The 55,893-nt window shown below is 55.0% G+C and carries 56 protein-coding genes, 17 tRNA genes and 1 pseudogene (2 of these 74 only partly in view); 52 read left to right on the top strand and 22 right to left on the bottom strand.

The features are described 5' to 3' along the window. The 4 genes from DV532_RS28805 to DV532_RS28820 form a co-directional block, all read left to right on the top strand. Positions 1–875, top strand: partial view of a hypothetical protein gene (locus tag DV532_RS28805; RefSeq protein ID WP_056798238.1) — the 3' portion only. 559 nt of this gene lie to the left of the window's left edge; only the last 875 of its 1,434 coding nucleotides appear in the window; its start codon lies beyond the left edge, outside the window; the stop codon is at positions 873–875. Between the two features lie 3 nt (positions 876–878). Next, the gene (locus tag DV532_RS28810; protein WP_056798235.1) at positions 879–2,312 is read left to right on the top strand and encodes a hypothetical protein; all 1,434 of its coding nucleotides are present in this window, start codon (positions 879–881) and stop codon (positions 2,310–2,312) included. Between the two features lie 71 nt (positions 2,313–2,383). After that, positions 2,384–3,433, top strand: coding sequence for a hypothetical protein (locus DV532_RS28815; RefSeq protein WP_156675897.1), 1,050 nt, complete (start codon positions 2,384–2,386; stop codon positions 3,431–3,433). Between the two features lie 22 nt (positions 3,434–3,455). Beyond that, the gene (locus DV532_RS28820) at positions 3,456–4,136 is read left to right on the top strand and encodes a hypothetical protein (RefSeq protein WP_056798230.1); all 681 of its coding nucleotides are present in this window, start codon (positions 3,456–3,458) and stop codon (positions 4,134–4,136) included. Positions 4,137–4,349: 213 nt separating this feature from the next. Here DV532_RS28820 and DV532_RS28825 read toward each other — a convergent pair whose 3' ends face one another. From DV532_RS28825 to DV532_RS28845, 5 genes and pseudogenes are all read right to left on the bottom strand, one after another. After that, entirely contained in the window at positions 4,350–5,834 is a 1,485-nt protein-coding gene (locus DV532_RS28825; RefSeq protein ID WP_056798226.1) for a prepilin-type N-terminal cleavage/methylation domain-containing protein, read from the bottom strand. A 269-nt stretch (positions 5,835–6,103) separates the two neighbouring features. After that, positions 6,104–6,853, bottom strand: coding sequence for a hypothetical protein (locus DV532_RS28830; RefSeq protein ID WP_056798224.1), 750 nt, complete (start codon positions 6,851–6,853; stop codon positions 6,104–6,106). An 18-nt stretch (positions 6,854–6,871) separates the two neighbouring features. After that, a pseudogene (locus tag DV532_RS28835) lies at positions 6,872–7,967 on the bottom strand (RNA-guided endonuclease InsQ/TnpB family protein). A gap of 188 nt (positions 7,968–8,155) precedes the next feature. Continuing rightward, positions 8,156–8,497 (bottom strand): hypothetical protein, encoded by a 342-nt coding sequence (locus DV532_RS28840; protein WP_120715507.1) that lies wholly within the window; start codon positions 8,495–8,497, stop codon positions 8,156–8,158. Then, positions 8,485–9,780, bottom strand: coding sequence for an RNA repair transcriptional activator RtcR family protein (locus DV532_RS28845; protein ID WP_120715508.1), 1,296 nt, complete (start codon positions 9,778–9,780; stop codon positions 8,485–8,487). The genes DV532_RS28840 and DV532_RS28845 overlap by 13 nt, the downstream gene beginning before the upstream one ends. A 122-nt stretch (positions 9,781–9,902) precedes the next feature. On the opposite strand from DV532_RS28845, the gene DV532_RS28850 reads away from it, so the two are divergent. The 4 genes from DV532_RS28850 (at position 9,903) to DV532_RS28865 (ending at position 14,689) form a co-directional block, all read left to right on the top strand. Further along, positions 9,903–11,504, top strand: a complete 1,602-nt coding sequence (locus tag DV532_RS28850) for a TROVE domain-containing protein (RefSeq protein WP_236707493.1) — start codon at positions 9,903–9,905, stop codon at positions 11,502–11,504. Positions 11,505–12,301: 797 nt separating this feature from the next. Beyond that, positions 12,302–12,682 carry a hypothetical protein gene (locus DV532_RS30750; RefSeq protein ID WP_177339530.1) on the top strand — a complete coding sequence of 127 codons (381 nt, stop codon included), beginning with the start codon at positions 12,302–12,304 and terminating at the stop codon, positions 12,680–12,682. 82 nt (positions 12,683–12,764) lie between these two features. Then, positions 12,765–13,433 (top strand): hypothetical protein, encoded by a 669-nt coding sequence (locus DV532_RS28860; protein WP_056798216.1) that lies wholly within the window; start codon positions 12,765–12,767, stop codon positions 13,431–13,433. A gap of 284 nt (positions 13,434–13,717) precedes the next feature. After that, entirely contained in the window at positions 13,718–14,689 is a 972-nt protein-coding gene (locus tag DV532_RS28865) for a metallophosphoesterase (RefSeq protein ID WP_056798213.1), read from the top strand. Positions 14,690–15,123: 434 nt separating this feature from the next. On the opposite strand, the gene DV532_RS28870 is transcribed toward DV532_RS28865, so the two are convergent. Both DV532_RS28870 and DV532_RS28875 read right to left on the bottom strand, forming a co-directional pair. Further along, complete coding sequence (locus DV532_RS28870; RefSeq protein ID WP_056798211.1) at positions 15,124–15,711, bottom strand: hypothetical protein; 588 nt, start codon at positions 15,709–15,711, stop codon at positions 15,124–15,126. Positions 15,712–15,877: 166 nt separating this feature from the next. Next, entirely contained in the window at positions 15,878–16,885 is a 1,008-nt protein-coding gene (locus tag DV532_RS28875) for a fibrinogen-like YCDxxxxGGGW domain-containing protein (RefSeq protein WP_056798208.1), read from the bottom strand. 592 nt (positions 16,886–17,477) lie between these two features. Between DV532_RS28875 and DV532_RS28880 the strand changes: the two genes are divergently transcribed. The 3 genes from DV532_RS28880 (at position 17,478) to DV532_RS28895 (ending at position 20,243) form a co-directional block, all read left to right on the top strand. Beyond that, a complete protein-coding gene (locus DV532_RS28880) occupies positions 17,478–18,650 on the top strand; it encodes an ATP-binding protein (RefSeq protein WP_120715509.1) in 1,173 nt (390 codons plus the stop codon). Next, positions 18,635–19,510: a hypothetical protein gene (locus DV532_RS28885; protein ID WP_120715510.1), complete on the top strand. Its 876-nt coding sequence runs from the start codon at positions 18,635–18,637 to the stop codon at positions 19,508–19,510. The genes DV532_RS28880 and DV532_RS28885 overlap by 16 nt, the downstream gene beginning before the upstream one ends. A gap of 532 nt (positions 19,511–20,042) precedes the next feature. Next, a complete protein-coding gene (locus DV532_RS28895) occupies positions 20,043–20,243 on the top strand; it encodes a type II secretion system protein (protein WP_162241121.1) in 201 nt (66 codons plus the stop codon). Positions 20,244–20,324: 81 nt separating this feature from the next. On the opposite strand, the gene ruvB is transcribed toward DV532_RS28895, so the two are convergent. Next, the gene (ruvB, locus tag DV532_RS28900) at positions 20,325–21,269 is read right to left on the bottom strand and encodes a Holliday junction branch migration DNA helicase RuvB (RefSeq protein WP_056798198.1); all 945 of its coding nucleotides are present in this window, start codon (positions 21,267–21,269) and stop codon (positions 20,325–20,327) included. 65 nt (positions 21,270–21,334) lie between these two features. Between ruvB and DV532_RS28905 the strand changes: the two genes are divergently transcribed. Continuing rightward, entirely contained in the window at positions 21,335–21,685 is a 351-nt protein-coding gene (locus DV532_RS28905) for a hypothetical protein (protein WP_156675895.1), read from the top strand. A 12-nt stretch (positions 21,686–21,697) separates the two neighbouring features. On the opposite strand, the gene DV532_RS28910 is transcribed toward DV532_RS28905, so the two are convergent. Continuing rightward, positions 21,698–23,218, bottom strand: coding sequence for a hypothetical protein (locus DV532_RS28910; protein ID WP_056798193.1), 1,521 nt, complete (start codon positions 23,216–23,218; stop codon positions 21,698–21,700). Next, the gene (locus DV532_RS28915; RefSeq protein WP_056798190.1) at positions 23,215–24,735 is read right to left on the bottom strand and encodes a hypothetical protein; all 1,521 of its coding nucleotides are present in this window, start codon (positions 24,733–24,735) and stop codon (positions 23,215–23,217) included. Before DV532_RS28915 ends, DV532_RS28910 begins: the two co-directional genes overlap by 4 nt. A gap of 176 nt (positions 24,736–24,911) precedes the next feature. Here DV532_RS28915 and DV532_RS28920 point away from each other — a divergent pair, with 176 nt between their 5' ends. From DV532_RS28920 to DV532_RS28935, 4 genes are all read left to right on the top strand, one after another. Beyond that, positions 24,912–25,445, top strand: a complete 534-nt coding sequence (locus DV532_RS28920; RefSeq protein ID WP_056798187.1) for a disulfide bond formation protein B — start codon at positions 24,912–24,914, stop codon at positions 25,443–25,445. A gap of 8 nt (positions 25,446–25,453) precedes the next feature. After that, on the top strand, positions 25,454–25,912 hold the full coding sequence (locus DV532_RS28925; RefSeq protein WP_056798185.1) for an RNase H1/viroplasmin domain-containing protein: 459 nt from the start codon (positions 25,454–25,456) through the stop codon (positions 25,910–25,912). A 2-nt stretch (positions 25,913–25,914) separates the two neighbouring features. Beyond that, the gene (locus tag DV532_RS28930) at positions 25,915–26,391 is read left to right on the top strand and encodes a hypothetical protein (RefSeq protein WP_056798182.1); all 477 of its coding nucleotides are present in this window, start codon (positions 25,915–25,917) and stop codon (positions 26,389–26,391) included. Between the two features lie 69 nt (positions 26,392–26,460). Beyond that, on the top strand, positions 26,461–26,817 hold the full coding sequence (locus DV532_RS28935) for a hypothetical protein (protein WP_236707512.1): 357 nt from the start codon (positions 26,461–26,463) through the stop codon (positions 26,815–26,817). 59 nt (positions 26,818–26,876) lie between these two features. Here the strand turns inward: DV532_RS28935 and DV532_RS28940 are convergent, their stop codons facing one another. Beyond that, complete coding sequence (locus DV532_RS28940; protein ID WP_056798176.1) at positions 26,877–27,758, bottom strand: hypothetical protein; 882 nt, start codon at positions 27,756–27,758, stop codon at positions 26,877–26,879. Positions 27,759–27,962: 204 nt separating this feature from the next. Between DV532_RS28940 and DV532_RS30585 the strand changes: the two genes are divergently transcribed. Next, a complete protein-coding gene (locus tag DV532_RS30585) occupies positions 27,963–28,139 on the top strand; it encodes a hypothetical protein (protein ID WP_156675894.1) in 177 nt (58 codons plus the stop codon). A gap of 2 nt (positions 28,140–28,141) precedes the next feature. Here the strand turns inward: DV532_RS30585 and DV532_RS28945 are convergent, their stop codons facing one another. Next, positions 28,142–28,645: an opioid growth factor receptor-related protein gene (locus DV532_RS28945; RefSeq protein WP_120715511.1), complete on the bottom strand. Its 504-nt coding sequence runs from the start codon at positions 28,643–28,645 to the stop codon at positions 28,142–28,144. A gap of 10 nt (positions 28,646–28,655) precedes the next feature. Next, a complete protein-coding gene (locus DV532_RS28950; protein WP_056798170.1) occupies positions 28,656–29,258 on the bottom strand; it encodes a hypothetical protein in 603 nt (200 codons plus the stop codon). A gap of 436 nt (positions 29,259–29,694) precedes the next feature. Between DV532_RS28950 and DV532_RS28955 the strand changes: the two genes are divergently transcribed. The 20 genes from DV532_RS28955 (at position 29,695) to DV532_RS29050 (ending at position 33,160) form a co-directional block, all read left to right on the top strand. Next, positions 29,695–29,778: transfer RNA gene (locus tag DV532_RS28955), tRNA-Tyr, on the top strand. A gap of 43 nt (positions 29,779–29,821) precedes the next feature. Then, entirely contained in the window at positions 29,822–29,965 is a 144-nt protein-coding gene (locus DV532_RS30590; RefSeq protein WP_156675893.1) for a hypothetical protein, read from the top strand. 40 nt (positions 29,966–30,005) lie between these two features. Continuing rightward, a complete protein-coding gene (locus DV532_RS30595; RefSeq protein WP_156675892.1) occupies positions 30,006–30,143 on the top strand; it encodes a hypothetical protein in 138 nt (45 codons plus the stop codon). Then, a tRNA-Ile gene (locus DV532_RS28960) sits at positions 30,134–30,209 on the top strand. Before DV532_RS30595 ends, DV532_RS28960 begins: the two co-directional genes overlap by 10 nt. A 4-nt stretch (positions 30,210–30,213) precedes the next feature. Then, positions 30,214–30,289: transfer RNA gene (locus DV532_RS28965), tRNA-Ala, on the top strand. 59 nt (positions 30,290–30,348) lie between these two features. Further along, positions 30,349–30,423 (top strand) — tRNA-Trp (locus tag DV532_RS30600). A gap of 21 nt (positions 30,424–30,444) precedes the next feature. After that, positions 30,445–30,519 (top strand) — tRNA-Asn (locus DV532_RS28970). A 208-nt stretch (positions 30,520–30,727) separates the two neighbouring features. Continuing rightward, positions 30,728–30,803 (top strand) — tRNA-Lys (locus tag DV532_RS28975). A gap of 7 nt (positions 30,804–30,810) precedes the next feature. Further along, a tRNA-Asn gene (locus tag DV532_RS28980) sits at positions 30,811–30,886 on the top strand. 21 nt (positions 30,887–30,907) lie between these two features. Next, positions 30,908–30,983: transfer RNA gene (locus tag DV532_RS28985), tRNA-Phe, on the top strand. Between the two features lie 28 nt (positions 30,984–31,011). Continuing rightward, a tRNA-Thr gene (locus DV532_RS28990) sits at positions 31,012–31,087 on the top strand. 272 nt (positions 31,088–31,359) lie between these two features. Then, positions 31,360–31,434 (top strand) — tRNA-Cys (locus tag DV532_RS28995). 20 nt (positions 31,435–31,454) lie between these two features. Further along, positions 31,455–31,530: transfer RNA gene (locus DV532_RS29000), tRNA-Lys, on the top strand. Positions 31,531–31,591: 61 nt separating this feature from the next. After that, positions 31,592–31,668, top strand: a tRNA-Val gene (locus tag DV532_RS29005). 120 nt (positions 31,669–31,788) lie between these two features. Then, a tRNA-His gene (locus DV532_RS29015) sits at positions 31,789–31,864 on the top strand. A gap of 108 nt (positions 31,865–31,972) precedes the next feature. Continuing rightward, positions 31,973–32,047: transfer RNA gene (locus tag DV532_RS29025), tRNA-His, on the top strand. A gap of 110 nt (positions 32,048–32,157) precedes the next feature. After that, positions 32,158–32,233, top strand: a tRNA-His gene (locus DV532_RS29035). Between the two features lie 159 nt (positions 32,234–32,392). Continuing rightward, positions 32,393–32,517, top strand: a tRNA-OTHER gene (locus tag DV532_RS30605). Between the two features lie 75 nt (positions 32,518–32,592). Then, positions 32,593–32,667: transfer RNA gene (locus tag DV532_RS29045), tRNA-Gly, on the top strand. Positions 32,668–32,746: 79 nt separating this feature from the next. After that, on the top strand, positions 32,747–33,160 hold the full coding sequence (locus DV532_RS29050; protein ID WP_056798167.1) for a GatB/YqeY domain-containing protein: 414 nt from the start codon (positions 32,747–32,749) through the stop codon (positions 33,158–33,160). Between the two features lie 144 nt (positions 33,161–33,304). Here the strand turns inward: DV532_RS29050 and DV532_RS29055 are convergent, their stop codons facing one another. After that, a complete protein-coding gene (locus DV532_RS29055; RefSeq protein ID WP_056798166.1) occupies positions 33,305–33,790 on the bottom strand; it encodes a hypothetical protein in 486 nt (161 codons plus the stop codon). 181 nt (positions 33,791–33,971) lie between these two features. On the opposite strand from DV532_RS29055, the gene DV532_RS29060 reads away from it, so the two are divergent. The 12 genes from DV532_RS29060 to DV532_RS29115 all read left to right on the top strand — a co-directional run bounded on the left by DV532_RS29060 (position 33,972) and on the right by DV532_RS29115 (position 47,809). Continuing rightward, on the top strand, positions 33,972–35,282 hold the full coding sequence (locus DV532_RS29060; protein WP_056798163.1) for an alpha/beta hydrolase: 1,311 nt from the start codon (positions 33,972–33,974) through the stop codon (positions 35,280–35,282). A gap of 82 nt (positions 35,283–35,364) precedes the next feature. Further along, positions 35,365–35,772: an antitoxin Xre/MbcA/ParS toxin-binding domain-containing protein gene (locus tag DV532_RS29065; protein ID WP_056798161.1), complete on the top strand. Its 408-nt coding sequence runs from the start codon at positions 35,365–35,367 to the stop codon at positions 35,770–35,772. After that, the gene (locus DV532_RS29070) at positions 35,769–36,230 is read left to right on the top strand and encodes an RES family NAD+ phosphorylase (RefSeq protein ID WP_056798158.1); all 462 of its coding nucleotides are present in this window, start codon (positions 35,769–35,771) and stop codon (positions 36,228–36,230) included. Before DV532_RS29065 ends, DV532_RS29070 begins: the two co-directional genes overlap by 4 nt. A gap of 220 nt (positions 36,231–36,450) precedes the next feature. Then, positions 36,451–37,518: an RNA-guided endonuclease TnpB family protein gene (locus tag DV532_RS29075; RefSeq protein ID WP_056800074.1), complete on the top strand. Its 1,068-nt coding sequence runs from the start codon at positions 36,451–36,453 to the stop codon at positions 37,516–37,518. An 89-nt stretch (positions 37,519–37,607) separates the two neighbouring features. After that, positions 37,608–38,687: a hypothetical protein gene (locus DV532_RS29080; protein WP_120715512.1), complete on the top strand. Its 1,080-nt coding sequence runs from the start codon at positions 37,608–37,610 to the stop codon at positions 38,685–38,687. Next, positions 38,627–39,172 carry a hypothetical protein gene (locus DV532_RS29085; protein ID WP_162949022.1) on the top strand — a complete coding sequence of 182 codons (546 nt, stop codon included), beginning with the start codon at positions 38,627–38,629 and terminating at the stop codon, positions 39,170–39,172. The genes DV532_RS29080 and DV532_RS29085 overlap by 61 nt, the downstream gene beginning before the upstream one ends. Before the next feature lie 100 nt (positions 39,173–39,272). Further along, a complete protein-coding gene (locus DV532_RS30610) occupies positions 39,273–39,812 on the top strand; it encodes a hypothetical protein (RefSeq protein WP_156675891.1) in 540 nt (179 codons plus the stop codon). A gap of 330 nt (positions 39,813–40,142) precedes the next feature. Continuing rightward, positions 40,143–43,940, top strand: a complete 3,798-nt coding sequence (locus DV532_RS29095) for an ATP-binding protein (protein ID WP_082476791.1) — start codon at positions 40,143–40,145, stop codon at positions 43,938–43,940. Beyond that, positions 43,940–44,581 carry a hypothetical protein gene (locus DV532_RS29100; protein ID WP_056798149.1) on the top strand — a complete coding sequence of 214 codons (642 nt, stop codon included), beginning with the start codon at positions 43,940–43,942 and terminating at the stop codon, positions 44,579–44,581. The genes DV532_RS29095 and DV532_RS29100 overlap by 1 nt, the downstream gene beginning before the upstream one ends. Next, on the top strand, positions 44,578–45,816 hold the full coding sequence (locus tag DV532_RS29105) for a hypothetical protein (RefSeq protein ID WP_056798145.1): 1,239 nt from the start codon (positions 44,578–44,580) through the stop codon (positions 45,814–45,816). Before DV532_RS29100 ends, DV532_RS29105 begins: the two co-directional genes overlap by 4 nt. Continuing rightward, positions 45,804–46,661: a hypothetical protein gene (locus DV532_RS29110; RefSeq protein WP_056798143.1), complete on the top strand. Its 858-nt coding sequence runs from the start codon at positions 45,804–45,806 to the stop codon at positions 46,659–46,661. Before DV532_RS29105 ends, DV532_RS29110 begins: the two co-directional genes overlap by 13 nt. Before the next feature lie 134 nt (positions 46,662–46,795). Continuing rightward, the gene (locus DV532_RS29115; protein ID WP_162241119.1) at positions 46,796–47,809 is read left to right on the top strand and encodes a Fic family protein; all 1,014 of its coding nucleotides are present in this window, start codon (positions 46,796–46,798) and stop codon (positions 47,807–47,809) included. Between the two features lie 103 nt (positions 47,810–47,912). Here the strand turns inward: DV532_RS29115 and DV532_RS29120 are convergent, their stop codons facing one another. Further along, positions 47,913–48,536 (bottom strand): YpsA SLOG family protein, encoded by a 624-nt coding sequence (locus DV532_RS29120; protein WP_056798139.1) that lies wholly within the window; start codon positions 48,534–48,536, stop codon positions 47,913–47,915. Between the two features lie 201 nt (positions 48,537–48,737). Beyond that, a complete protein-coding gene (locus tag DV532_RS30615; RefSeq protein WP_162241115.1) occupies positions 48,738–49,010 on the bottom strand; it encodes a hypothetical protein in 273 nt (90 codons plus the stop codon). Positions 49,011–49,451: 441 nt separating this feature from the next. Here DV532_RS30615 and DV532_RS29125 point away from each other — a divergent pair, with 441 nt between their 5' ends. Next, on the top strand, positions 49,452–49,925 hold the full coding sequence (locus DV532_RS29125) for a hypothetical protein (RefSeq protein ID WP_056798137.1): 474 nt from the start codon (positions 49,452–49,454) through the stop codon (positions 49,923–49,925). Positions 49,926–49,973: 48 nt separating this feature from the next. Here DV532_RS29125 and DV532_RS29130 read toward each other — a convergent pair whose 3' ends face one another. The 5 genes from DV532_RS29130 to DV532_RS29150 all read right to left on the bottom strand — a co-directional run bounded on the left by DV532_RS29130 (position 49,974) and on the right by DV532_RS29150 (position 54,538). After that, positions 49,974–50,576, bottom strand: a complete 603-nt coding sequence (locus DV532_RS29130; RefSeq protein WP_056798134.1) for a hypothetical protein — start codon at positions 50,574–50,576, stop codon at positions 49,974–49,976. Between the two features lie 27 nt (positions 50,577–50,603). Continuing rightward, a complete protein-coding gene (locus DV532_RS29135) occupies positions 50,604–51,158 on the bottom strand; it encodes a hypothetical protein (protein ID WP_156675890.1) in 555 nt (184 codons plus the stop codon). Between the two features lie 93 nt (positions 51,159–51,251). Next, a complete protein-coding gene (locus DV532_RS29140; RefSeq protein WP_156675889.1) occupies positions 51,252–53,489 on the bottom strand; it encodes a hypothetical protein in 2,238 nt (745 codons plus the stop codon). A gap of 19 nt (positions 53,490–53,508) precedes the next feature. Beyond that, the gene (locus tag DV532_RS29145; RefSeq protein ID WP_056798128.1) at positions 53,509–54,102 is read right to left on the bottom strand and encodes a hypothetical protein; all 594 of its coding nucleotides are present in this window, start codon (positions 54,100–54,102) and stop codon (positions 53,509–53,511) included. A 16-nt stretch (positions 54,103–54,118) separates the two neighbouring features. Continuing rightward, positions 54,119–54,538 carry a hypothetical protein gene (locus DV532_RS29150; protein WP_056798125.1) on the bottom strand — a complete coding sequence of 140 codons (420 nt, stop codon included), beginning with the start codon at positions 54,536–54,538 and terminating at the stop codon, positions 54,119–54,121. A gap of 130 nt (positions 54,539–54,668) precedes the next feature. On the opposite strand from DV532_RS29150, the gene DV532_RS29155 reads away from it, so the two are divergent. Together DV532_RS29155 and DV532_RS29160 are read left to right on the top strand one after the other, a co-directional pair. Continuing rightward, positions 54,669–54,917 carry a hypothetical protein gene (locus DV532_RS29155; protein ID WP_056798122.1) on the top strand — a complete coding sequence of 83 codons (249 nt, stop codon included), beginning with the start codon at positions 54,669–54,671 and terminating at the stop codon, positions 54,915–54,917. Positions 54,918–55,096: 179 nt separating this feature from the next. Further along, positions 55,097–55,672, top strand: a complete 576-nt coding sequence (locus tag DV532_RS29160; RefSeq protein WP_056798119.1) for a hypothetical protein — start codon at positions 55,097–55,099, stop codon at positions 55,670–55,672. A gap of 163 nt (positions 55,673–55,835) precedes the next feature. On the opposite strand, the gene DV532_RS29165 is transcribed toward DV532_RS29160, so the two are convergent. Continuing rightward, a protein-coding gene (locus tag DV532_RS29165) for a hypothetical protein (protein ID WP_156675888.1) crosses the window boundary here: on the bottom strand, positions 55,836–55,893 show its end. The gene runs 575 nt beyond the window's last position; 58 of the gene's 633 nt are visible here — the last part of the coding sequence; its start codon lies off the right edge, out of view; the stop codon is at positions 55,836–55,838.

Raw genomic sequence — 55,893 nt, forward strand, 5'->3', positions numbered from 1 at the left:
CCCACCTGCCCAACAGATCCATTGAAACCTTCATTGAGCGCAGCGGCGGCTTGAGCAGCGACATGATTCGAGGAAGGTTCGGGCACAACCACTTCTGGCAGACCCTGCTGCTGTGTACAAACCTCGACCCAGGCACCGCAGCCAGAAAACTGTTCTTTGCGAATAAGGCGCCGTGGGAGCCTGATCATCGCCCTGCCATTTTGCTGGCACTGGATTCCTACGTCATGTCGGAATCGCTCTCACTCTACAACACCAATTTCCTGTATGAGGCAATGCTTGAAGAAGGCTTGTTGTCAGGCCTCGGCGACACATTGAGTGAGCCAGCCTTTGCTGCCATGGTTCTCGGCAGCCTTACGAACGGAAGTTCTATTCGCTTCAGCATCGAGGACAGCGTGCGGGTTGAACGCGTATACAGCAGGCACCCGCACCTTCACAGGCTGTTTCATGCACTCACCAGTGATCCGGCTTCCATCTATGAGCGGGTGATGCATTCGCAAATGCGCGCCGCGCCTGACAACCTTCCATTGAGTCAGTTTCTGGTATGGGGCCTTCTGGGCAAAATGGACAAGGTAGAACAGGTGGTGAGCCCAGCCCTTGCCAGGCAGTATTGCACGTACGTCCTGCAGCAGTTCCAAACCTTAAAGATCGCCCCTCAGGGGGTGATCGCGGAGCTTGATCCGCTCTACGAGGAAATCAACGCCTCGATGCGGGCACTGATGCCGCTGCTGGAACCCTTTCTCGACTATCAGGCCCTCGCCAGGCTGGGTGAACACCATCGCGAGGATTTGGTGCTCTGGGGGTTGGACGTGCACAAACTGAAGGTGGATCGCGAGGCGATTATGACCAAACGACTGGAAATGGATCTGGGGATGTAAGCGATGAGCGCTGAAGAACACAAAGCCGGCTGCGCATTGATAGAGCAGCACATCAAGACCAAGGGGTTTGATGCCCTCCCAAGCCCGTTTGCCGCTGATTGCTGCGTGGAAATCTATCGCAACGGCATGCCCCTGGGCATCGACGCGCCAGGAGATGCAGTGCCGTTTCTCGTGACCCTGTGCAGCGGTGCGCAGCTGGGCACGGCTTCAAAAGTGTTGAAACAGCACCCGTTCGACCTGGGTGACTATTTTCGCAGGCAAACCTATGCAGACGATTTCAACCTCTACACAGCCAATGGTGAAAACTGGGGGCAAAAGGAGCTTTTCTCCCGGATCATCCAAGCCTTCGCCTTGGCCGATCCGGAGCATTTGAGGCAGCGCGCCAGCGGATTTCAGAAGATCGATGGCTATGCTGTCTTCGCTGCGATGGAAGCGGGTCTACCCGAGATTGAGCTGGGCGCGCTGATTGAAGCCGAAAGGGCAAGGTATCGAGATGGGAATCATCTTGAAAGCAGTCAATTTGCCCTTGAACATGCCTTGAGCGAGTCGCCCTATCTGCTGACTCACAGAAGCCTCTTGCCGGACGGCAACCCTGTTGCGTTTTTACGAAAAAGTGGCGCGTTGCACGACGATTACCTCAACGGCCTGCACACCCGCCCGTATTTTTGGGAAGGCGTGATGTGGGGTGCGTTCAGCGCTCAAGGCGATCGGCAACCCCTCTGTACGCAACTGCTCAATGCCGCGCTGGTCGATATTGAACAGGCTGATCCAGGATTTGCATTGCGCTTGATGCGCTCGATCGATTTTTCACGCCTGGAAGAAGCTGCGCTAAGCAAGAGCTTTGTGCGGGGAGTCTTCAGCCTAGGCAAACACGCCCAGTCGAGCATGCTGTTGAAGATCGGCGTCCTGCAGGCGGCCACACATCAATCTGACGAAGGCCCTATTAATCCAACCCGAGTGCTAGCCCCGACACTCCTTGGCTGCGCTGAAGGCCACATGGATGTGTTTGTCGAAACGCCACACCTGGTGGTGCATGACCTGCTCACCGAGCTTGCCAACATGCCTGCGCACCACCTCGGTCTGAACGCCTTCAACAGCCTGTCGCTGGTGAGCAAACTGAAGCTTCCCGAACAGGTCTGGGATATCCACACCGTCACGTCGGCCATGACCAAGCTGCTCGGCGCCCTGACGAATTTCCATTGCGAATCGGCTGCCCCCACCACAACCAAGGCAAGTATTGACGAATCCGCAATCGCTGCGCTGCGGCAGTTCAACAATACGTTTCTGAAGCGTTGGGGGTTGAACGCCTCTGTGTTTACGATCATTCCCGAGCAAGCCCAGGCTGTGCTGGCGCTGTCCGACTTTGATCTGTCTGCCTTGGGTCAACTGAGCGAAAGCACATTGAGAAAGCGCCTTGAGCTGGATTTATCACTCTGACTTTCAATCAATATTGAGCTTTAATGTGGTTTTGTGCCAAAGTAACTGCATAACAATACCGAGAAATGCCCGTGAAAACTCTTTCGAAACACCTCGATGTAACCGCTGAAATTAACGCGGTCATCGACTATGTACGGCTAAAATGGACGCCCATCGAAAACCTGGACATCCTGGTCAATCAGCTTCAGGTCAGGGCATTTCATGACTGGCGCAGCTTCTTTGATCCGAGCATCGGTGGCATGGCCGGCACACTGTCTGGCCTGCATGGGCAGCGCAAGGAACTCTTGGCCAAGGCTTACACAGGCATCGCGCTGGAAACAGCCATCGTCATGGATAAGCCAGCTCAGCTCATCATGCACCTGTTGACGCAAGCACTGGCGCTCAAAGATGCGGCGCGCAAGCTCGACGGGGAGTGGAATTTTGAGAACGCTTCAGCAGCCACCTGCCGTAGCGCCCGGTTGCGTCATCCAACCCTTGGGTATGCAGTGCCCAAGGGCTGGCAAGCAGCGGGTCAAGGCTATGACCCGAACGTCCACATGGCTGAGTATGACAACAAGGCTGATGCCGACCTGTTCCAGGGCACTGATCTTGAAGCACCGCGCACTCAACCACTGCACCAGATGATATCTCTGCCCCAGGTGGCGCACAACGAAATTGAACACCGGAAGAAACCCGCCAACACGTTGGTTTCCAGTATCTACAGTCACTTCCTGGGTGTTCGGGAGTACCTCAACACTGTCCAGTTGGTAAGTGCCATCGAATCACTGACGGATTGGAACGCCAAAGGTCTGGTCACGCATCTCGACCTTGCAACAGAGCACCCGATGCTGAACGTGATGTTCAAACTTATGCCACAGGCTCAAGACCTGGACTTTGATGCGGCTGTCGCCCAGGCGACCCAAAGAGCATTGGAGTTCGAGCGCATGAGCGATGAGCAAAAGGCCCAGCGCCGCGAATCACTGGTGGCACTGACTCGCGAAATTGTCCGCGCCGCGCAGTCACCCACCGCGCAGGAAAAGGCCGAGCAACAGGCTCACGAACGCACAGTCCACCGGCTGTTGATCGAAGCGTATGGCACAAATGGCGCTGACCCCAAAAACGATTACGGCCTGACTCTTTAATCACAATCCAAGGGCAATATCCATGAAACTCAGCTTTGATCAGCGGTTCGCTCCGTTCAATCAGTACCTGGAGCATACACTCAATCAGCCTTCATACTTCGAAAGCGTCGAAGCCATGATGAAAGACCTGCTTGGCAAAGAGATCAGCCATGCCGGGATCCTGGAAGAAGGCACCTCTTCTCCCTTCGTAGCCCTGGCCCACCTGGTCAACAACCCTCACCTGATAACGCGTGAGGGTATGCAGGCGGATGTGAAAATCGAGACCGGGGATGACGAGCTTGACACACGGGTCGACATTGCCGTGGACATGCTTTGTCGAAGCGCGCACGAGACCATCCACATGGCACCAATCGACACAGTCCCTGTCGCGGCTGTGAAGATCATAGGCCGAGCCTTGCAGACGCTTGATCTTACGCCCGCGCACCGACCATTCGGCAAGCTACTCATCGATCTCATGGATCGCTCTCAACACCTGGAGCCTGTCCAGCAAAAGGAGATGCAAACCATGATTGCGTCGGCATTTGGGGCCTACCGAAAAAACTACGGCATCGACGCACAAACCGAACAGCAGATGAGTCACTATGTCCATGGCGAGATAGCGGTGAAACTGGTCACTGAGCTTGGCTTCTCCCCTGGCAACGTGCGCAACATCACCCGCCAACAGCGGGACGCCCTGCGCTCCGTTGAGCCAACCTTCGGTTGAAAAGGTCGATTCTTCTAGCTCGGCGCTGCCACGAACTCCAGATGCGCTGACAATTCGGTGTTGATGGCAACCCACCAGTTGAGAAAATGATTGAACTGGTGGTTCATGCTGCGACACTTTACGTGAGCGTAATCGCGAACCACCTGAAGTTGTCGATCAGTAAAACGGATCATGATCTTAGTGGAGTTAGGGTTGAGGTTCCAGGTAATTCTCTTACCTCTGGCAGTGCCAGTAAAAAACACCCGGCCAACTTGCTCTGACCGCAACGAAATACCAGTTGCCAGCGCCATCTCGGTAAATATAACCAGATTCTTCCAGGCCAATTCCTGCGCCCCCACGCATGTTGCAGGTCGCCCAGGTGCTGTCGGCCATGAAACAGTGGTTTGCATTCCAACTACCTCCAGACTGGCATGATCCCGCCCGGTAATCAGTAAAGACCGGCTTTGAGGAAGCCCAAACGCCGTCCTTGCAAGAAATGGCCATGCCGCTGGCATTGCGACCAAGCAGGCCATTGGGAGCGCACCCCGCCCCTTCCACGGCGACACCACCAATTTCCACGTATTCATTGGCGCTTAGGCGCCCCCTGGATGTCACATTTTGAGCCGTCACGCTCTGTGCGTTTACACTTTGAGCGACCAGCGCATTGACGTTCGAGGTGGCTGACGGATCTACGTAATACCCGGTGTTGTTCGAATCGTAGAAGATTTGCCCTAAAAGTGCTGATCCAGCAGAAACGTTCGTGCCGGCAGACACGGTGGTTGCCGCAGAAACCCCTCCGCCAGCGGCAATGTTCGATGTTGCAGTCACATTTCCACCCGCATGGAGATTCGCTGATGCTACAACACTCCCCGCAACGTTTGCGCCATTATCCACGATCAGGTTATTGCGCACGCGGAGCTGACCAATAATTTCAGTGTTCGTATCAATGACGACCCCTGCACCCGAGATAGCTGCAACCCCTGAGTTTCGTCCCAGGTACAAGGCTTCTGCTGCCAGATTCTGAATTCTTGAGGCACCGACAATCTGACGGTTGTTGCTGTCTGAGCTGTCAAAGGTCAATGGCGCATGCATGCTGTTGCCCCCATCGGTGCGCAGCCAGACATCCTGCGTCGCATTGTTGGAGGCCAGCATGGTGATGGTTGCATCCAATGGGTTTGAACTGAAGCTTGCATCGGTTGTGGTCGTGAACCCCGACCCCGTAGAGCCTGGCAGGTGACCAGCCGCTGCCGTGATTGCCGCAAGTCCAGCAAGGTCGGATCGCACCTGCAGGACACCCGCACTCAACATCTTGAAGGGTGAAGTGACGGAGGTAGCTGTGATCTTGCGATTCGGAGCTACACCGGTAACCTGGATGCTGGTGGACAGGCTGATAAAGCCTGGTTTGATAGGCGACACACTGGAGGCTGCGGGGAAGCTGCAGGGAAGATACTCTGCCCCCATGGCGAGCGTGCCGCCGCAGCTGGTGTTTTTTAGCCACGCAGTACCCGTCCGGGTACCTGCTCCAATGCTGTTATTGTTCGCCAGGTAATTGCGCACAGCATTGTTGTACTGGAATAGCTGGGCACCAAGCGTCTGCGCCTTGAGCTGCTCTAGCTCGGCCTGCTTGGAATAAAAGGACAGCAGCATTCCTACAGACAGAAGCCCAATTACCAGCATCATTTCCAGCAGGGTCAGACCCCGTTGTTGGCGAAAGCTCATTCCATTCCCCATTTTTATTTTTAGGCTAAAAACTGGTGCATTTCGGGAGTTGTATAGACAGCAAAAACTCACTGCGACAGCCAGTCCCGGCGTAAAGCATGGCAATCAAAATCATAGTCAGATGGTACGTTCGAGCGCCAGGGCCTGTCAATTTATATATAAATCGACTCATCACCGTTGGTCTGCTAGAGCCCTGCACTTCTGCAGGCAACCTCAATTTCAACAGCCATGGAAATGGTTGCTAAAAGTTTCAGTTGCACATAGAAGGATCACCCTAAGCAGTTGGGGTCGATCTCATTTAGGCGAAGGGAGGTCAAGGCGCGCCCTGGACGATGCTCTATGACTGTCCGGTGATTCAAACTGGCTTGCTCATACAGCCGGTCACAAAGCATCTTGCCGACCAGGGCTTCAACCATGGGCCTTGGCGCGATCCATGGGGAACCCAGGATATAGGGGTTCTCCTCTTCCGCCTTGTGGATCGCATAGGACAGCTTGACCCACGGATTATCTAGCGGGTCTTCATGTGGCAAAGGCTGCTCGAAATGCTCAGGGTTGGCACACAAGAACCGAGAGACGACGCGATCCAGCCAGATATCCTGCTCATTAAGGGCAAGCTCCCACCGCATGAATCGGTCAGTTGCAGCCCGTTCCGACGCCGATGAAATGGACTCACACCCCTGCTCGATACTCATGGTCGATAACGGTACCACTTCGGCAAGCCGCTTCGGTGCAGCAGGCTTGGCCTCGATCGCGAAGGCATTGATGTAACCGTAGTCGCCCAGCGTCATCGCTGAGTTGTAGCCACCCTTGACGGACAGAACAGCACCCAGCTTGAGTTTTTGCAGCAGGGCCAGATCATATTGGCCACGTAAAATGACCGGTGTGCCATACCCCGCCCATTTGGGTGGATGGTCAAGCAGCTCGGCATTGACCTGAAAAGACCGATTTTCAATATCCAGGTGCGGCTCACTTTTCAGCTGCACATGTGCTCCAAGCAAGTTGAATTCGTACTGAAGCATGTTGACTTCCTCCCCGCCCTAAAGAGCGGGGATTCCTTCTGCAAGCGCCTGAAGTCCCAGGCGGGCAATGTTTCGCGCAGCATTGACGTCGCGGTCATGAACCGAGCCGCAACTGCTGCATGTCCACTGCCTTATTCCAAGTCCGGCCCTACCTTTCGGACTGCTGGGCGGGTTAACGCCACAGCACGAGCACGTTTGGGTTGAAAACGCTTCTTTGACCTCGGCAAACACCACTCCCTGCCTCATGGCCTTGTACTGGAGCTGTGTTCGGAACGTTGTCCAGGCCACATCGAGCACGGACTTGGCCATGCTGGTTTTGGCCAGGGCACTGGCGTTCACGTTGCCAACGAAGATGGCGGCATGATTTTTCACCAGAGCGGCGGTTTCCTTGTGAAGGGCATCTTTGCGCTGGTTGGCGATGCGGGCGTGGATTGCCCGCACCCGTTTCTTTTTTCTGGCTCGCTGAGCGATACCCAGCGCTGCCTGGGCCTCGCGGTAGCACCGCCTGGGCTCGAAGGTATGGCCATGGGAATACGTGGCCAGGGTCTTGAGTCCGAGGTCGATGCCTACGACCGATGAGCCAAGAGGCACCCGCTTCTCCTCGACCTCGACCCTGACCGACACGTTGAGGTACCAGCGTCCTCGCGAATCCTCATTGAAGCTACCGGCTTTCAAGGTGTACTTCGACAGCCCGTAGGAATCCCATAGGCCTATATTGATGCCGTTGAAACGCACCTGGCCATTTCGATAGGTGACGGCGCGGGCCTTGAAGGGCACCCCAGCCCAGCGAATATTTGGGGGATTTTCGGTCGCTGGCCCGCCAATTGAGGCGCTGGCGCTTGAATTGTCGAAGTCTGGTGGCGAACTCTTCGCAGACCTGCTGCTGAGTGGCGGAGCCGATGGTCACGCCTTCGCATTTTGAAAAGCCGTTGGTGAGTTTTTGCAGATCGAACCCGGAAAGCCAGGTCTTCGGTTTGTTGCAATAGCGTTTGAGGCTGCGAAATTGTGTTTCGTTACAGAAATTCCAGACCTGGTTGACGTCGCGAGCCATCGCAAGCATCGCCTTGGCATGCTTGTCCTTGATCCGCAGTTTTAGGGTCTTGGTAATTTCCATGGAGGAAATGTAGCACGTATTGACTTGTCGGTGTAATTTCGAAGACCAATTCAACTACGGTCGCCTACAGCGACTGTGCTCTTGACCCTGGGGCTGAACCCCGAGGCTTCTCGCACATCTGGTGAGCCCTGCTGAAACCACTGTTCCCCCATTGTCGCTATAAGCATCCCCTACTGCAAAGCTCAACGCTAACCCGCAACGATTAGCGCCTTCACCTCATCAAGGCTCAGTCCATGGGATGCCAGGAAGTCCCTGGCGCGCTGTGACGGGTTTTTCCCCACATCCTTGCCGTAGACACGCCTGCCCAGGTCTGCATTGCTCGTAGCCGCCCTACAATGCTTCAGCACCGCCAGCAGCTGCCCTCTCTCGAAATCGTTCAGCGAATTTCCGGGCAAGACCTGCTCGACGAGATCCTCAGTTGCATGCGCAGCATGGGGCTTGCCCCTGGCCGACCACAGCGCTGTCAGCATGCCAATCTCATCCTCGACCAGGTCGAGAGTGATCACCCCATTATCACTCAGGGTGACCATGCGCTCGACCGAGGAGACGAGGTCGCGAAAGTTTCCTGCCCAGATGGCCTGTTCACTGCGAGCAAACGAAAGGTATGCGGGCGTGCACCACCCACGAACTGGTAATGCACCTGATCCTTCTCGCTAAGCTTGGCCAACTCAAAATCAAGGTTGGGCTCGATATCCTCACGCCGCTCGGACAGCCCTGGGAGGGTAAATGTCCAAGTGTTGATCCGGGCTAACAGGTCGGCGCGGAACAAACCCAGCTCCACGCACTCATTCAAATCGCGATTGGTGCCGACAATCAGTTCGAAATCACTGTTGACGGCCTTGTCAGCCCCCACCGGGAAGAACGATTTGTCTTCAAGGGCATGGAGCAGCATAGCCTGCACATCTTCAGCGAGCTCACCAATCTCATCCAGAAAGAGCATGCCGCCGTTAGCCTTTTTCAGCATCCCGTCACGGCTTTCCATGGCCCCGGTGAAAGCGCCCTTTTTGTGACCAAACAGCGTCGACATGACCGTATCGCCACGCAGCGTTGCACAGTTGACCTCCACAAAAGGGCCTTCCAGCCGCTTCAGGGAGCGCCTGGTGTCATTCTTGACCTTGTATACCCTGCGGGCCATCGCGGTCTTGCCGGCGCCCGTAGGCCCCATCAGCACAAGAGGGCTGCTGGAGCGCGACGCAATCTTCAGCAGCTTGCTGATCATCGTGTTGAAGGCACTGTTTTGCGTGTCAATCCCGTTCTTGAGGGCGCGCTCTTCCTTCACCACCTGCGAGCGTGTGCGCCGCATGATCTTGTCGTACTGAGGCAAGGAAAGATCCAGGATGGAAATCTTCGATGCGTGGTTTTCACTGTCCCGATCAGGGCCAACCTGAGCAAGCTTGGCTGGCCAGATGTTGGACTCGCAGACACGGTACGCCGCGATCTGCATTACATGGGTGCCGGTACTGAGGTTCAGGTAGTAGTTGTTCTCAGGTAGGAAGTTAGCCCTTTCGCCAATGCTGATCATCAAGTCGAAGCACTTGGCCAGGTCATAATGGGCGTTCTCGTCGTGTGTGTTGAGATCGACCGGGAGCAGCTCGACCTCGAAACCTTCGCGCACCGCCAGGTCGCGTGCATCCTGAGCCACGATTTCCGCCAATGCCTGGTGGCGCTGATCGAACATCAACACCAGCGTGTCGATCACGAAATCAACCGACTGGGCAATGCCGACGTTGGGGCGCCAGCGATGCAGACGCTTCTCGGTAAATCCCCCGTCCAACTGCGTGCCCAGGAAGCTGTACATGATATTTTTCGACATACGGTACACCGTAGCATTCTACATAATACCGTAGATAATAGGGCGCTTTTGTGTTGAGGTCAATTCAGGCCGAACCCGACCTCTGCCAATGATTACGCGGGCTCCAAAGAAATTTTGAAAAGTTGGCACGCCTTTTTCTAGGGATTAGGGGAAATCGTCAAATAGTCCGGGTCGCCGGAATGAACAAGGAGCAACACCTCATGGCTAACAAGAAAATTTTCGCGTCGGCGGCTGCAGTGCAAAACCACGCGGGCGGCAAGGCATTCGGTAAATCCGATGAACAAGCCCTCGTCCAATATGTGATGACGGGCACCTTTAACGACACCTTCTACGTCACAGGCGAGTCGCAGCTGACTGAAGTGCTGGCGCGGGCCAGCCAGGTGCCGGATGAATTCCTGGCTAAGCTCGCGATCTATGGCCGTGAGAAGGGCATGATGAAAGACATGCCAGCATTGCTGTGCGCCCTCCTGGTAGCCCGTGGCAGCGGGCACAGCGAAGCGGTGTTCAAGCGCGTGATCGATAACGCCCGCATGCTGCGCAACTTCGTGCAGATGTTGCGCTCCGGTGTCGTCGGACGCAAATCGCTGGGATCGCGGGCTAAGCGTTTGGTTAAGGGCTTTATTGCATCACTGAACGACTACGCGTTGTGGGAAGCCTCGGTGGGCAATGCCCCGAGTCTGGTGGATGTGATGAAGCTGGCACACCCGAAAGCCAAGGATGAGCGTCGAAATGCTCTGTACGCCTATGTCATGGGTAAGCCTGTGGATGCTGCGCTGCTGCCGGATTTCATCCGCGAGTATGAGGCATTCCTGGCAGGTAAGTCGAAAGCAGCACCACTACGCGCACCGTTCCAGAAGCTGACAGCCCTGCCACTCGGCACTGAAGACTGGATGCGCATCGCAACCAATGCGCGCTGGACGATGACACGGATCAACCTGAACACCTTTGCCCGGCACGGGGTGCTGCGCAACCCACAGATGATTTCCATGATCGCCGAACGCCTGGCGGATCGCGAGCAAATCATCCAGGCGCGGGCGTTCCCGTACCAGCTGATGACCGCCATGCTCAACATTGGGGATGAAGTGCCTGGTGAAATTCGCGCCGCCCTGGAAAAGGCTATGCAGGTCGCCCTGGAAAACGTACCCGCTTTCGACGACGACTCGCTGGTGCTGGCGATTGACGTCTCCGGTTCGATGGGTAACCCGGTGACTGGGCGCCAAAAAGGCGCTACGAGCAAGGTGACCTGCCTGGATGCTGCCGCACTGATCGGGGCCGCACTGCGCGCCAAAAACCCCTCGGCGAAAATCCTGGCATTCGAGTATGGGTGCCGCGAAGTGGTGGTGCCGCACGACTGCAAAGTCATGACGATTGCGCAAAAGATCAAGGCGTACCACGGCGGCGGCACCAATTGCGGGAGCGTGATCCAGTACCTGCTCGATCACGGCATCAAGACCAACAACCTGATCCTCGTGTCGGATAACGAGAGCTGGGCTGATGACTACCGGTCTGACCTGTCGACCTTGTGGGCGAAATACAAGCGCGATTGCGCACCGGAGGCGCGAATGATCAACCTGGATATCACGCCCAACCCATATTCGGTGAACGCCAAGCGTGCCGATACACTCATGGTCGGCGGATTCTCCGACGACGTATTCGCCGTGATGAAAGCCTTCCTGGCGGGCAATACGGATCAGGTTGATGCGGTGAAGGCCGTGGAGATCTAGGTGCATTTCGTACCACGTAGTACACTACAGCATGAGCAGCATTTCCCTCTAAATGCTGCGTATTGCTGTGTTGTTTGCCAATCAGCGTCAAAATTAATCGAAATTCGAAAAAAGATGTTGACGTAATTTGAGGCAAGTAGTACAGTAGTTTCAAGGTCAGCGAATGCCTGCAGCGGTCTACATCTGATAACTGTAATGACTCTGCAAATCCGTTGTCGCCAACCTTAAGCCAGATGCCGGTGGGTCTACATCGTATTGAACGACTCACCACCTTTTGCTGGCTCCCATTTTCAAAACCCCGCGCCACGGCGAGGGGAAACGGCTTCAAAAGTTTGAATCGAATGCTGGGTCGGGACTACATCATTTGGGATAAAACGTCTCCCCGTTTTTGTCGATTCATAGCCAGATGCCGGTGGGTCTACATTGCATACGATCACTCACCACCTCTTGCTGGCACCCTTTCAGCCTGGCGCGTAGCGACAGGATTGCGTTTCCAAGTTTGAGTCGAATGCCGGGTTCGGGACTACATCATTTTGAGATCCATGTCTCCCCCATTTCTTGTCGACTCATCGGTCAGATGCCGAGTATGCCTACATCTTTTAAATGTCCCGGCATGCTCATCCCTTTGCTGACCACCCTCCCCGAACAGCCGGCTTACCGGCTGTTTTTTTATGCGCCTGATTTGCTGCCAGGCAGCTCCGGCGCCAGCCTGGCCACAGCTACATATAGATCCCTTGCCTGCAGGCCCGCATTAACCGATGCTAGGTCTTATCTCAACGCCACGGTGGAGTTTCGTTATGCCCATCAATTTACCTGTCGGAAAACTCAAAAGCCTGTGCAACCCTTTTGGCTTGAATACCCCCTGGGGAGTGAAGGTGACCCAGGCGGATGTGCGCAGAGCTCTGGCCAGCAATTGCCTGGTCGCAACACCGGGTGGTGACAACCATGCGGGGCGTATCGCCTACCTGGTGCGGCACAAGGCACGTGACGCCATCTCGATCGATGTGGGCTGCCCCTCGCTCGGGGCTGCTTGCCTGAGCTGGCCAGTACTGGACGGGAATCACCGGTTGGCTGCAGCCATCTTTCGCAAAGATGAAGCCATCAGCGCTACAGTAGATGGCGAACTGGGCTATGCCGAAGACTTGTTCGGCGTTGACTGCGAAGAGCGCTGCACTTAACTCATGGAGATTGCCAGCGGTAGCGGTGCCTGCTAGTTTGTCCCCCAATTCAGCCGTCTACAGTCTTGGGTGCTTCCTCCAAATGGAATTCTTTGCCGTCAATCCAGCCGACATCGCGCATGAGCTTGCACTGCTTGAGCTGGAGGCCCTGGACGCCACCGGACGCCTGAAGGTCATGCCTTCGGCTTTCTACCGGGGAATATCACAGGGCGCCTTAAGCGCCTTTTGCGTGAAGCACGGTCATTATGCACTGCCCACCCATGAGCTACTGGACATCATCAACCAGAAGATCATCGAGGCCAGCCCGTCCCGCAACGCCCTGGAGATCGGCAGTGGCAACGGTACGCTGGGGGCTGGGCTGGGCATTACCTGCACAGACAATTTCCAGCAAGACAGTCCCGAGCTGCAGCGGTACTACGCACAGATCCGGCAGACACCCGTCAAATACGGCGATCATGTCGTGCGCCTTCCGGCCCTGGAGGCCGTTGACTACTACAAGCCCGAGGTCGTCGTAGCAGCCTGGGTGACGCACAAGTGGAACCCCGCTGAGCCCCACCGCCAGGGTAACGAAACAGGCGTGGACGAAAAGATTTTGCTTTCCAAGATCAAGCGCTACATCTTCGTCGGCAATGGCAAGCCTCATCAACACAAGCCGCTGCTGGAAGTACCGCATCAAACCCTGCAGGGAGATTACCTGTTCTCCAGGGGGCGTGCGCCCGAGGAATGCGCCCTGTGGATTTGGGACAACTGAGTGGGTCGCCGGCTGAGGGCTAGGCTTGAATCTTTCCTGATTCAGGCCTGCCTGTAGCTCAATTGGGGGATTGGGCTGAAGATCAGGTGTTATGTGCATGATCCCATCCAATGCGCAGCCCCCAAAAAGCGCTTTTGACAGACATCAATATACAAGTAAAGCTTTCTACACAAAGTCAGCTGGAGGCCTCCCAGAGGTTCGGTGTTGGTAGCCTGAGCCCCGATTTGCAGAGTATACTAAGTGTACTTCAGACCGAAATCTAGGTCAGACAAGCCGGGGGGATTATGTACGACTTCATTGGTGATGTTCATGGTCACGCCGAGCGCCTGGTTGCCTTACTCGAAACCATGGGCTATCGCGAAACGGAGGTTGGCTATTCGCACCCGACGCGCAAAGCCTTCTTTATCGGCGATCTGATCGATCGCGGCCCTGCCCAGGTGGCCACCCTCAAGATCGTCAAGGCAATGGTCGAGTCCGGTGCCGCGCACATGGTCTTGGGCAACCACGAATACAACGCCGTGGCTTGGGTAACTCCACACCCGGACAAACCTGGCGAGTTCTTGCGCAACCATGGTGAACGTAACCGCCATCAACACCAGGCCTTCCTGGATCAGGTGGGCGAGGACAGCGCGCTGCACCAGGAAATGATCGCCTGGTTCAAGACACTACCGGTGTTCATCGAGACTCCCGAGTTTCGCGCCATCCATGCCTGCTGGCACTCGGCGTACATCGAGGCAGCCAGGCCTTTTTTGGATGCAAACAATGCCATCCTTCCCGAAGCATGGCCGATGCTGAGCGAGAAGGACACCGAGCCCTATCACATCATCGAAACCTTGCTCAAAGGCACCGAGGTAGACCTGCCGGAGGGCATCACCTACTTCGACCCTGATGGCAATGAGCGAAACCGTACCCGCACGCGCTGGTGGGATGAGCAAGCCACCACGTACAGGTCGTCCGGTATGGTTGCCAAGTCGGTGGAACACCAGCTGCCAGACACTCCGATCCCGAGCAAGAATCTGTTGAGCTATGACCAGCGCAAGCTGCTGTTGTTCGGCCACTACTGGATGACAGGGGCACCACAAGCACTCAATGCGCACATGGCCTGCCTGGACTACAGTATCGGCAAAGGTACGCCTGGGACGAAGCTGTGCGCCTACCGGTGGCAAGGGGAGCGCCAGATCCTCCAGGATGGCTTTGTCTGGGTCGATGCCGTCAAGCCGGCGAAACACCTGGATAGCGGGGAGTTGATCCCCTGACCAAAATCACGCTGGCAGGCTCCTTCTAAATGACCAAAGCGGAGCAAGGTTCTTCGTCCCTCACAAGGCGCGATGTCATCAGCACCTGGATTCACTGGTGTACTGGGCATCAGGCGAATTTCCGGATTCTGACAGTGAAGCAGCGGTGCAGGCGCATGCCATTGCCTGCATCAAGCAGGTTCATCCAGAGCTTGCGCAAAGAGACCTTTCCGTTTTTTGCGGATGAATGAGCCCTTCCCGGTACAGGCCCCAGGCGCTTAAAGCACTGGCAGCACCTTGACCACCAGGGGCGGAAATTGGGATAGAAGTACCAAGGATCAAAAGATCGATAACGATCTAAGCATGGCGCCAGCGGGCGCGTGGTCAGGGCAGTCGTGTTATTCCTTGCAGCTTGCTGCAAGGGCTCAGTGATGGGACGTGCTGCATGTGATGAGCTAAAGACCAGGGCCATCATCCACAGGGTGGTTGTGTTTACGGGTAGTGCACCGTGACGCGGCTAGCGAAGGATAGGCGATGACCTTCTCCGCTGGATACGCTGGATCACCAGGCGTCATGTACCTGTTTGCTTGATTGCACCACACGCTCCAGTTGGCTGGATCACCGTAGATCGCTTTCAGCTTGGGGAGATCGGCGAGATCATGCAAATCAAACACACCCTGCTCGTTCGCGCCCATGAATTTATACCAGGGATCCACGATGTAACGACCTTGAACCACCAAGAAGTCGTGGCCATCGGCCAGGATAATCTCGCGATCGGTTACCGAAGGGTTGTTTTGCACCTGAAAGCCATAGAGGTCACCCTCGCCTAACAGTTTCGCGACATGTCTGGCACTGAAGGTGCAGATGGACATGGTTTGCCCGCCAGGAAGGAATAGGTGCTCATCGTAGTATTCAGCTTTGTGTCCGGCTTGCGCAAACTCGATTGGGGTCAGTCCTGTGTCGGCGTCTGCCCAATAGCATCCCAGCGTTTCAAAATGGGTGGTGAATCTGGCGTGCAAGGATTGCTTGTCCAGCTGGGACATGTAGGAGAGCCTCTATGGAAACATGGAACCAGGCCGAAGAAACTCTGACCCAATCACACCTTATAGCTATATTGCCAATATTAGCGGTGGAGCTTAAGCCCCTGCAATCCGCACCGCTTTCGCCGACGTGACAAAGGGCCCGAGCGAGGCCATACATTGCAGAGGGTTACCGCACCCAGATGGCCAAACCAATTACGGTTCCTGCCACAGCATTCCCGGCAAATACCGAGGTGGTGCCTGCCCCGCCGAGCCATCCTGACGAAGGGTAAGTCGGCAAGGCGGTGACAATGAACATGCCGTCATTGGCGACAGATAAGCGGTTATCACCTAGGCCACCACCAACGGACAAGCCATTCCCTCGTGGGTTCTGCCAATCGGCATTGGAGTAGCTTATCGCGCAATCGCCAGCAGGTTGGGCCATCTGGTTATAGCTGCAGCTCCCCTTCCAATACCGTACGTTGGCATAACCGGTGGAGACCACCTTGAATACAGATTTATTGATGGCGTTGATGGTCGCATCAGCGAATTTGAAGGAAACAGATGATGTGGGGGACGGATTGGTCGTTAGGGCCAGATCTGCGCGGGAGGAGTTCCACTGCCCAGGAGCATATGGGGCCCCACGCCCCACCAGTGTCCATCCTCCGCCATCGGTGCTCATATCGCAGTAAGCGGCCAGGTCACGACCTGCCACGGTGATGGTATAGACCCCGCTGGTGGCCTCTGGAGCGGCATTCTTGATGGCCTTGCACGATGCATAGATAGGTTTTGCAATGACGATTCCAAAGTCCCCGGAATGGGCTTTGCTCTGGGCAGAGGCATTGGCTGTCACCGTCACCGATCCTGCCAGGCTCGGTGTGCCACTGATCAATCCCGAGGAAGACATGCTCAGGCCCAAAGGCAGGCCTTGGGACTCCCAGGCGAGCTCCGGGTATTCCGGAGTCTGCTTGCCCTCATGCGTCCAGGCCACCAGGCTGTTCATGTCGAATTGGTAGGGGATACCCACCTGACCAGCATCGAGCGTATTCCCAGTGAAGCTGAAGTCGTACTGGTCTTGGGGTTTTGCAGGGCCTCCGGCAATCGGAGCGTAGCTACGAATGATGTTGGCACCGTCGGCCATTGAGAGCTGAGAAGCGGTGAGCAGCAGTGCACTGATCAATAACCGATGGGCTTTCAAGATGACGACTCCGCCTTGTGCGATTAAGTGGTATATTGGCTACAATGTTACGGCACTATCAGCACTACTTCAACTACTCACCCTAGATCACCGCTTACGTCGAAAGGGTCATTGTCATTCCAGCGGTTTAGCCGTATATTGGCTGTAATTTTTCCAAAAGACGCCACCATGCGAATAGCCAACCTGCTCCTTCTCGCAGTACCTCTGTCCATCAGCACCCCTGGGCTTTGCGCTTACTCAGCCAAAACCTATGGCGAACCTGCAGTTGCGCAGGCAGCATCCCCGTTTCTGAAAGACCTTGTACCGCACGAGATGGACTTGATTGCAAAACGCAGCGCCAGCCGCTCAGTGAGGGCGGCCAGAACCTCCCGTTCCCAGGCCCCTTCAATTCGCTCTAGATCAACCCAGGGTGCGTCGTCCAACTGCCAGGTGCAGCGGACAGACCTTATCCCAGGAACAGGCACACCACGCCAGGCTAAACCGGATTGCCAGGATCCGAAAGCGCGCTCGTCCGCCCCTGATGCCTTCACATTCGATTGAGCGGCTGCTCCCTAAAACCCCTGGGTTTTCAACATTGAGGCTTTGAAAAGCAATGAAAGAATGGATAAACAAGATCAAGGGGTTTGTGAAGGCCCATGCCAGCATAATTTTTATGTTGGCGATGCTCACCGCCTGCGCCAGCGTAGCCTATGTATGGCTCAGCGCCGACAACGATGTGAAGGAGCCGGTGCTCGATGGCAAGGGTGATTACACCGTCATAGACGGCGACGACCTCTTCTCTCTGCGCTCGGACGACTACAAGGACGTAACCAGCGTCATCGTGGTAGTTCCAACAATCTTCTCGGACGCCAAGCATGTCTTGATTTCACACAAGGGCGCGGCCAACGCTGATCTGTACAAGAATGTGAACTCCGAAGGGTTCGTCGTGTATTTGGACACGCACCTCAAGCCCATCTTGCGAGCCAACACGGCGATCGATTTTCGTTACGTCAACTCGCTATCCGGCGTGGGCAAAAAGCTGGGCTTGAAAAACGACCCTGTGGGCTTGATAACCGGCGAAACGGCCAAACAAACCGCAGGAGAACTGGGAAAGCTTGTTAGTACGGTGATCTTCATGATCATTATGATCGCCGTCATGATGCGCCTGCAGATGGGGTCGATGTCCAACAAGTTGGACAAGGTTGATCCGAAGGATATTCAGGATAGCCTGGATGACCTGGTCGGCATGGCCGACATCAAGCGCGAACTCGAACAGCTGAAGGGAATGGTTGAAAACCCGCAGCACTACAAGAAATATGCTGCTGACAAGCCGTTCAACGTCATGATGACAGGCGAGCCTGGTACCGGCAAAACCAAGATCGCCCGCTGCCTGGCCAAAGACCTGGACGTCCCGCTGTATTACGCGTCCGCTGCCAGCATGGAAACCGGTTTTGTGGGGGGTGGTGTTCGTTCCTTGAAGAGCTTGGTGAAGCGTGCCTCCAAGCACAAGCGCGCCATCATTTTCCTGGATGAGGCTGAGTCGATCCTTCAGTCCCGCAACCGCCCTACCCGCAGTCGCTATGAAAACGAAACTATGACCGCTCTGCTCTCGCTTTTGGATGGCGTGGGCACCAAAAAATCCAGCGGTATCATCTGGATTGTGGCGTCAAACTTTGACGAAACAAAGGCAGATTTCGACGCGGCCATGTTGGTCGATTCCAGCTCAAGATCAATTTCAGGTTGCCCAACCATGAAGAACGCCGAGAGATCATGGCGCGCCTTCTGAAGAAAATTGATCAATCCAAACTCAGTGATGACATCGATCTCGATCACGTGGCCGGCGTTACTTCCGGAATGAGCCCCGCGATTCTTGAAACCCTTATTTCGCGTGCTGGGCTGATGGCCCTCCAGGAAACATCACTGGTTACTCATAGTATCCTGTTGCGGGCATTCGAGCGGGTCGCGGTTGGCCTCACTGATCGGGCAACCACTGCGAAAGTAGATGCCACGCGTAAAGTGGTGGCCATTCACGAGGCGGGACACTTTTGCATGCAGCTGCATTCTGCCCTGGTCAAAAGTCACGGCAACTTGACTACGCTGTCGACAGATCTGGACGTCATCAAGATCTCGACTGAATCCGTCTCCAAGCTCGGCGCGCTGGGTTTTGTCCTGAGCAAAACGGAAGAAGTTGGGTTGCTGACGCGAACCGCCTATCAGGACAAGATCCGCCACCTGTATGGCGGCATGGCCAACGAAGAACTCTATTTCGGTGAACCAGGCACTACCGCTGGCGCGGACAATGACATTGTCAAAGTGACCCAGATGCTTGACATGATGGTCAACCGCGTCGGCTTCTTCAGCCCTGTCAAATTGAACTATGGCGAACTGGCTAAGGCGGGCTACAACACGGATGCGCAGCTGCCTAAAATGGAACAGATGGCCGCATATCTGTACCAGGAGACAATGGAAACCCTGGCTCAATACCGAGGCTTGACTGATGCGCTGGTTCAGGCACTGATGGATCGTTATGTGCTGACGCTGGACGAGATCATCCCTTTCATCCAGACCTTCTTTGCGGAAAATGAATCCCTGCTGAGAAGCTACATCCCACGCAAAACCATGGGCCTGTTATCGCACACCTCTTAAGTCCATAACGTATATCAGGGCAACCAAATTGGCACACCTAGTTTCTTATGGGTGCGCCATTTTGGATTCGTCGGGTTCACCATATTAGCCAACAAGGGATCAAAAATGCTTATTGTTTTTCTGATCATCCTCTCAGTGATTTTGCTGATATCTATCTACAGTCAGTCATTAGCGCCACTGTTCACCTTCGGCACTACAAGTCTTATTTTCTATTTCACTCTTCATGTGTTGTTCGATAACAGGCAGAACATTGAGTTGCAAACAGCGCCCTCCTCCATAGCGCGACTCGACATCGGGTCAAAGGCAGAGCTAACTAATACCGACATCAGGAAGCATAAGTCTTCGCTGGAAACCTTGAAGCCAATTCCTGAGCAACCACAATCAACCCTGACTAAGCCCGACAATGAAAGAAGTAAGCCAGACAGGCCCACGCCCAGCAGAGGAACAAGCGATTACTTTTGACTTCCACCAGCGGCACTAAAGAAATCCTGCCCCCACTACACATTGGATCATTAACATGTATGATGACTCTATGAACACTGACAACCAACACGGGTTTTCTCTTATCGAGTTGGTTATGGTTATTGCCCTAATGACCACCCTAGCCCTTGTGACCATGGCGACATTCTCAAAAGCGCCCGATGATTTGGGGGCAATACCCCAAACAAGCGGCATCAACAGCGCACCAAATGAAGTCGTGACCCCGTCGCGCTCCACGACCAGTTCTTTCTAACCTTTTGGTCGGTCAATATACCGTTAATTGACCTGTCTTACTCATGCTGAAGGCGGCATATGCAAGCCAGCGACGGTTACCCTAGATCAGGGCCATTCCGGCTGGCAATATCACCCGCCCCTTGCTGGTGCGGCTGACAAGCCCCTGCTGCAGAAGGTAGGGTTCGATCGACTCCTCAATGGTGCTCACGTCTTCGCCCATGGCAGCGCTAATCGTGCTCACGCCAACCGCTCTTGCGGAAAATGTTTCCTTCAGCAGCTTGAGGTAACGTACATCCTGATCATTAAGCCCATCCGAACGCAAACCGAGCACTGCCATCGCTTGTGTCAGTGCCTTTCCCCCATCCGTCGAAGCGTATTGCCCCTTGCTTTGCAACACGTCCCTGATGCGGCGAAGATTACGCAGGGCAATGCGGGGTGTTCCACGACTGCATCCAGCCACAATCAGCGCGCCCTCACGAGTGAGCTCCACATCGAGGCGCCTGGAGGCGTCCAGAATCACTTCTGCGAGGTCTTGTTGATTGTAGAGCCCCAGGGTGAAGTGGATCCCGAATCGGGCCCTAAGCGGCGCTGAGAGCATCCCAGCGCGGGTTGTGGCGCCCACCAGGGTAAAAGGCTCAAGCGCCAGCCGTATGCTCTTGTCCTCCATCATAATGTCCAGCGCACCGTCTTCCATCGCGGAATACAGCACCTCCTCAATGAACATCGGCATTCGGTGAATTTCATCAATGAACAGTGTATCGCCCGGCTCCAGGTTGACCAGGAGCGTGGCCAGATCCCCCGGCTTTTGCAGTAATGGCCCCGAAGTCACCTTGAAACCATTGCCCATCTCATTGGCAATGATGCCTGCCAGGGTAGTCTTGCCAAGCCCAGGCGGGCCGCACAGCAATACGTGATCAAGATTCTCCTGTCTCGCCAGTGCGGCACTGATAAAAATAGAGAGCTGCTCTGAGATATGGGGTTGCCCTTTGAATGTGGCAAGGGTTTGGGGCCGCAGGGCCTTGTCTGAAGGAGCATCGTTGTCCATGGGGCTTGCCTAGTTATATTTTTCTGTCAATATATCACATATTCGACATAGCCATTGGTGCAACCATGATCCGTACGGGTATGGCGCTCGCTGAGCTGCCGGGACTGATTCATCCAGAGATGCTCGCCAAACAACTGCAACCACAGACCCCCCGTGAAGAAGCGCTGGTTGATCTGATTGAGGATCTGCTGGTTTTTGATGATTCAGGGGATCGCAATGACGGCATCGACTACGATGAGCTGGAACGCCTCAAGGCGCTTGAGGTGAAATTCACCAAGGGCAATGCCGCGTTCAAGGCGGGCCTGGAAGAATTGAAAATGCTGCTCTGTCAGGTCGGCACCGATCATGAGAAGGTCGCCCACATGACGGAATGGTTGTTCCGCCAGCGGGCCGCTCTCACACAGCTTGCACCCTAGCGGAGGGCTGGGTTAAAGCCCAAGGTTACGCTGCAAAAACACTTCTTGCTCTTGGTCGCTGAGCGACAGCTTTTCAATGGGTAGCTGCAGATAGTCCGCAGCGATGGCCTTGAGGTCGGCGGTCGGCATGCTCTGGCAATAAGCAATGGCCTGCTGCTGTCTTTTTATGCCTTTGAGCCCCTGGGACTGGAACCACACCAGGGTCAGATACCTTGACTTGAAGTGTGTTTGAATAGTCTTAGTATCAACCAGTGTCCGCAGTTCCTGGCTCAAGGCTTCCATTACTTCGGGATCGACCGATGCAGTTGCAATCGGAATACTTTCATGCCTGATATTATACTGATTTTTCCTCAGGTCTCTCTTGATAGTAATGGCAAGGCGTGGGATGTTGTGCTTGATCAGTGACATCTTCTTATCAACACTGACATGTGCGAGAAACAGTTTCGAGTAGCTTATATCGAACAGGTTTTCAGCGTTGCTTTGTTCGATTAATGCTTTGATGTCAGCATTGATAAATCTTCCGATCTCGGCGCGCTTGAGCAAGGCGTCCATGCTCTTATGTTGCTCCTGGTCATCAAACAGATGTTTGTTGCTGGTACCCATAGCGATTGTTCTGGCCAGCTGGTGGGGCCACAGCAAGTCGGGGTTCTCACCGCAGGCCTCAGTCGCCCGAGTGATGAGGTATTCATTGCGCGCCATCCACCTGGGCAATGCCCTCATGTCCCTCAATTCGAACAGTGCAAGTGAGTTCAGCATTTGCACCAACGCCTTATCCGTGTAGCTGGTAGCCCAGCCCCCATAGACATGGTTGACAATGGTATCCATCAAAAATTGAGACCTGGATTCATGCAGCTGCTCAATGACAGGATACAATTGACCAAAGTTATTTTTCCCTGGTCGGTAGAAAAATTCCTCCGCCTGACGATAAACCTCCTGATCCCCTGTGGTATCAAGTGCCATGGCTGGTATGATATCGCTGGAAGCTACACTGAATTTTTGATTGAGCTCATCATGTTGACTGAATTGACCTGGCAACAGGTTTGGCCAATTCGCCTTCTTATAAATACCCGGCAGAGCATCACCAATACGGCGCATATCGGGAATATCGCGTCTTGACATGGACAAGAAGTCTGCAAAGGCACGTGAGAACTCAGCGAGGGTCAGGTTACCCAGTAATAGCGCGGATTCGAATGGCTGACTGTGAATGTCAAAAAGATGCTCATAGAGTTGTGTGCAGGTGGTGGCAGTGCGAGGGCAGCTGAAGTAGGCGACAGGACTCATTCCCTCGTTAATCCACTGCGAAAACAGTGGGCAGGTTAACAGCATGTCCGTGTCGATGGCGTCGCAGAAATCAGAAAAGGCTTTGTAGGTGGCCTCATCCTGCAGCGACAACCGGGCATCCAGAGCCTTTCGGTGAATAGTCCCGAGACTGAGTTCGCGGCTGACAACGGTGCCGGACGCCTCTTCAAGAAGAACGGCGATCCTCTCCTTGATGATTGCCAGTGCTGGGTGTAGCGGAACTGTTGCGTTCAAAGTCCAAGATCCTCGGCAAGAAATTCCTCGCGCTGCGAGGCGCTAAGCTTAACGTCAGCAGGGGACAATTTCAAAATACGCATGGCCACAGGGCGCCATTTCTTCGAGCGTATGCTTTGACACCAGTCAATGGCCAGGGCCCTGGTGTGTTCATGGCGAAGGGCTCGCAGCATCAGGTGCAACAACCTGGCATTGGTTGCGTCATCGCCGTCCACCAAGTCCTTGAGTCCAAACTTCTCATGAATACGGACTTCGATGGCCTGGGCGCACTGCGGGTCGGCATCCTCGAACTGGCGATCGATTTTCCAGGGTTCGTTGAAGGCTAGATTCCTTTGTTTCACGCGTCCGAAGATTTCACCGCAAAGCACGGGGGCTACCGTTTCAACATACCTGGCTTTCTCCGCAGAATTGAAGATCGAGGACAGCTCAGCACTCATCAGATCCAGCACTCGCGGCGATCCGCCCAGGGCACGTTCCAGCACAAGTCCTGATTCACGCTTGATGTAGGCCCGGAGTTCGTACAGCGAGGGGTGCTCAATCATCATGCTCTCGTGCAACTGCCGGCGCTCTTCAGCCGCCATCGATAAATCTTCGTTACAGAAGTTGTGGTACACCGCAGCGTAAATTGCAGCTGGCCAGGCCAGGTAGCCAGGGCCTTCAAGTATGCGAATGGTTTCAACAGCCTTGTCGATCCAGAACGAGATCCGCGACATCACGCCCTGACTGGGAGTGTCCGATAATTCGCGGCAAAGCGCCTCATCCAGTGAGAAATTAGCCCAGTCCTGATACTGAAGCTCGATGTAGCGTACCAAGCCGGCATGCCCTTCATCCGTGGTTGAATGCGCCAACGCCACCAAGGTCAGCCACTTGACGTCGCTCGGGTCATGCATTCTGAACAGGTTCCGGGCCACGTAGAAGTCACTGTCAGGCGCACCCTGTGTAAGCATCAACAAGGGCATCCATTGCCCCAGTAGCTTGTGATTGAAATGATTTTTCTCTGCACTGCGCCAGAAAGCTTTCCCGAAGAGACCATGGTCTGGCATGGCATAGTGAAAAACCCTGGGATGCATGACTTCGGGCAATAGCTTGGCTACCTGCAAGACTTCAAGGTAATTGAGCATCTTCAGGGCAACGGCGTCACGAAGAAACGCGATAAATTCCCTTGGGGTAAGGTTGCCCAGCAACGCTTCACCCGAAAGATCCTGGCCAGTGGCGAGCAATGCTCTCAGCGGAGGATTGGCCATCTTGTCGCGCCAAGGCTGCCAGGCAAAGAAGATGACTGGACTCATGCCAGCTTGCACCCAGCTGCGGATGGTATTGCGATCTTGCTGCCTGAAAATCCTCGCTATCTCATGGTCGCCATGAAGCCTGGGGTTATCTTTCAGGGCTCGTCGATAAAGCTCAGGAAGTGTCAGTTGCAAGAGCTTCGAACACCCCTCAGCAGACTCATGCGATTTTATTTTGGCGGCAAAGAGAAACTTCATGTCGTCGATGAAAGCATCATTGGCGGGGTGCATGTCTAGCTCCATGTCTATAGCTAAAGTCTAGGGGGGCCAAGAGGCGATTGTCACCAGAATTTTTCTGGCTTTGGCCAGATGTCGGCGCGATGCGCCTGGTATAAGGCCAAAGAGATGGTCAAAGTCATCGGTTAAACGTAATATTGTGATCTTACGGAAGCCTTGAGGATGAGCCGATGAAACGCCTTTCCCTGTTGTGTACCCCCTGGCTGGTGGCGATCGTGCCCGCCCTGATGTTGCTGGTGGCGTTAGCCACTCAGCATTTCCTTGGCTGGGAGCCCTGCACGATTTGCGTTGAGATCCGCGCTGGGCTTGCCGCCTGTACACTTGCCAGCCTTCTGCTGATCCTGACAAGCACCTTCAACCGGTACATCATGATCGGCTTCAGGCTGATGCTGATGGCCTGCTCTTTGGGCGTGGTGTTCTTGAGTGCGAAGGTATGGTTGCTTGAACGCCACATCATCGAGGCCACGTCATGCAGCCCCTTCCCTTTCTATGCCCAGCACATTCCGCTGAACGAATGGCTACCGTACGTGTTTGCTAGCGCGGGGTTGTGCGGTGAAGGCGACTTTGCCATCCTCGGCGTGTCATTCACCGCGTGGACATTGCTAGCTGTCGTCGCATATTTCATCCTCGTCTGGGTGCTTACCGGACGAGCCTGCCTTAACGATGGCCAGGCAGCTTGCCAGCCCACTTCCTCCGCTCACTAGGTGCACAGATGGCCAAGAAATTTTATGCCGTGGTGAAAGGGGCTGAACCAGGAATTTACAATACCTGGGAAGGGGGTGCCAAAGAACAGGTGCATGGCTACCCCGCTGCCCGATTCAGGGGCTTTGCAACCGAAGAGGAAGCCAGAAGCTGGTACTGTAGCCAGGTCGACCCTGACTACCAGGAGCCTTGGGAGCAGGCGGATCTGGACGGGTATGCAATCATGGTTATGCTGCAGCCCCACAACAAGAGCCAAGACCATGTGCAGCTGCTCGGCACCAATCTCTATGATGAAGTGACAGAAGCACTGGCGCGCCAAGCAGCCCTCGATGAGTTCTGGACACCGGAACATGATCTGATGGGCACTCCGATCGTGGAGGTGCACTTTCGGCCTGAGAAGGCACTGGAGGCCGTCAAGACGAACCAGAGGTCAAAAGAGTACGTACCTGAACCTGGTGATGGATACTGACAATGTTTTCATTTGCCCTCGTCAGTCTTGTTTGCGTTGCGCTGATGATCACGGTGTTGAACATCGCCATGCAGGCTTATGTGCACCAGAGCACGTTGGCACAGGCCAATGGCCTGGTTGCCCAGGGTGCGCAGATCGCGATGGCCGTTCGCATTTTCAAATCCGATGGCCATTTGCTTGAGGAGTACGCATCATTCGACAGGCCCAGCCGTTTGTTCTCAGCGCTTCAGGAACAGGGGTATCTGAAAACCATCCCGGTTCCCTATGGCGGTGGCGACTATGAGGTCATGGCGCTTGATGTCGGGGGCCGTTACGGTGTGCCCAGAGGCCCAAGCACGGTAGTAGCGACCAACGCAGAAGCCTCGGCCTCGCTCACCGACAAGCTGTGCAAGGAGTTCAATCGGCGACACTCGGACAGGTTCGGGTGCCTGAAAGACCCATCACGCACCGGTAATCTGTTCTGGTACCTGTTGGGTTAGCGAAAAGCCTTGTCGCTGACTTTGCTCCAGTGATGAAATGAAAGAAATCAAGGAGATTCCAACGTGAACATGACCACTCCACGCAACAACCTGCCCGCATTGCTCATGCCATTGGATACCCCAATGCTCGATGAGATCGATGCTGTGTACGAAATTGCAGATGCAGAGCTGCCCAGCCAAGTGAGCATCTATGAAGACGCCATGCGTATTATCAAAGCCAATCCCAAGCCTCAAGAGCAGTTGGCTGAGATGTTCCTGAGCCATGTACGCGCCATTGCCAAGCGTGACGGCTTGATGGCCGGTGTGCCTGAAGAGAATTTCGTGACAGTGGCCAAGCAGATTGCCAAGGACTGGGACAACACCAACGGCGTGGATTATCGCCGTGAGCAGGCAGCGGCAGCACCTGAGTCAAACCCAGGCCTCTGACGTAACCAAAAAGAAATGGCGCCACCTGGCGCCTTTTTTGTGACCGTTGTGCACAAGGGTCAGCTGGAAGGCTCGATGCCGGTGGGTTGATTGACGAGAAGCAGCTTGCGCCAGGACTCAGGCAGTTCACGCACTTTACTGACCATGCTTGGGGCAATGGTTTTGAGACGCTCAATGGCCAGGAAAGGTGAAGTCAGCGGCTCCAGGTCTTTGATGTGCCCTCGAATCCAGCCACTTAGCATCCTGAGCATGGGGATGTTCGCCTGAAAGGTCATTCGCTCGGCAATGAGCAGGTGCTTGACCGCATTCAGAGCTGCCGGTTTGAGCGGTGAGAGGTTGAGCACTTCGGCCACTGACTTGCCCTGATCGAAGCACAGCGTCATGTAGGCATACAGGGATGACATGAAGCGCTGGGTTGGGGCTGCGCCCTGGGTTTCACCTGCCGTAATCAGAATATTGGTCTCAAGTAGCTGGCAAATTCTCGGGGTCAACATCGGACGCAGACGGATGGCATATTGCTCGCCACGAAACAGTTTTGGCATCCTCAGCAAGGACTGCACAGCCTCTTCTTCAGTAATACCAAGGCGTAGGATGGTATCATTGAACATTTCCGAGTTTCTGCCAAGATCTGCACTGCACAAGGCCAGGCCGATGGCAAAACCATCACGGAACCTAGGGTCGATGATATCGATATGGTTGACAGCGGAATCGACGTCTTTGCTGCTGAATTTCGAGGAGAAGCACTCATGAACGATGATCGGGAACAAGTCTTCTTTGCCAATCCACTGATCTTCACTTAGCTCACGCTGCAAGGCGTACAGCGGCTGGAACCCCTGTCGCTCACGGCCCAGCCGCTGGCAAAACAGGAACAGCTCATCGCGGTCTTTCAGCGTCCAGTGGTTGTGGACTGGCAGAGAAATCTTGGGTGCTGGCAAGAACATAAAACCCCCCGTCCGGACGCGGCATTCTAGGTAGCCGCTGATCCGTGTTTTTTTCCATTCTTTCACAGGTGATTTTGGAATTCCAACCAATATTAGCGTAATCCATCACGGTGTCAGCCAATGGTTCCCCTGATGATGCTGGATCAGATCACTGCGCATCACATATAATTAACCAAAATGACTGGCCACAAAACGAGAATAATCATGCCTTTGCCCACCCTTGCAGAACAACAGCTGGCGCTTGCCGTGGAAGCCCTCACCCGTATCGAGGAGCACTCTGATGACACCGATTCCCGCCACGCCGCTCAGCATGCATTGATACGAATTCGCAGGATGGGTCATGAGCAGCCGGCACAGGCCGCTCAGAAAGAAAATGCCTGAGGCTACACAGGGGGTGGCGAGCGCCTGATTGCGTCTCGCCAATATTTCAACGCCCCAATCTTGTTGTACAGCTCATCCTGCAGGCGGGCGTGGAAGAAGGTATAGAGCCTTTCTGCGACTACACCAAACCCGGTCATGGCCAGGAAGGCCAGGACACGGGTGATGCGCAGGTGGTTGTGGTCGAATTCTGTAAGCCATAGCACCGACTGCGTGTCGAAATTGGCGGCCTTGATGAAGTCCACGGCCTGGCGCTGAATTCCCCAGTGCCTGAGCATTAGATCCAGGTTGATGCCAATCTGCTTTTTTAGCAGAGGGCTGATCGCGACCGCCTCACAATGCAGCGCAGTGAGCACGGGGGCTTCTGGATTGATGGTGGATACTTCTGGCAAGGGAAACAGCCACTGAATGTAGGTGTGCGTGAACTCCAGTTGATCGGATCGAACGCCTGAATGTCGCGTAGTGCGTGCCCCTGAGGCGCACTCAGGGACTGCATGAACTGGAACCAAGGATCATCAGTCATTGGGAATTGGCGTTCGATGTGGTTGAGGTCGATGGCACTGCCTGTCTGATCCTGGCAAGCAGCGAAGGGTCGAGGCGCTTGAGCCTTGCATAAGCGGTGTCCCCACTTGATTTGCCGGCAGCGCGCTTGCGATAGTCGTCAAAATCAAGATCTTCGCGCAACAGTCGTTCCGCATCACTTTTAAAATGCCAGAAGCCAAGTGGCGACTTGGCATTTTCAATCCAGAATGCCGAGTCCCGAATACCAAAGAACACCAGTAGCGCTCGGTAAAGGCCTAGAGCAGCCAGGTCGCCCTGCTCCGCAGCGTGCATGGTAGTCATGAGGCTTCTGCCAAGTACCTGCTTTTGCTTGTTGCGAAGCTCAGTCGCCCACGGCACTTGTTTGACCGTGCCCTTCAAAGGTTCGAGGGTAAAGTCCATGTCTTCGGCACCAGGATCATTCAGCCAGCCCTGCATTTTTCGGGAGCAGTCAGTGCAGACCATCCGAGCTGAAATACGCTTCTCTTCCTCGCGCTCCCTGGCTGTCTTGTAGTGAATGGAATCGACCTCCGTGTGGCCGCAGACTTTCCTCACCTGGCTACTGATATTGATGCTCGACATCGCTTAACCCCATTCGCTGTGTCACTGAATTTTATGGGCCTCGTAAAAAATAGTCAATTTACGCATAAAGCGTGTAGCCCCGCGCCACACTGGGTTTTCACCCTCCTGCGAGAGGAAAAATCAAACATCCGTTTGAACAAAAACTTGAGATATTTTCATTTTATTTGCATCGAGGGGGTTGACGGGAGTTCACGCATTCGCTTTAATGGAAACAAGACAACGGAGAACACCTCAAATGAACGCACATCACTTCAATCAACAGATTACCAAGCAGGCAAAGAATTATTTTGCTGGCTGGTGTGTGAGCGTGCGGTAGGTAACTCGAAAGAGAGCCTACCGAAGCGAAAGCAAAGGTAAGGCTCGAAACAAGCGGATTCTTCCAAGAACCCCGGAGCCTAGCCAAAGCTCCGGGGTTTTTGTTTGGACTCAAAAAAATGGGGTTGTGGCAGAGTGGACGAATGCACCGGACTGTAAATCCGGCTTGAAAGACGCCCTGGTTCGAATCCAGGTGACCCCACCATTTTGCAATACAAGGGCTTTGAAGCTCGACAGGCAGGTTGAAGATGAGACGTTTAAGTGCACTGGCGTTTATCCAGGCAGCAAAGCGAGCCAGCTCCCTCCTCGACGAGATTGAAAGGGCGCTTGACGGACTTGAGGTCAAACTCAAGGCGCATGAAAACAATCAGGTCGCTTTAAACAAGCACTGAAAAAATGAACATTTGGCCAGGGTTTGGCGGGAGAGATGATGTGTCCAACATGAAAGAATTTCATAAAGCACGACTCCTCCAGCAGTTACAGCGCGAGTTCCGCACGCTGGGAAAAGTGGTTACCGGCTTCGAAAAACGTCTTGAGAAAGACGGTGATAAACGTAAATTGGACGCCTAGCTCAGCTGGTAGAGCGCTCGACCGATAATCGAGAGGTGGCAGGTTCGAACCCTGTGGCGTCCACCAAATTGGGGACTTAGCTCAGCTGGGAGAGCAACTGCCTTGCAAGCAGTAGGTCAGGGGTTCGACCCCCCTAGTTTCCACCAGTTTCAAGGGTTTACGGGTAACGCTGTTGACCTGGAGAGCGATCTCCGAAGCAGTTCCAGGGTTGATGTTCTAATGGCATGATGCGGGATTCCAAATCCTTGCGGTTCAAGTTCGAGTCTTGATCAGCCCGCCAATATAGCTATAAAGGTTAAATTCCGAGATAGCTCAGCGGTAGAGCCGCGCACTGTTAATGCGTTGGTCGCTGGTTCGAATCCAGCTCTCGGAGCCAAATTGAAGCCTGCAAAAGAGTGGCAGGTGAGTTTTACTGGGTAGGTCGAATCCTCTCCTATCCACCATTATAGACCAGGCTAACTTGTCTGGGGGAAATACCGGGGACTTTACTTTAGCGTGAAGTCAGGATGAAAGCGGGGTGTGGGGCTGCTCATCCAAGGCAGGTGGAGTTGTAAACGGTGCGGGTTTCATGCACCACATTTTCTGAGTGGCTAGCTCAATTGGCAGAGCACCTGGCTTTTAACCAGGTGGTTGGGAGTTCGACTCTCCCGCCATTCACCAGTACACTTCCGGGATAACTCAGTCGGTAGAGTGGCAGACTGTTAATCTGCAGGTCACAGGTTCGAACCCTGTTCCCGGAGCCAAATACGAAGCACCGTTTTATTGCAGTGATAGCTCAGTCGGTAGAGCGATGGTTTGAAACGCCATGCGTCACAGGTTCGATTCCTGTTCACTGCTCCAAATTGTAATACGCGGTATAGCAGGTTTTGCTCCTTTAGCTCAATCGGTAGAGCGCGTCCTTGGTAAGGACGAGGTTTCAGGTTCGATTCCTGGGGGGAGCACCAGTGTTTGGGGGCAGATGCTCAGATGAGGACGAGAGCACGGCATAAACTGATCGCCGAGGTGTAACAACCAGCCATGCATTGAGCTGAGGGAATGTGACAGAAGCACTCATAGCGGCCTTGGATCGGTAATCACTCCCCCAAGGCGGGGTAAACCAGCAGAGGAAGCGAGCCCTAATCTCAGTTCGAGCTTCGAGGTGTAAAAACCTCCAAGTAATGGTATTCGCGGGTTCGACTCCCGTTGCCTCCACCAAATGAAGTTGTTACAGATTTACGTTGATGTGGCTGAATGGCTAGGCGAGTGATTGCAAACCACTTTAATGCAGGTTCGAATCCTGTCATCAACTCCAGATTGCAGCATGTGTTTCACGGGTGGTTAACTCAGCAGGCAGAGTAGCTGACTCTTAATCAGCAGGTCGCGAGTTCGATTCTCGCACCACCCACCATGATTCGGCGCTTGATGCGAGTTCAAGCATTGTCAGTGTAGCGGCGGGACACTGTCTTTTTAGTGAAGTAGCTCAGCTGGTTAGAGCATCTGCCTTACAAGCAGGGGGGCTTCGGTTCGAATCCGAACTTCACTACCACTTTTTAGGCTCGTAGCTCAGCTGGAAGAGCGCCTGGTTCTGACCCAGGAGGTCGTTGGTTCAACTCCAACCGGGCCCGCCACATCGCAGTACGCAGTATAGGTTAGTACAGGTTTTATGGTGGAGCTAGCTCACCAGGTAGAGCGCCGGCTTGTGACGCCGGAGGCGACGGGTTCGAGACCCGTGCTTCACCCCACATGTAGGCTCGTAGCTCAGCGGAATGAGCGCCTGGATTTGACCCAGGAGGTCATTGGTTCAATTCCAACCGGGCCCGCCACATCGCAATAAAGCAGTAAAGGTTTATGGTGGGGCTAGCTCATCAGGTAGAGCGCCGGCTCGTGATGCCGGAGGTGACAGGTTCGAGACCTGTGCTTCACCCACAGACGTAGGCCCGTAGCTCAGTTGGAAGAGCGCCTGGTTCTGACCCAGGAGGTCGTTGGTTCAAATCCAACCGGGCCCGCCATATCGCAGTAAGCAGCAGGTTTTATGGTGTAGCTAGCTCATCAGGTAGAGCGCCGGCTTGTGACGCCGGAGGCGACGGGTTCGAGACCCGTGCTTCACCCCACATGTAGGCTCGTAGCTCAGCGGAATGAGCGCCTGGATTTGACCCAGGAGGTCGTTGGTTCAAATCCAATCGGGCCCGCCACATCACCGTAGAAAGGAATTGAGTCGCAAGGCTGCCTGGCGCCCTCCTCATCTTCTACCGTAAGTTTGAATGGCTTCTGGGAAAGGTGCGCATCGGCCAGCGCAGCGGAGGGTGACTCCGTGCCTGAAACGCTTGAAAGGGCTCTCCGGAGGGCTTGATCTAGCGCTGGGCTGTACAGGTATCAAATCCTGTCTTTCCCACCAAACATCCCGCCGCATGCATCAGCTACACGCAGGCCCTAATGGCGCTCCACAGCCTGCTGTTGTGCTAACAAAATTGCGTCTTTGGTATACGGGTTGTGCCCTTGTCTGCCAGGCAAGAGAAGCCGGGTTCGAGTCCCGCAGGACGCTCCATCTCCATGGCTCCGCTGCACATGCGGGGCTTCCATCAACCCTTCAACTCATTTAACAAAATCGGAAGGAAAAATGCGTCATGAGCTTATTCGAGGCAGTGCAAACAAAACGGGCTGAGTTGCGCAAGGACGCTACTCAGGTTACAGGCTTCAAAATCCTTACCCTGCTGGTCGGCGAGCTCGAAACGCTCACCAAGGGCAAGGAAGTCGAGGTCGCCATCACTGATGAACTGGTGGTAGGGGCAATCAAGAAATTGATCAAGTCCAACACCGAAACCATCAGGCTCAGCGGCGACAACCCTCGCCTGGCAACCGAGAACGCGACCCTGCAGGCCTTCCTGCCGGCTGAAATGAGCGAAGACCAGTTGCGTGAGGCGCTAAGCGCCAGTGGCGCGACAAGCATGAAGGACGCCATGAAGTACCTGGGCGAGCATTTCGCTGGCCGCTACGACAAGGGCAAAGCCTCGGCGATCGCCAAGGCGCTGCTGCAATAACCGCCAATGAGGCCTGGGAGACCAGGCCTTGTTCGTTTCTGCAGGCAATGCGAGTTGACGTCCTCCCCCACCTGTAGGAAGGGGTTTCCAAGGCTACGGTTGGATGACCCTGGGTAAGGCCTGTAACTGGGGCGCCCCGCGCCTTCACAGTCCCAAATCAGCCAGCAGGTGAGTTTCGGCAGCCCCTTCCAGAGCCGGGATAGACAGGATGAGTTGCTTGCACATCCCAGCTGAAAGCATCAGATCGCTGGCTGTTTTGGGGGAATGCCCGCCTGCGATCAGGCAATTCGCCACATGGCCGACCACGCGCTCCACAGGCGCGGCATTGGCGGCCAAGTAGCCTTTGCTTCCCAGGTTAGCCAATGCCTGGAACTTGCTTAAAGCTGACACCATTATCCGGGGGATCCGGAAATCGCTGGGCGAGAAGGTGTAGGGTGCCACGCCCATAAGATACCCATGCGTGGCAGCAGCATTGAACAACGCCAGGTAACACCTGCTGATATCCCGCTGAAGCGATCTCGCCCCGTTCGATAAGGTCAGCCTCCTAGGCGCATTCAAGAGCGCCTCAGCTCTGACCCAGTCCCCTGCAGCCAAGTGCGCCCTAAGGGTTCGAAGATCAACCACCGCCATGAAAAAAATTCCTTGCAAGTGAGTATTTATAGACTTCAGGTGACCGGCAACCTGAAAAGCCCCAAGACCCGAGATCATACCTCAAAAAGGGCTTAGTCAATATATTCGTTAAGCGAGTTTTCTAAACCAGTCTTTAACGGTCGGATGGGCGCACCATCACCGTTTCACAGGAAGCATGTGAATGTCATTCCTGACGCATGGATTCTTTGCTACTCTTTTGCCAGTATGGATTTCATCACTGGTTGAGGGCATGGATATGCAACCCATCAGGATCAAGAGCTTCTTACTTTACTTGATAATCGCTCTTACGGCGGGCGGCTGTGCCTCTGTCTCAAAGGAAACCTCAACACGTCCCCCCTTTGGTGAGAATACAGGCGGGGACAAGGAGATAATTTTTGAGGATCCTGTGATTCCAGTCCCCGGAGGGGGGATTTCAGGCCAAAGAATCATGGTCATTGACAGAGATGAAGGGGCAGTAGCAGCTGCATATAGGGTTATCGAAGCCGATGGGAAATTTACCCGCCTGAAAGTGAGCTATGCCACAAACAGGCTGGCGAAGAAGGTAGATGGCAACCTGCAATACACGGCAGAGCCTGGCGATTTGTCGTTCGGGTATTGCTATGTCAGCATCCCCAAGGATCATCGCATGGGCGAAATGGAGGCACCCTCGAAGTGGCGTCTTGAGTTCAGGCCAAACCCCGAGAAACACATCGTGTTGATGTCTGCCGCCAAAACAACCAGGGAGCAGTTCTTCAGTGACATCAATGGTGCCCTGGCTGACACCAAGGGTTCCAGTGCCTTTGTGTTTGTCCATGGCTTCAACGTCAGCTTCGAAGATGCTGCTCGGCGAACCGCGCAGATGGCGTATGATCTGGAGTTCAAAGGCGTGCCGGTGTTTTTCAGTTGGCCCTCCCAAGGCAATATCCCCTCCTACACCGTGGATGAACGCAACATCGAATGGGCAGAAGCCGACTTGAAAAGCTTCCTGCTGGACTTTCTGCGCAACTCCCACGCCGATAACGTGTATGTGATCGGCCACAGCATGGGTACCAGGGCCTTGTCGCGATCAATCGCCAGCATCGGCGCGGAGGATCCTGCATCCGCCAGGAAAATCAGAGGAGTGATCCTGGCTGCACCTGACATCGATGCGGTTGTATTCAAGCGCGATATAGCACCGAAGCTGATCGGCACCGGTCGAAATGTCACGATGTATGCCTCATCGAATGACGAGGCCCTGGGCCTCTCCAAAAAAATTCATGGCTATCAACGCGCCGGGGATACCAAAGGCGAACTGGTGATCGTCAGTGGCATGGACACTATTGATGCCTCGAATGTCGACACCAGCCTCGTTGGGCATACCTACTACGGCGACAACCGATCCATCATCTCTGACATGTACTACCTGCTGAAGTCTCAACTCCCTGTCCAGGATCGAGCAGGTTTGTCCTCTGCCGGCAAGGCACCCGCACTGTACTGGGTGTTCAAACCCTGACGGCAGCATCAGGAACAATAGCACCCCCTCTTTGGCAAAATGCCTTATACTCCAGGGCATATTGCCAAAACAGGAGGTGTTTATGAACACGCACCCCGATCTCAAGGTGCTTCAGATCCTCGGGGGCTCCAATGGCATGCGCGCTGATGCCCTGATCCGCTCTGGCGTGCCGCTGGAAGCGCTTGAGAACCTTACCAAGCACGGTGTGAACCCCGTGGGCGTGGGGATCATCAATGCCCGTACCCTGCGCCATCGCAAAGCCAAGGGCGAAGCGCTGTCCCAGGAAGAAGGTGATCATTTCTACCGTGTAAGCCGGATCGTTGTCCTGGCTGAATCGGTGTTTGGGGACAAGGAAAAAGCTGCCCGCTGGTTGGCCAAGCCTCAGGCCATGTTTGATGGACTGACGCCGCTGGCCGCTGTCGCCACAACGCCCGGCTATGTTGGCGTAGAAGATGCCCTGCAGCGTATCCATCACGGGTTTGCCGCATGACAGCGCTGGTCTTGTGGCGTATCTCGAACTACAAGGATCTTACTGGCATAGGCGGAACGATCGTTTCAGGCCGCTGGCACACCAAGGGGCGGCCTGTCGTCTACCTGGCCGATTGGCCCGCCACCTGCGTGCTTGAAGTGCTCGTTCATTTTGAGATGGCGATGGGGGAGCTGCCTGAATCTTTCACCCTGCTGCGCGTCGAATTACCTGACTCGGTTTCAGTCAAGGACGCCCGAGGGCAACTCAAGCCTGGCTGGCATGAGCAGTCCGAAGTCACCCAGGCCATGGGGGACAACTGGCTGACCAGCAGCGAATCGTTGCTGCTGCGGGTACCCACGGCCATCGTGCCTGAGAACTGCAACTTCATCTTCAACCCGCTGCACCCCGACGCCAGCCAGGCCAAACTGACTTCCTTCGAGTTCCCAGCAGACAAGCGTCTGTTCGCCAAACTCTCCTGATCGCACGGGGCTACTTGGCTTGCGTGCTGGCGATGCCGGCCTCACCAGTTGACCCGGACAATGGATTGAGCGCTGACCAAAATCACGCTGGCAGGCTCCTTCCAAATGGCCAAAGCGGAGCAAAGCGACATCCCCAACATTTGGTGGGAGTAGAAGCGCATGGCGAAGCCATCAAGCCTTGAATTATTCGGGGCTTTCCCTCATATTTTAATTCATGGGCATGACAGCCACCAAAACCCTTAAGCTTCGGGTCAAAGACAAGCATGCGCGACTGCTTTCTGAGTGGGCGCGGGCGGTCAATTTCACCTGGAACTACATTAACGAGTTGAGCGAGCGCTCGATTCGCGAAAAGGGTGTGTTCCTGTCTTCCTACGATATTCAGAAGTACACCGATGGCGCCGGCAAACTCCTTGGCCTGCACAGCCACACCGTGCAGCAAGTGGGTGCCGAGTATGTCACCCGGCGCAAGCAATTCAAGAAGCGTCGCCTGCAATGGCGCAAATCCTCCGGCGCCAAGCGCAGCCTGGGCTGGATACCCTTTAAAAGTGGTGCTGTGAAATGGAAAAATGGCACGCTGACGTTTAACAAGCAGACCTTTAAAGTCTGGGATTCCTACGGGCTCGGTGATTATGCGTTGAGAGCGGGATCATTCAACGAGGATTCACGGGGCCGCTGGTACTTCAATGTGGTGGTGGAGGTCGAGCGCAAGCTGTCGCCAGGCCAAGGCCAGGTGGGCATCGACCTGGGCCTGAAAACCACGGCCACCTGCAGCGATGGGGTTAAGTTTGAAAATGGTCGCTTTTACCGCGACCTTGAAAAATCCCTTGGACTGGCGCAACGCGCCAGACGTAAAGCACGTGTGAGGGCCATCCACGCCAAGATCGCGAATCGGCGCAAGGACGCTCTGCACAAATTCAGCAATGCGCTGGTAGCGCGTTGCGGAGTGATTGTGGTGGGCGATGTCAGCTCACTGAAACTCGCCAAGACCACGATGGCCAAATCCGTGCTCGATGCCGGTTGGGGTCAACTGAAAACGATGCTGGAATACAAGTGCGATCACGCAGGCATCGTCTTCAAGGTTGCCAGTGAAAGAAACACCACCCAAACCTGCTCGAACTGCCAGCAATTGCCAGATTCGAGGCCGAGAGGTATCGCAGGGCTTGGAATAAGAGAATGGATTTGCAGTGGGTGCGGTATCACCCACGATCGCGACGTCAACGCCGCCAGAAACATTCTTGCGCTCGGGCATGAGCGTCCAGTTGTGGGAATCCCCTTCCAAATCGGATGATTTGGTGGGGGAGGATGTCAAAGCATGCCTAGAATAGAAGAGCTGCATTCACACCAGTGCAGCCCATCATCACCAAGGACTCTGCGATAATGGTCGACCAGGAAAGAATGGCTGAGAATGCCATCATCAAAAGAAAGATCGAAGACCTCGTGGATTACTGTGCGAACGCTATTCCCGGGGCCTCCTATCCGACCAATGAAAAGCCACCGATTGCGCACTGGCTGTTGACCCTGGAAGACCCGCAGAAAGCTGCTGAATATTTCTACCGCCACCTGCGCGAAATAATGCTGGGCAGCCGCGACTTACTCTATACGGACAACACCCCTGGCGTTTTCGAAACGCTGACAGACAAGGGCGTCAATGTCATCGACCTGCTCGCCAGCGCTCTGTACATGGATGCACCCACCTATAACGAAATACAGTTCTTCATCCCGACCGTCATATTCGACTTGGTCTCCTGCAAGCACTCGCATCAGCAATATCAAAAAGAGGTGTTGGCGCTCGACAGCCAGTTCCTCAAAGCCCTGCGGGTGCCGACGTTTGTCATCCAGTCGTCGCGATCATCAGGTCTCTCATTTGCAGATCCCGCAGCCCGCCTGTTCACCATGGTGCTGGGCACAGATAACAGCTTCCCTTACCTGGCACACTCACCCCTGATGCAGGTGTGTCGGCAAGCCTGGTTGCAAGCGCTAAAGCATGACATGAGCGATTATACGGCATGGACGGCGGTTGAAATCCTGAAGCAGTTTCAGAGACTCCCCGTACCCGAGGTTGAAGAGGCGAAAGCGATTTACCGAAATTTCTTCCTCGACATCGCCAGGGGGTTCTCCAGCTTTGACTTCAGCGATGAGCTGTCGACCAAAGACTTTGCAGGCAAGCGCGTATCACGGTACGAACTCCTGGGTTTCTCGCTGGATGACCGCCTTGAAATGGCCGCCTCATGGCTGAATACGGGCGCCGTGGAGCCTTCCAGGGAATGCATGCGCAGCCTGCTTGAGTATCCTGATCAATTTGCCGAAGCCCTGGTTCAAACGCACGCGCCGCAAGAACTTATGAGGACGTGTTCAGTCACGCCCTCTTCGACTACATGTATCAAATGCAGGATACCGTGCTTTATTTTCAGCTGGATTATCCCTCCACGCACCATTTCAAATCGCTGTTGTCACTGATCGATCACCATCGATCGGCGTTGATCGATGCAGGCTTCCTGGACATCAAGGGCAGCACAGCCGTTCGAGCACTCGCCATCAATCTGGATGTGGCTGAGGCCTTCGAATCACTGGGCTACCTGCCCTGCGAAGACATGCAACTGGGAGAGTGGTTTTGCACCGATGGCCTGGGGCAGCCTCAGGCAGGTGAGCAAAGCGCCCCACTGCGTAAAATGCACTTGGCTATCAGGCTTGGCCAAACTCAGTTGATACAGGAGGCCGTTGACTCTGTTTTCTGGCGCAGGGATGCCAAGGGCAATGGTCTGGCCCAGGAGGAGTCCGTTATCCACCTGCTTAAAAGCAACTGGGCGGGTCTGGCCGACGTTCTCCATTCGAGGGCGTACTTCGAGCGCGCCCTTCGCTACGTACCCGCCAACCTGCTGCTGCGCAATCCCGCGTTTGAGCAGTATGTTGATTCGGCCCTTGAAAATGAACTGGGCTTGTAAAGCTCAAGGGCTCGCCAACTCATCCGAACAAGGATTCACAGGCCTCCACGAACCTGGCAACCACCGAACCACCCCGCTCCACACGCACAGTATTTGAAACATGGCCGCCACCACGCCGGAAGCTGGTGATTTCTGTTTGCGAAGGGTATTGGCTCAGATCCACGCTGACGTCACCGATGTCAGCCCCATGCTCACGTTTGAAAAGCAGGGTAAAACTCACATCAAAATTTGCATAACGAAAGCCAAGGCTCTGCCCCACCCGCAACAGTCGGTACGCGAGCTCTTTTTCCGATGGGGCCAGCGCTCGCCACTCGCCATGAATCTGAAACAGGTGCTCCCGAAGGCGCTCAATGCTGACCGCATTCGCTATCAGGGTCTCGGCCCTCTCTGGGGAACCCACCAGGTGCGTGAGCACACGCTTTTTCAAGGGCGAAAGCCTGTGCAACCCGACGAGTTTTGCCACAGGGCAGGACGGTATGAATGGTCTCATTCGGGATATGCTCCTCTTGGAATTGTGCTTGCCATTGTCTTATCAATATATACATATATCAAGTGGCAGACCTGCACCTGCTTCCCGATTTTTGACCCTGCCCATTTCATTACTCACCAGGTGAGTGAACAATTGCTCACCTGTGAGTAAACAGGACGCGATTTCCCAACCGCACCAATCCGCATTCCAACTGCGCAAAGAGAACATTTGTACTCTTTCAAGTTCGACGTTAGAATTCAGCGAAGATAAGCCGCAGGTGTTGGGCCACTGGATTATCAATTGCATTTAACCACTACCCCAAATTGGGGAAGCCCTTGTTGGTAACTTCAGAAATCTTCCGATCTATTGACGTATGACTGGCAGGAGTAGATCGAACCGCCGTAGAATCCACGATTTGATTGCCGACACCCACCTGGAATTTGGGCTACACGGGCCCACCATGACCCACCCAGGTGCACAGCCAGGATTCAGGAGCCACCCATGATCCACGATGATCACACTCCAAACCTTTTTCTTCCTGCAGATGACCGACCGGCAGCTCCCGACCTCGACGCCCCGTCTACCGAGCTTGCGATGGCAGATGGCCTTCATATGGCCGATGACCAACCCGAGACACTGTTCCGCCTGCTGAACATCCACCTGGTCGACTCGCTGTCACGGGGTCGCATTCAAACCATGAGCATCGACGGCGGCACCGCGCTCACCGGGCGCAACGGCCAAGGCAAGACATCGCTGTTGTCGTTGGCGCTGATCTTCGCGGGTGTTGAGCCTAAAGATGTGGTTTCCCAGGGCAAGGACTCGTTCATCGACTACTACCTGCCCAATCAAACCTCTTTCATCGTCTACGAATACGAGCGCCCAGACGGTAGTAGACGACTCGTCGTGGCCTACAGCAACAGCACGGCTGAGCGCGTCTATTTCCGCTTCGTGAAAAGCGGCTTCTTGCGTGAAATGTTCGTCACCGACGACGGTCGGTTCGTGCTGGCTAAAGAGTTCCGCATGCGGTTGGTTCAACTGAAGATTCCGCATGCTGACAAGCAAGTCGAAACCTATGTCGACTTCAGAAGCATCATTCAGTACTGGCAGCCCCACGGCGCGGAAAGCAAGCACAGACGATACCTGCTTGGCATGTCCGCCGACTACGCCTTCACCAGCTACAATCGCCCCCTGCGCCACCTCGAAAAGCTCACCAAAGGGATGTTCTCGCGCAAGGCGAATTTCGATGACCTGCAGCAGGTCGTGGCGGACTGGGTTTTCGACAAACAGTCGATGGGTATCCAGACGGAGCGCGGTCTTGTCGAGAACTGGCCACGTGACTACAGCGCGTACCAGAACATCATGGGCATCCGGCCCTTGGTCAATGAGGCCATCGAGGTGCGCCTGAATCTGGAAAATGCTGAAGATGGCATGCGGGAGCTGAAGGAAAAATTCCTGCTCCTCAAAGAACACCTCGAAGTGACCAAGGCCCAGCGTGAAAGCCAGCGGGACAGCCTTGAGCAGTTCCTCCAGGGACGCAAGGACGAGTACGACCAGGCCTACAGTGCGCTACTGGCCGACATTCAAGCAGCCAAGGCAGATATACAACAGTGCGAAAACACCCTGCAGAGCATTGAAGATGCGCGCTTGAAGATGCTTGGCCAGGATGTTGAGCGCAAGCGCGCAGAATACAGCCAGCGAGAGATGTTTGCCGCAGAACTCCATCGAATCGAGAAGCGCCACGACCTGGTGCTCGGCGCGGCCACCCACATCAAGGCCAAGTACGATCAGGAAATCAACGCTGAAAACAGTCGTCACAATGACTTTCGTACCGCAGTGGCCGAGGAATCTGCGGCGTTGCGCCACCGTGAGCGTGAGGAGCAGGTTGCGGCAGATCAACGCCAACAGGACGCCAGGCGCACCTATCAGGAAGCCTCCAGTGCAGAGCGCGAGGCTTTGCAACGTGCGATCCAGGAAGTCACCCAGCAGATGGGTCGCGACCAGGAACGTGTGAACAATCCGGTCATCGATCCAGCCCTCGGTGAAGCCCTTGAGAACAAGACTGAACAACTCGACCAAGCAGAGGCAGTCGTCGCGCTACATGACAAGGCAGTCAGGCAGCAAGAAAGCACGGTCAGTGATCTTCAGGCACAGTCGAGTGCCCTTGACCAGGAAATCACCAGGATCAAGCAAGCGGCGAGTAAACAGCTGTCCGTGATTGAAGGTATCAAGCGCGCCCATGCCCCCGAGCCTGACAGCCTGCTTCAGTTTCTGCGATCCAATCGTCCGGACTGGTCAGACAACATTGCAAAAGTGATCAACCCTGGCCTGCTCCACCGCACTGACCTGCATCCTCAGCTTGCCACAATCTCCGACAGCCTCTATGGCATCGCCCTTGACCTGGAATATGTTGACCCCGTGGATGAAGCGGATGAGTCAAAATTGCAGGCATTGCTGGCTGAAGCCCATGAGGAGCTGGCTGCCATCGAAGGCCAGTTGGAGCGCGCAAGCGAGCGCCAGAAAGACCTTCGCCAGACCCACAAGGTTGCCCAGGATGAATTGGGCATCGCCCGATCGAAACTGAGCAAGGCCCGGTCAGTAAAACAAGTCATCGATGCAGAAATCAGCACTCTGAAAAGGGATCTGCGGAAGAATCGCGACGAAGCCATGCTGATTGCCCAGGACACGCTCGCCGAGACAAGGCGCAAGTTGAATCTGTCGCAACAAGCCTATGATGCGTTCGCTCGCCGGCTTGCCAGCGACCAAGATAAGCTCGATGAACGTGCCAAGGCAGAGAAGGCGGCGATCTCTTCCCGGTATCAGCAAGCGGAAGCTGACTTGAATGGCAAGATCCATGCGCATGCTCAGGCCACCGACTTGTCGATACGGTCTTTGAAGGCGGATCTAAACCGCAAGCTGACTGAGGAAGGGGCCGACGTCCAGGTTATTGGAGAGCTCGAAGAGCAAATGCGCGAGCTGAAGGCAAAACTGGTCGAGATCGACAGTTGGCGTGACCTGCTCAACAAATGGCAACATTGGCTGGAATACTCTGAGCCGGAAAAGCCAATCCTTGCGACCAGAATCGAGCAGGCCAACACGCTTATGACCGGCAAGAAGCTGGAGTTGGAAAAGACCACTGAAGCCTGGTCACGCACGAAAACTGACATTGGCGCGACAATCAACGAATGCCGCGACGCCATCAACGGCTGCGTCGAAAATTCGCTGATCGTCGACAACGCCTTGAAAGAAGTATTGGCCCCATTCACTGCCACCAAGCGATTTGAGGCCTATGAGGAGGTCTGGCAGGCCGAAATCCTGCGGGCATCCATGGGCGGTGTTCAGGCTCGCCTTCGCGAGGCGGACAAAGAGCTTCGCACCAAGGTCAGCAAGATGCGCGGAGCATTCGTGACCACGCCACTCGCGCCACCCGCGACGTACTTCCAGGATCGTGTCGCCAACCTGCGAGAAGAGTCCAGCGGTGAGGTCGATACCCGGATGATGCTGCAAGTCATTGAGGACTGGTTTGCCAACCACCACGACAAAAGTCGCCGGCTGTTGATTGCCGATGGGCGCACGATTTTCGGCGAGATCCAGGGCCTTCACCGGGAGCTCAAGAGCTTCTCGGAAAAAATCACCCGCTTCAACACGGGTCTACAGGAACACTTGACCCACAGCTCCCAGGTGTTCGACAGCATCACCAACCTGAAGGTCTCCATCTTCTCCTCCGTGGAAGAGCTCGACTACTGGAAGATCATCAGCAAGATCACCGACGACAGGGAGCAGTGGCTCACCGAAGACACCCTTCCGAACCAGCAGGCAGTGGAGAATCTGCTGGCGCTGCTCAGCCACTGGGACATCAAGAGTGGCATCAACGCCAACTTCAAATCCCTGGTCAGCATTCGCGGCTCCGTGGAGGAAAAGAACAACCTTCGTCAGTTCCGAAATCGCTCCGAGTTGGAGAACGTTTCCTCCAATGGCCTGAGCTATCTGATCCTGATCATCCTGTTCCTGGGCTTCATTTCCAAGGTGCGTGGCAACGCTCCGGTGCAGCTGACCTGGTGTGTCGACGAGCTTAAGGCCATCGATGCCGAGAACGTGATTTCTCTGTGCAATTACCTTGGGCAGAACCGAATCACCCTGTGCACCGCTTTCCCTGATCCGGACGCGGAAACGCTGATTCTGTTCGAGAACAAGTACAAGCTCGATGCGGAACGCCGGCTAGTGGAGTGCAAGCTGGTGGCTACCTCTGACGCTGACGTGGACGTCGAAGGCGATTACGAACTGGATCTGGAGAGCGCCTGATGAACCCATTTTCCCGTGTTGTAACCGGCTTGCTGGAAGGCCAGTTCATCTGCCCCGTCACTGATCAGGAAGGTTACCAGTACCTGACCAGCACACAGCTGACCAATGGGCGGACGAATCTTGAAGAGATCGACCTCTACCTGCGGCGTCTGGACTTGCGGATCACCATGACCCGTGGAGCGGGCGCCTATTTTGCGGCGCACGCCGACATCGACAACGAGGGCAAGAAGGCGGCCAAGAAGCGCTTCACCGAACTCAAGAACATCCTCAGGCCCATGGTCTCCTTCCTGGAGATCGTCATGCGCATAGCCGGTGATGACGGCGCGGTTTCGTCAGGGCAGAAGCTGGATCTCAACCGCATGATGGGCCGGATCGCCGCGAATGCGAGCCTTACGGAACAGCTCCGCCAGACCGCCATTGATACAGGTCTCGTCAGCAAGGATGGATCCGACCGCGAACGACTGAACAGGATCGTGCGCAAATTCCAGAATGACGGGTTCCTGCGCCTAGTCAATCCCGAGTCGGAAATCTACATGTTCACAGGGCGCATCGAATGGCTGATGGAGGCCATCGAATACCTGATGCAGCATGACAAGATCTCGGAAGAAGACAGCGACTTCGAAAAGCGAGCTGAAGCATGAGCACGCTTGAAGATGCCGTCATCAACCATCTGAAGCTGCTGAACAGCCAGAGCGCGCTGATCGCCCAGATGTACGCCGAAGGGCATATCCTGCGCACGGAGGAGAATGCCAAGGCGCTCAACCAGCTGCTCCAGAACCGGGCGGTGCGGATCAACCCAATTGTCGACAACTCCTTTCGACTGTCGCCCAACCTGAGCAAGTTGCTCGATGAAGCCACTCACCGCTCTCGCAACTACGGTGTGTCAGCTGACTTCGCCGAGCAAATGGGGCGGCTGTCGAAGCTGCTCGACGACTACTCGCATGCCTATTTTGACGGTCGCTCGGACGACGCTCAGATCCTGCACGGGGAAATCGATGTCACACTCTACGAAATAGCCGAAGAGATGAATGAGTTCCTCCTGCATGTGCGCACGGCGGCGGAAAACAACTTCGGCAACGTCAGGACGTACAAGGAGAAGGAAAAGCAGAACCTGCACTACCTGGAGCAGCTTGAACGCATCGTCAAAGCCCTGATCCAGTTCGATGCAGTCAGCCTGCTGGAGGAGCTTGCTGCACCCGAGCGCGAGCCCCTGGAGGCCCTCTACCGTAGCCACATCCTGGACAACCTCTCCCGCTGGCGCTCGGCGACGTCTGACATTACCCATGTGCTGAAGATGTACCTGCACAAGCTGCGTACCGTTGAACCCCGCGCCAGGCGCATCCGTGCACTGCAATTGTACCTGCGCCGGCATCCTGAGTACGAGGTCGCTACACCGGATGAATACCCGGAAATCCCGGAGTGGGCGTACCAGCACGAACCCATGAAAATCCGCCTGGAGCCTGACCTGGGTCGACAGGAGATTCGGGATTCGCTGGTTGATGTGGCCATGAGCATCGAGAAGGCCATACCGGTACCAACCAAGGCGCGTGGCGCGGGGAAACTGGTGACCGAAGAGGCGCCAAAGGCTGCGCTGATCAAAGGCTCCCCGCTGGTGGTGGTCAGTCAGCGCCTGCTCAATGAAGCTGCCAGGGTGACGGAACAACTCTCTGCCGCGCACTACTTTGCGCAAGCTCCGGAGACCCAGGTGCTCGACCAGGAATCGTGCTTGATGTGCTTCCTGACCCTTCTGGAAAAGCAGATGAAGGTTAACGCCAAGATCATCCGCAGGGTGGCCATCACGCAAGTGGCCCGGAACAGCGATGACTTCCTCAGCGGCAACGTGATCATCGAGGATGTGTTGCTATGCAAACGTTAGGGATCATCAAGCGCCTGCTGGCAATCTACCAATCAGCCGAAAGCTATTATCGCAGCACCAAGCAGCTGGATGCGTTTTGCGCCGAATACGGGATTGGCCAGCGGGTCGGGGCGAAATGGCGCTTCACGCAAGCAGACAAGCAGGCTATTGCGGTCGTCATTCGAAATGTCGGCAAGGTGGATCCGGACACACCGACCAACGCCTGGGAAGGCTCATCCAGGACTGAGGCCTTGAGCAAGGGCGGCAATGAGAAATTCACCGGCAAGCGCTTACGTCACGATCGCGTGGCGGTGAAGTCCCTGCCTGGCCGACCGCTGCTCGTGGGTAAGACACCCATTGAGCTTCCGGAGGGCGCCTGCCTCGACCTGGATCGTCACTGGGTGGTGAAGCACTGCGGTCACGACAGCGTGCTGCTGGTGGAAAACTGGGAGAACTTCGAGCTGTCGCACCAGACACCGATCCTGACCAATATCACTGGTAACCCTTTGGTCGTGTTTCGCGGCGCGCCCGGCAGCTACCGAACCCAGAGTGCGCAAAGATTGCTCACGGCACTTGAGCTTCCAGTGATTGCCTTCACGGACTATGACCCCGAGGGTCTTGCGATAGCCGCCAGCCTCCCCTTCTTCAGCCGCTACCTGGCACCGAGCGACGCTTTGCTGACAAAACTGATGGATGAAGTCAGCACGGAGCGGCGCTATCAAAATCAGATCGTGGGCAAGCTAGCCATGCTTGAAAAGCTGACTGACCCAGATCTTGTTCGGGTGTATCGCATTATTCGAACAGCAGGAAAAGCGTTGCCCCAAGAAAAACTGATAGGGTTGACTGCCTTCAGCTGCACCGAATAGCCATTCCCTGTAGTTTGTGATGAATTGACCTTTATCGAACGCAATTCTAGGAATTGCCACATCCAATGGAAATGGAATTTCTTGCGAAAAGTCCGCAGCAGCGCATAGAATATGCTGTAAAGCGGAGGTGTTGCATGAGCAATAAAGAAAAAATCAAAGAGCTTTTCAAGTCAACGACGTACCGAACCCGAAGAAACGCCGAATTCAAAAGGTCGTTCCTAGAGTTCAGTCCGGGCGTAGGCCAGGAAGCCTTGTCTCGCCTCGACGAACTTTTCCCAAAGAAAATCTCTCTTAACTCAACCCAGAAAGCTGGTTTGATGATTGATCTGGCATGGTCTTCTTCCAAGCTCGAAGGAAACCCCTACAGTCATTTGGACACCATCAAACTTCTGACCTACGGAACTCTTCCAAAAAACGCATCTGCAGAAGACACGCAGATGATTATTAACCACAAACATGCATTCGACTTGGTTCGAAACACTGCGGATATTTCCCTGAGAATGCTTAGGGAGGTGCACCGGTGCTTAGCTGACCCAGGTGACATTGAAGGTGATACGCAGCACTTTGTTAAAAAGCACGAGCTCGGCCTGATCCGCGAGACCGAGACCATGAGCATTACTCATACTGCCTACACCCCGCCTGTGTTCTACCCAGGTAATGGGTCTGAGCGCATCTACGACCTGATCGACTACACAATGAATGCCGCCAGTGAGATAGAAAATCCGGTCGAGTCTGCATTTTACATACTCACCAGAGTCCCTTACATACAAGCATTTTACGACGCAAACAAGCGGACGTCCCGCATCATGGCCAATGTCCCATTACTTGCAGCCGGCTGCATGCCAATATCTTACGACATCATGCAGAAAAGCGATTACCTTGAAGCCATCATGGCGGTCTACGAATTCGTTGACACTGAAATTTTCAGGGATGTGTTTCTTGAGTCGTACACGGATTCCTACCTCAAGTATTACCCGATTCCTCCAGCCCTTGATGACGACATAAGGTTGGATCTTCGTGGCTATCAGCAGGATCTCGCTAACTTCGTTATTTCGGGAGAAAAGACCGGGAGGGTTGAGTTTTTCTTGGCAGAAGTTTCGGGAAAATCGTTGAGGCGCAAGCCAGGGCAATCTGACCTGGATCTATAAGTTGGAAATCAGTAATCGGTATTCACTGGATGTCAGCGAATGATTTATAATTCCGACATCCAGCAATTTTGAATGGATTCAACCGCGATTCTTCATCAAGTAGTTAGGACAAGCAGAACCCATCATCAGGCTCGGCAGCTCGTGGCCTTTTGCCTTGGGTCTTTTCCTGAAGCTCCGGATGATTGTCGCGCAGCACCTGGAGTTGCACTGCCACTTCTCGGCGCACATCCGCTTCCGTTTGAGTTAAGGCATGCTGGGTCAGGGTGCGCTGCAGGAACCCCTTTGGGAAGGTCATGATGACATCGATACCCAGCGCCTCGGCTACCACCCCACCCGCGAAGTCGGCCCCCGTCTGGCCACCCGAGACGATGAGCTCGAAGGGGTGGTGGGCGGCCACATGCTTGAGCACCTGGTACATCCACTCATTCACCGAGTGGTCTGTCCAGCCGTACTTGTTCAAGGTGTAAATGCCGTTGCCAGCGATGTTGAGGGTCTTCACGCCCAGCTCATTACAGCGGCGCCACAGCTGCCTGGCCGCCTGAATTGGTGCCATCGAGAGCGGTAAGGCAATGTAACGCTCTTTCCCACGGGCCTCGGCGAGCTTACGCGTCAGTCGCTCGCCACCAGACTCGTAGTCCTCAGCAAAGGCCACCGTCAGATCAGCCGAATTGGCGTTGAGTTCGGTGCGCGGCGGGTATTTGTCGGATTTGTGTTCGCGGACTTGCATAGCAGACTCCTGTTTTAATCAATATAGCAATAAAGATCCGCGTTTTCCAGCTTAGGGTTGTGTTATCATCCCTAGTGCGAACCTTCGACATGGTTGTTCAGCGAAGAAAACCTTGGTAATGAGGTCGTCTCATTTTTTCCTTAAAAATCAGAACGTTACGAATTTGCATTTTGGAAGAGGTCTTGCAAGGGTAATTTCTAGTTAGTCATTGATTTTAAAGGTTTTTTGCCATAAAAACTCTACTTCACCGCCGCGCAGGCGGCTTAGAAGTGGCACACGCTTTCGCTCTACCCCGAGACCATCTTCACCGCCGCGCAGGCGGCTTAGAAATACCAGACGATCAGAAGAGGGGCATTGAAGGTCTTCACCGCCGCGCAGGCGGCTTAGAAAAGGTCGTTCTCTACTTGCGCCTTCGCAGCTGCCTTCACCGCCGCGCAGGCGGCTTAGAAAGCCGACGAGGCCCAGCTGTACCACCCAGGTGACTTCACCGCCGCGCAGGCGGCTTAGAAAGGTCAGTCACCCCGCAGTTGCAGGATTACTGTCTTCACCGCCGCGCAGGCGGCTTAGAAACAGCGCGCCCCGGCTGCCTTCAAGGCATTGGGCTTCACCGCTGCGCAGGCGGCTTAGAAATTAACGTGGTGCTCACCCTTTGTTCGGGCTAACCTCACCGCTGCACAGGCGGCTTAGAAAAAGGCACTGACACGCGAAACCAAATCGCAGCTATTCACCGTCATGCAGGCGGCTTAGAAACGCACACCGGCTTAATCATTGAGACCAAAGCCCTTCACCGCCGCGCAGGCGGCTTAAAATTCCAGCAAGGCTTGCTACCAGGGGTTTCCGCTTTACCATCAATAGTCTTGATATCTGAGGCCCTGCCCAGCCTATAATGGGTAGGTTCAATAATACGCATTTCTCATGAACATCGAAGACGACATTGCCCGCCTGCGCGCCTCAGGCATCTCCCGCACGAAAGCTGCACAAGCCCTCGGCCTGCCAAAGTGGAAACTCGATACGATGTTGGAGCTCCTCGAAATCGAGTGGAAGCCCCGCATTCGGGGTGGCACCTATGTAATCGACGGGGTTACCGACACCCTGGAAGGTCATGCTCAGGCCTTGGGTGTCGCGCCCACCACGCTGCGCCAGCGCCTTCAGGCTGGCAATGACCTCACAGCCCCGCCTGCAAACACACCTATAAGCTCGGAAGAGGCCCATGCCTTCGCTGAATTGCGTAGGGCAGGTGTAGCCGCCTGGGATGCTGCGAAGCAAATTGGGCGGCCCTACAACACACTGAAAAATGCCGCGAAGAAGTACGTGAAGGACTACGACAAGATCATTGCCACGGCCCCCAGAATTCGACGATCGCCGGAAGAGATTGAGCAAGCCGCTTAGCGTCACTCATCGCCCCGGCGAGTCTTCTATGCGGTTCAGCCTTGAGCGTCAAACGGTGACGACCTCAGTGACTGCAAAGTGCTTGGCGCAGAAGAAGTCGCCCGCATATTCCTGGGCTTCTTCCAGACTCTTGAGCGGCTGGCTCAATCCCTGGCGCCCGTCGATTTCACCCATCACATACCAGTCACCTACCTGGAACTGAACGTGTGACTTATGGAGCACCTCCAGGTCTTTTTCCCTCGCCTGGCGGATCAGGCACACCGGAGTGGCGTCAGGCTCGTCGCTGACCGAGCGAACGTACCCTAGATGGGCCTCGACCCGACTGGCTGCTTCACGCTCGGCGGCTTCGCGGAGCATCTCCTCCAGCATCTGCTCGACCTCTTCATCGGTCATGGCCTTCGGCGTATTCATGATATTGATTGCCCGCAGCCACGACTTGTGCTTTTGCGCAGCGTCAGTCAGCATCTTTTCAAGTTTTTTACGCCCGATCGCATTGATGTAGGGAGGCGTGACGAACAACAGTGCCACCACCCCTGGCTGACCTTGCTCCTTGATGTACTGGTTAAACGAATTTCGCAGCCAGCCCCGAAAATTCAGAGGGGTGACCTGAAGCCCCGGATTCAACGCCATCAACCCTGTTACGCCTGTCATAACCATACTTTCCTTTCAGAATTGATGTTAGCAGCCCTGCGGGCTGTACTCGAATTTGGGCAAAAGCCCTGTTGTGTTGAGCGTCGCGACATTATCTCTCAGCGCGCTGGCCAGCCGATTGGGGCGGTTGTCCACGATCATGTCGAGCCAGTCAACGAGCTCTTGCAGGTGGCCCCTGGGGACTTCCGCTACCCCTTCGGCACAGGCATCAGCCTGCGCCATCACTTGCGTCAAAATGTTGGTCAAACGCGGGTGATAGTTGACATGCTCGACCCAGCCAACCCCTTCCTTCACCATATCGGCATCAACGTGGATGCGCTCATCCAAGCCCTGCAGGCTCGGGGAGTCCAGGCCAAAATCAGCCGGATAAACCCTGCCCTGAAAGCGATGCTTTTGGCGTAACTGGGCCCCCAGGCGAGGCGGCAGGCAATAGGGATCCAGGGCGATCAGCTCGGCCACCCCTAGTTCCAGACACACCCTGAGCGTTTTGTGCAGTTCTGCGCGCAAACAGACCTCGAAGGAAGGCTCTCCTTCAGGCATCAGCAGCGCAATGAGCTCAGGAATATTTTTAACGTCATGCATGTCCTGACACCGAGAGTAGTGGCCTATGTTGCAATATACCACTAAACCAGAAATCTGCCTAACCGACATCAACCTGCGCGCTTCCACCACTCCTCAACATTCCGTTTCCTGGACAACATCAGGCAGCATCAAATACTGCGATACCCTCCATGGCGCAGATGGCAGATAGGCGCCAAAAAGAAACCCTCTGGCTTCCCGCGAACGATGGTGCATCACCTTGTCATGGCAGAAGCCCATCGTGTCCACGACATGCCGCCCCTGGTCATTGAGCAGTTCCGGATTGAAGATCGCAGTCGTAACGACATTTTCCATGAGCGCGGCAGTCCGGTCATCACAGGTGCAGGTCTCAAGGCTGATCATCGCATAATGCTTGCGAGCGACACGCAGATCCGCCTGGACAACGTCATACAACTCATTGCATACAAACGCCCTTTCCAGGTTTGCGTAGGTTACCTTGCGCCTTGTCTTTGCCCGCTCTTCAATCAACGCATCGTAATAGTCACGGAACACGCCCGAGGGCGTAGTATCCCAGGTCACGAACATTTTTTCCGTGGCAATACGCCTGGCCAACAGGAACTGGATGCCCAATGCCGCATTGGCCGATACCCCTTCGACAGCGACCGCACGATCTATAATGAGCGTCAACATCGATATGTTAAGCAGATTCAGGCGAGTCGCTGATCCCAAGGCCGGGCAGCTGGCAATCACCTGGGTAAGACGTGATGCCAGCTTATCCGTCAGGGGCGCTCCCAGCATGCCATTGGCCAGGATCAGCTTTGGAAGATCACTCAGCGTGGGGACTGCTTGCTGATGCGCCCTGCGCGCCTCCTCCGGGAAACCGAGCAGCATTAGTTGCTCCGATACCTCCCACCAGGTGGAAGGGGCAGCGCGGCCCAGCAGATCGATTGCACCATCCACCTGCAAATCCACGCCCTGGAAATAGAGCTTCGGGCAATTCGCCAGTGAAAAATGCGAGTATGCCTGCTCAGCGAAGTAGGCCCCGATGGATGAGTTGGGCCACGCCATGGCCGACAGCTCGTCTTCACACAAGAGCATCAACATGCGCGTCAGATCACTCTTCACCTCATCAGTGGCGCGCTGAAAACCAAATGGAGATTCCAGTATGTTGACCGCCTGGGCCTGCTCCAGGCTGAGGGTCATCTCTCCACAAGTCATGCCTGCAGGCGCATCCTTGCGAGTGCCCTGGGTATTCTTGGAGTCGATGGAAATGGTGACCATCTGCGTGACTGGAATCGGACTCTTCCACAATCTGCGATTGATTGCAGCGTGGTATTCAGCTGCACGGGCCCCTGTCGGATCCACCACCAACTCGGTCATGGCCATTTGATACTGTGACCCTGGTTCATAGGGGAACATTTCACCGTCCTCGGTCAGGAAGGGTACCGCATGATCCCCCACCGTCCAGGGTGAAGCTGCCTGCGTGATGGGCAGAAGCGCGGCGGCCTGCGCAAGCTCGATCACGCCGGCAACGGCAATGGCGCCGGCTGGTGTCGACGCCAGGCAGGACTGAATGATTGACTCGTTTCGACAAGCTGATGCCGCCGAACTACCCCACGTCTGCACTGACAGAGAGGATCGAATCAATTGCTTGTTACCCTCCCCGAGCGAGTCCAGCAAACCCTGCTCATGGGACTCGGTAAATTGCCTCCCTGTTAACGCACGCCCCCACCGCTTGAGCCGAGTTTGCTTCAAAACATGCTGCACAGCCAGGTCAACACCTGATTCAAGCGTAAGGCTCACCAACCAGGGCAATCTTCCACCCAGCTTGCCCGCCATCTGGTTGAAATCAAAATCCCTCTCTGCTGCAGCGGCGCCAGATGAAATGAGCGCCACTTCAATCTTGTGCTTTTCGGCTGCGTGTCCGCTCAGGGCGGAAGGTTCGACAGGGTGAAGCAAGACCCTGTCCTCAAGTTGCCTGACAATGCCTCGAACAACCGCCTCATGTCGATCCGCGCTCTGTTGCTTGAGGCATGTGGTGACAATCATCCAGGCCTGCGAGTTGCGATGATCGCGTGAATTGTCGGTTGGATGCCCAGGGCAAATACCCTGTAGGTGACGGGCGAAATTGAACTCGATTGTGTGCCCTGGCGGTCTCAGAATGCCCCCTAGTTCTTGAGCCAGGTTTTGATAAAAAACCGCCTTCTCACTGGGGCGATGGCAGCCGGGCATCCCCAGGATGGCGTAAGCACTCTGGAGAACTTGGGAGGAAGATCCTGAATTGACGGCTGGCATTGTCAGTCCTTGAGCCATGCGCAAGAAAAATCGAACGATGGCCATAATTGATTTACCGCCAATATACCACTTATCCAAGACTCCATCGCCTGAAGCTCTAAAAATCGAACGCAGGGGAAGCGTCTTCCTCATGGATTGAGGCCAAGCGCTTTTCACGTTGGCGCTCTATATCAAACTGCATGAAGGTAAACATCGACTCCCTCGGCTGACTGTTCGGGTTGTCGATTCGAACATCCGTGATGGCGCCCTCATAACCCTCCCAAAATTCCTGTGCCAGCTTGAGGTAAGCCATGACCGCCGCCCGCGAGTGATACAGCGGTGGCTGGTAGTCATCACTTCGAACGGGTGTATAGCCCCTGACACCCACATCACCGCGAACCAGGTTCCTGAAGGTACACCATTCAATCGTGCCATCCTCAACAACCCTGTACTCACGAAGCTTGCCCCTCACCATCATGGCCAGCTCCTCGGAGTCAGGTGTGAATCGAGCGCGGACGTCTTCAGCAGCGATGCTGCAGGCGTACACACTGACCTGAGGGTTGTCGGTTAAGCGAATGTCCGCAATCATCCAGCAGCCGGTACCCTCACCTTCGGTTGCTTGCGCCAGCACTGGACGATCGGTTTTCGGGTAATCCTGGCTATCCAGCACCAGCGAAATGCGCCCTTTGGTTTTGCAGATTTTTGTCTTCATCAAAATTGATCTCGAATCAGATGCAAAACCCGTCGTCTTGGGGTTTTTGAGGTCTGGCAGGACGCTGCTGGCGCCGTTCCCAGCTCTCGATAATGTCCTGTGGCACCTTCGCGTGCTTGGCCAGGTCGTGGATGGTTAGCTCGGTCTTGAATCGTTGATCCTTGTGGGATTCACTGGGAATGAATGCCGGAGGGTTGGCCGGGAATAGCCAATTCAGCGCCAAGCCCGCTGTCACAAACGACAACCCTGAGCGATAGCCAAGGTCGGGGTGCATCTGAACATCAAGGATGCGCAGGCGCTCTCTGGGGTGCAGCGACATCAGCAAGGTGATCAGTGGGCTGGAAGGCTTCTCAGGGCGCTCAAACTTGCCAGTGGCCTGGAACTTCATCATGGCCACAGGATTGCTAATGAGTCGATTGAGGTCTTTAGAGTTCATAAGGGGGCTCCTGATACACCATGATAGACGGCCAGGTCTTCAGGAATCAAACGCACCGCACCAGTTCGGCAAGGCCAATTGGACATGGAAAAAGCTCACTGACCATAATAGGAAAAAAAGGAGATCCGCCATGTCCACCAAGCTTGATGACATCAAACCACTTTCTGCCATGTCGATCGAACCCATCGATCCGATTATCAGCCAATTCCTGGATTTCAATGCCGTGTTCGGCGGAGACAATCCATTCGGCAAGGCGGTACCAGCCGACGCTGACGTGCGCGCAAAAAGCGCTGCCCTGCGCAAAATGGCTCCTGATGCTGTCGAGCTGCCGACCATCAAACCTCTTCCAGACGATTTATATGGGATGCCTTCGCCTTGAACAGAGACTCGCAGTGTTTGTAAGCGGCCTTGTCCCGGCTTCACGCGCTCCTGCCAGTTTCGTCGACCAGCCGACGAGGCACTGTCATCGCCACCTCAAGCCACGATCGCAGGCCCAGGCGTTGAGTCACCGCCAGTGCCGCCTGTAAGCTTGAACAACACCTCGCAAGGAATAGCCAGATGCCAGACCATTCCAAAAAAACCGACCATGACGTAAAGCCTTTGAACCAGGACTTTCTGATTGACATCCGTGACATCACGCCATGCCCGGAGATGCCACGCGTGCTCGAAGGTGAACTTGTTGGCAAGAACAGCCTGGACTCACTCCTCCCAGGTCTCAGCCACCTGTTTGCCCTGCACAATCCGGTGATTGAGGAAATACACCTCACTGATCACTGGTTCCGCCACCACAACGACACCCCAGAAGGCCTTGAGCCTGTCATCGCAGACTTCCTTAAGGAACATCCGCGTTACCTCGGCACCAATGTCGCCGGAGCACTCGGTGAATCCAAGGCCTGCCCGAGGGCCTGGTCGCAGCTTTCGAAAGAGATCCACAAGCTGAACAGGGATCAGGCTGTTGTAGCCGCCAATGGCACCTGGATCGCACCTGAGCGCCTCCTGAGCGCCCTTGTTGGACGTGACCCGGCTATCGCGCTGCTTGACTACGCCAAGTCACGGGGCTTGAGCGTGCTGAATCAGATTCCAGGAATCAGCAAAGACCTCAAGGCAATCGCGCCGGACGAGCCTGGGCTCTGAGAACACCGCAAGTACTGGGCGCCTGCTAGATAGAACGGACGCCCATGGCCATATACCACTCTAACATCAGCCCTCCATCCACGGTGTCTTCTGCATAGACTGCGGTCGCTCTGCCCAGAAGATCTGCAATAGTCCTAATGGGGTTAGAGGCAGGATATTGAGGTCAAAGCGATTGCCAAAGAGAGGTTAGCCGCCGTGGGAAGCGCAAGCCCATCCCCCAA

This window comes from Pseudomonas sp. Leaf58, from assembly GCF_003627215.1.
Classification (GTDB): domain Bacteria; phylum Pseudomonadota; class Gammaproteobacteria; order Pseudomonadales; family Pseudomonadaceae; genus Aquipseudomonas.

What these genes read in the sequence shown, in the direction of transcription:
- DV532_RS28810 (WP_056798235.1), top strand. Translation starts at nt 879, where the DNA reads ATGAGCGCTGAAGAACACAAAGCCGGCTGCGCATTGATAGAGCAGCAC.
- DV532_RS28820 (WP_056798230.1), top strand. Translation starts at nt 3,456, where the DNA reads ATGAAACTCAGCTTTGATCAGCGGTTCGCTCCGTTCAATCAGTACCTG.
- DV532_RS28825 (WP_056798226.1), bottom strand. Translation starts at nt 5,834, where the DNA reads ATGAGCTTTCGCCAACAACGGGGTCTGACCCTGCTGGAAATGATGCTG.
- DV532_RS28830 (WP_056798224.1), bottom strand. Translation starts at nt 6,853, where the DNA reads ATGCTTCAGTACGAATTCAACTTGCTTGGAGCACATGTGCAGCTGAAA.
- DV532_RS28840 (WP_120715507.1), bottom strand. Translation starts at nt 8,497, where the DNA reads ATGGTCACCCTGAGTGATAATGGGGTGATCACTCTCGACCTGGTCGAG.
- DV532_RS28845 (WP_120715508.1), bottom strand. Translation starts at nt 9,780, where the DNA reads ATGTCGAAAAATATCATGTACAGCTTCCTGGGCACGCAGTTGGACGGG.
- DV532_RS30750 (WP_177339530.1), top strand. Translation starts at nt 12,302, where the DNA reads ATGCCCATCAATTTACCTGTCGGAAAACTCAAAAGCCTGTGCAACCCT.
- DV532_RS28860 (WP_056798216.1), top strand. Translation starts at nt 12,765, where the DNA reads ATGGAATTCTTTGCCGTCAATCCAGCCGACATCGCGCATGAGCTTGCA.
- DV532_RS28865 (WP_056798213.1), top strand. Translation starts at nt 13,718, where the DNA reads ATGTACGACTTCATTGGTGATGTTCATGGTCACGCCGAGCGCCTGGTT.
- DV532_RS28870 (WP_056798211.1), bottom strand. Translation starts at nt 15,711, where the DNA reads ATGTCCCAGCTGGACAAGCAATCCTTGCACGCCAGATTCACCACCCAT.
- DV532_RS28880 (WP_120715509.1), top strand. Translation starts at nt 17,478, where the DNA reads ATGAAAGAATGGATAAACAAGATCAAGGGGTTTGTGAAGGCCCATGCC.
- DV532_RS28885 (WP_120715510.1), top strand. Translation starts at nt 18,635, where the DNA reads ATGGCGCGCCTTCTGAAGAAAATTGATCAATCCAAACTCAGTGATGAC.
- DV532_RS28895 (WP_162241121.1), top strand. Translation starts at nt 20,043, where the DNA reads ATGAACACTGACAACCAACACGGGTTTTCTCTTATCGAGTTGGTTATG.
- ruvB (WP_056798198.1), bottom strand. Translation starts at nt 21,269, where the DNA reads ATGGACAACGATGCTCCTTCAGACAAGGCCCTGCGGCCCCAAACCCTT.
- DV532_RS28905 (WP_156675895.1), top strand. Translation starts at nt 21,335, where the DNA reads ATGATCCGTACGGGTATGGCGCTCGCTGAGCTGCCGGGACTGATTCAT.
- DV532_RS28915 (WP_056798190.1), bottom strand. Translation starts at nt 24,735, where the DNA reads ATGCACCCCGCCAATGATGCTTTCATCGACGACATGAAGTTTCTCTTT.
- DV532_RS28920 (WP_056798187.1), top strand. Translation starts at nt 24,912, where the DNA reads ATGAAACGCCTTTCCCTGTTGTGTACCCCCTGGCTGGTGGCGATCGTG.
- DV532_RS28925 (WP_056798185.1), top strand. Translation starts at nt 25,454, where the DNA reads ATGGCCAAGAAATTTTATGCCGTGGTGAAAGGGGCTGAACCAGGAATT.
- DV532_RS28930 (WP_056798182.1), top strand. Translation starts at nt 25,915, where the DNA reads ATGTTTTCATTTGCCCTCGTCAGTCTTGTTTGCGTTGCGCTGATGATC.
- DV532_RS28935 (WP_236707512.1), top strand. Translation starts at nt 26,461, where the DNA reads ATGACCACTCCACGCAACAACCTGCCCGCATTGCTCATGCCATTGGAT.
- DV532_RS28940 (WP_056798176.1), bottom strand. Translation starts at nt 27,758, where the DNA reads ATGTTCTTGCCAGCACCCAAGATTTCTCTGCCAGTCCACAACCACTGG.
- DV532_RS30585 (WP_156675894.1), top strand. Translation starts at nt 27,963, where the DNA reads ATGCCTTTGCCCACCCTTGCAGAACAACAGCTGGCGCTTGCCGTGGAA.
- DV532_RS28950 (WP_056798170.1), bottom strand. Translation starts at nt 29,258, where the DNA reads ATGTCGAGCATCAATATCAGTAGCCAGGTGAGGAAAGTCTGCGGCCAC.
- DV532_RS30590 (WP_156675893.1), top strand. Translation starts at nt 29,822, where the DNA reads ATGAGACGTTTAAGTGCACTGGCGTTTATCCAGGCAGCAAAGCGAGCC.
- DV532_RS29050 (WP_056798167.1), top strand. Translation starts at nt 32,747, where the DNA reads ATGAGCTTATTCGAGGCAGTGCAAACAAAACGGGCTGAGTTGCGCAAG.
- DV532_RS29055 (WP_056798166.1), bottom strand. Translation starts at nt 33,790, where the DNA reads ATGGCGGTGGTTGATCTTCGAACCCTTAGGGCGCACTTGGCTGCAGGG.
- DV532_RS29060 (WP_056798163.1), top strand. Translation starts at nt 33,972, where the DNA reads ATGTCATTCCTGACGCATGGATTCTTTGCTACTCTTTTGCCAGTATGG.
- DV532_RS29065 (WP_056798161.1), top strand. Translation starts at nt 35,365, where the DNA reads ATGAACACGCACCCCGATCTCAAGGTGCTTCAGATCCTCGGGGGCTCC.
- DV532_RS29070 (WP_056798158.1), top strand. Translation starts at nt 35,769, where the DNA reads ATGACAGCGCTGGTCTTGTGGCGTATCTCGAACTACAAGGATCTTACT.
- DV532_RS29075 (WP_056800074.1), top strand. Translation starts at nt 36,451, where the DNA reads ATGACAGCCACCAAAACCCTTAAGCTTCGGGTCAAAGACAAGCATGCG.
- DV532_RS29080 (WP_120715512.1), top strand. Translation starts at nt 37,608, where the DNA reads ATGGTCGACCAGGAAAGAATGGCTGAGAATGCCATCATCAAAAGAAAG.
- DV532_RS30610 (WP_156675891.1), top strand. Translation starts at nt 39,273, where the DNA reads ATGGCCGCCACCACGCCGGAAGCTGGTGATTTCTGTTTGCGAAGGGTA.
- DV532_RS29095 (WP_082476791.1), top strand. Translation starts at nt 40,143, where the DNA reads ATGATCCACGATGATCACACTCCAAACCTTTTTCTTCCTGCAGATGAC.
- DV532_RS29100 (WP_056798149.1), top strand. Translation starts at nt 43,940, where the DNA reads ATGAACCCATTTTCCCGTGTTGTAACCGGCTTGCTGGAAGGCCAGTTC.
- DV532_RS29105 (WP_056798145.1), top strand. Translation starts at nt 44,578, where the DNA reads ATGAGCACGCTTGAAGATGCCGTCATCAACCATCTGAAGCTGCTGAAC.
- DV532_RS29110 (WP_056798143.1), top strand. Translation starts at nt 45,804, where the DNA reads ATGCAAACGTTAGGGATCATCAAGCGCCTGCTGGCAATCTACCAATCA.
- DV532_RS29115 (WP_162241119.1), top strand. Translation starts at nt 46,796, where the DNA reads ATGAGCAATAAAGAAAAAATCAAAGAGCTTTTCAAGTCAACGACGTAC.
- DV532_RS29120 (WP_056798139.1), bottom strand. Translation starts at nt 48,536, where the DNA reads ATGCAAGTCCGCGAACACAAATCCGACAAATACCCGCCGCGCACCGAA.
- DV532_RS29125 (WP_056798137.1), top strand. Translation starts at nt 49,452, where the DNA reads ATGAACATCGAAGACGACATTGCCCGCCTGCGCGCCTCAGGCATCTCC.
- DV532_RS29130 (WP_056798134.1), bottom strand. Translation starts at nt 50,576, where the DNA reads ATGACAGGCGTAACAGGGTTGATGGCGTTGAATCCGGGGCTTCAGGTC.
- DV532_RS29135 (WP_156675890.1), bottom strand. Translation starts at nt 51,158, where the DNA reads ATGCATGACGTTAAAAATATTCCTGAGCTCATTGCGCTGCTGATGCCT.
- DV532_RS29145 (WP_056798128.1), bottom strand. Translation starts at nt 54,102, where the DNA reads ATGAAGACAAAAATCTGCAAAACCAAAGGGCGCATTTCGCTGGTGCTG.
- DV532_RS29150 (WP_056798125.1), bottom strand. Translation starts at nt 54,538, where the DNA reads ATGAACTCTAAAGACCTCAATCGACTCATTAGCAATCCTGTGGCCATG.
- DV532_RS29155 (WP_056798122.1), top strand. Translation starts at nt 54,669, where the DNA reads ATGTCCACCAAGCTTGATGACATCAAACCACTTTCTGCCATGTCGATC.
- DV532_RS29160 (WP_056798119.1), top strand. Translation starts at nt 55,097, where the DNA reads ATGCCAGACCATTCCAAAAAAACCGACCATGACGTAAAGCCTTTGAAC.